This window comes from Streptomyces sp. NPDC048436, from assembly GCF_043200355.1.
GTDB lineage: Bacteria > Actinomycetota > Actinomycetes > Streptomycetales > Streptomycetaceae > Streptomyces.
In genome coordinates this window covers 114,414-169,840 of sequence record NZ_JBICXP010000013.1, presented here as the reverse complement: position 1 = coordinate 169,840, position 55,427 = coordinate 114,414, and the positions used below count along the sequence as shown (strand labels likewise).

Annotated in this window: 54 protein-coding genes and 1 riboswitch (2 of these 55 cut by a window edge); of the genes, 32 read left to right on the top strand and 22 right to left on the bottom strand. The window is 68.4% G+C overall.

Annotation, left to right across the window (positions count from 1 at the left end; all coding sequences use genetic code 11):
• Nucleotides 1-433, top strand: partial view of a PAS domain S-box protein gene (locus tag ACGFX9_RS33220; RefSeq protein ID WP_393481748.1) — the final stretch only. Its footprint begins 863 nt before the window's first position; only the last 433 of its 1,296 coding nucleotides appear in the window; the start codon falls outside the window, past its left edge; the stop codon is at nt 431-433.
• 219 nt (nt 434-652) lie between these two features.
• Here ACGFX9_RS33220 and ACGFX9_RS33215 read toward each other — a convergent pair whose 3' ends face one another.
• Nucleotides 653-1,117, bottom strand: a complete 465-nt coding sequence (locus ACGFX9_RS33215) for an SRPBCC family protein (protein ID WP_393481745.1) — start codon at nt 1,115-1,117, stop codon at nt 653-655.
• Nucleotides 1,118-1,306: 189 nt separating this feature from the next.
• Nucleotides 1,307-2,059 (bottom strand): L,D-transpeptidase family protein, encoded by a 753-nt coding sequence (locus ACGFX9_RS33210; RefSeq protein ID WP_393481742.1) that lies wholly within the window; start codon nt 2,057-2,059, stop codon nt 1,307-1,309.
• A 171-nt stretch (nt 2,060-2,230) separates the two neighbouring features.
• Here ACGFX9_RS33210 and ACGFX9_RS33205 point away from each other — a divergent pair, with 171 nt between their 5' ends.
• Nucleotides 2,231-2,851 (top strand): class I SAM-dependent methyltransferase, encoded by a 621-nt coding sequence (locus ACGFX9_RS33205; RefSeq protein ID WP_393481941.1) that lies wholly within the window; start codon nt 2,231-2,233, stop codon nt 2,849-2,851.
• Nucleotides 2,852-3,367: 516 nt separating this feature from the next.
• A complete protein-coding gene (locus tag ACGFX9_RS33200) occupies nt 3,368-4,315 on the top strand; it encodes a Ku protein (RefSeq protein ID WP_393481739.1) in 948 nt (315 codons plus the stop codon).
• A gap of 268 nt (nt 4,316-4,583) precedes the next feature.
• Here ACGFX9_RS33200 and ACGFX9_RS33195 read toward each other — a convergent pair whose 3' ends face one another.
• Both ACGFX9_RS33195 and ACGFX9_RS33190 read right to left on the bottom strand, forming a co-directional pair.
• The gene (locus tag ACGFX9_RS33195) at nt 4,584-5,084 is read right to left on the bottom strand and encodes a hypothetical protein (RefSeq protein ID WP_393481734.1); all 501 of its coding nucleotides are present in this window, start codon (nt 5,082-5,084) and stop codon (nt 4,584-4,586) included.
• A gap of 215 nt (nt 5,085-5,299) precedes the next feature.
• Nucleotides 5,300-5,662 (bottom strand): hypothetical protein, encoded by a 363-nt coding sequence (locus ACGFX9_RS33190; RefSeq protein ID WP_393481732.1) that lies wholly within the window; start codon nt 5,660-5,662, stop codon nt 5,300-5,302.
• 108 nt (nt 5,663-5,770) lie between these two features.
• Here ACGFX9_RS33190 and sigJ point away from each other — a divergent pair, with 108 nt between their 5' ends.
• Nucleotides 5,771-6,664 (top strand): RNA polymerase sigma factor SigJ, encoded by an 894-nt coding sequence (gene sigJ, locus ACGFX9_RS33185; protein WP_393481728.1) that lies wholly within the window; start codon nt 5,771-5,773, stop codon nt 6,662-6,664.
• Between the two features lie 203 nt (nt 6,665-6,867).
• On the opposite strand, the gene ACGFX9_RS33180 is transcribed toward sigJ, so the two are convergent.
• The 5 genes from ACGFX9_RS33180 to ACGFX9_RS33160 all read right to left on the bottom strand — a co-directional run bounded on the left by ACGFX9_RS33180 (nt 6,868) and on the right by ACGFX9_RS33160 (nt 10,922).
• A complete protein-coding gene (locus ACGFX9_RS33180) occupies nt 6,868-7,599 on the bottom strand; it encodes a dienelactone hydrolase family protein (protein WP_393481725.1) in 732 nt (243 codons plus the stop codon).
• Nucleotides 7,600-7,758: 159 nt separating this feature from the next.
• The gene (locus ACGFX9_RS33175; protein ID WP_393481722.1) at nt 7,759-8,358 is read right to left on the bottom strand and encodes a DUF3995 domain-containing protein; all 600 of its coding nucleotides are present in this window, start codon (nt 8,356-8,358) and stop codon (nt 7,759-7,761) included.
• The gene (locus tag ACGFX9_RS33170) at nt 8,355-8,711 is read right to left on the bottom strand and encodes a DUF6191 domain-containing protein (protein WP_393481719.1); all 357 of its coding nucleotides are present in this window, start codon (nt 8,709-8,711) and stop codon (nt 8,355-8,357) included. Before ACGFX9_RS33170 ends, ACGFX9_RS33175 begins: the two co-directional genes overlap by 4 nt.
• A gap of 526 nt (nt 8,712-9,237) precedes the next feature.
• The gene (locus ACGFX9_RS33165) at nt 9,238-9,597 is read right to left on the bottom strand and encodes a hypothetical protein (RefSeq protein ID WP_393481716.1); all 360 of its coding nucleotides are present in this window, start codon (nt 9,595-9,597) and stop codon (nt 9,238-9,240) included.
• 110 nt (nt 9,598-9,707) lie between these two features.
• Nucleotides 9,708-10,922: a PP2C family protein-serine/threonine phosphatase gene (locus ACGFX9_RS33160; RefSeq protein WP_393481712.1), complete on the bottom strand. Its 1,215-nt coding sequence runs from the start codon at nt 10,920-10,922 to the stop codon at nt 9,708-9,710.
• A 149-nt stretch (nt 10,923-11,071) separates the two neighbouring features.
• On the opposite strand from ACGFX9_RS33160, the gene ACGFX9_RS33155 reads away from it, so the two are divergent.
• Both ACGFX9_RS33155 and ACGFX9_RS33150 read left to right on the top strand, forming a co-directional pair.
• A complete protein-coding gene (locus ACGFX9_RS33155; protein ID WP_393481710.1) occupies nt 11,072-12,712 on the top strand; it encodes a hypothetical protein in 1,641 nt (546 codons plus the stop codon).
• A gap of 173 nt (nt 12,713-12,885) precedes the next feature.
• Entirely contained in the window at nt 12,886-14,511 is a 1,626-nt protein-coding gene (locus ACGFX9_RS33150; RefSeq protein WP_393481707.1) for a class I adenylate-forming enzyme family protein, read from the top strand.
• A 42-nt stretch (nt 14,512-14,553) separates the two neighbouring features.
• Here the strand turns inward: ACGFX9_RS33150 and ACGFX9_RS33145 are convergent, their stop codons facing one another.
• Together ACGFX9_RS33145 and ACGFX9_RS33140 are read right to left on the bottom strand one after the other, a co-directional pair.
• Nucleotides 14,554-15,648, bottom strand: coding sequence for a sensor histidine kinase (locus ACGFX9_RS33145; protein WP_393481704.1), 1,095 nt, complete (start codon nt 15,646-15,648; stop codon nt 14,554-14,556).
• 19 nt (nt 15,649-15,667) lie between these two features.
• Nucleotides 15,668-16,363, bottom strand: a complete 696-nt coding sequence (locus ACGFX9_RS33140; RefSeq protein ID WP_393481701.1) for a response regulator transcription factor — start codon at nt 16,361-16,363, stop codon at nt 15,668-15,670.
• Nucleotides 16,364-16,449: 86 nt separating this feature from the next.
• Here ACGFX9_RS33140 and ACGFX9_RS33135 point away from each other — a divergent pair, with 86 nt between their 5' ends.
• Both ACGFX9_RS33135 and ACGFX9_RS33130 read left to right on the top strand, forming a co-directional pair.
• Entirely contained in the window at nt 16,450-17,088 is a 639-nt protein-coding gene (locus ACGFX9_RS33135; protein WP_393481698.1) for a M15 family metallopeptidase, read from the top strand.
• A gap of 155 nt (nt 17,089-17,243) precedes the next feature.
• Nucleotides 17,244-18,173 carry an endonuclease/exonuclease/phosphatase family protein gene (locus tag ACGFX9_RS33130; RefSeq protein WP_393481938.1) on the top strand — a complete coding sequence of 310 codons (930 nt, stop codon included), beginning with the start codon at nt 17,244-17,246 and terminating at the stop codon, nt 18,171-18,173.
• A gap of 57 nt (nt 18,174-18,230) precedes the next feature.
• On the opposite strand, the gene ACGFX9_RS33125 is transcribed toward ACGFX9_RS33130, so the two are convergent.
• Nucleotides 18,231-18,848 carry a hypothetical protein gene (locus ACGFX9_RS33125; protein WP_393481695.1) on the bottom strand — a complete coding sequence of 206 codons (618 nt, stop codon included), beginning with the start codon at nt 18,846-18,848 and terminating at the stop codon, nt 18,231-18,233.
• Nucleotides 18,849-19,172: 324 nt separating this feature from the next.
• On the opposite strand from ACGFX9_RS33125, the gene ACGFX9_RS33120 reads away from it, so the two are divergent.
• The 4 genes from ACGFX9_RS33120 (at nt 19,173) to ACGFX9_RS33105 (ending at nt 23,625) form a co-directional block, all read left to right on the top strand.
• Entirely contained in the window at nt 19,173-20,852 is a 1,680-nt protein-coding gene (locus tag ACGFX9_RS33120) for an amidase family protein (RefSeq protein WP_393481692.1), read from the top strand.
• Nucleotides 20,853-21,230: 378 nt separating this feature from the next.
• Entirely contained in the window at nt 21,231-22,100 is an 870-nt protein-coding gene (locus ACGFX9_RS33115; RefSeq protein WP_393481689.1) for a hypothetical protein, read from the top strand.
• A 47-nt stretch (nt 22,101-22,147) separates the two neighbouring features.
• Nucleotides 22,148-22,411, top strand: a complete 264-nt coding sequence (locus ACGFX9_RS33110; protein WP_393481686.1) for a phosphopantetheine-binding protein — start codon at nt 22,148-22,150, stop codon at nt 22,409-22,411.
• Entirely contained in the window at nt 22,408-23,625 is a 1,218-nt protein-coding gene (locus ACGFX9_RS33105) for a beta-ketoacyl-[acyl-carrier-protein] synthase family protein (protein ID WP_393481683.1), read from the top strand. The genes ACGFX9_RS33110 and ACGFX9_RS33105 overlap by 4 nt, the downstream gene beginning before the upstream one ends.
• Here ACGFX9_RS33105 and ACGFX9_RS33100 read toward each other — a convergent pair.
• Nucleotides 23,575-24,444 carry a transglutaminase family protein gene (locus ACGFX9_RS33100; RefSeq protein ID WP_393481680.1) on the bottom strand — a complete coding sequence of 290 codons (870 nt, stop codon included), beginning with the start codon at nt 24,442-24,444 and terminating at the stop codon, nt 23,575-23,577. The genes ACGFX9_RS33105 and ACGFX9_RS33100 overlap by 51 nt on opposite strands.
• Nucleotides 24,445-24,677: 233 nt before the next feature.
• Between ACGFX9_RS33100 and ACGFX9_RS33095 the strand changes: the two genes are divergently transcribed.
• Nucleotides 24,678-26,825, top strand: a complete 2,148-nt coding sequence (locus ACGFX9_RS33095; protein ID WP_393481676.1) for an MMPL family transporter — start codon at nt 24,678-24,680, stop codon at nt 26,823-26,825.
• A 162-nt stretch (nt 26,826-26,987) separates the two neighbouring features.
• Here ACGFX9_RS33095 and ACGFX9_RS33090 read toward each other — a convergent pair whose 3' ends face one another.
• Both ACGFX9_RS33090 and ACGFX9_RS33085 read right to left on the bottom strand, forming a co-directional pair.
• A complete protein-coding gene (locus ACGFX9_RS33090; RefSeq protein WP_393481673.1) occupies nt 26,988-27,632 on the bottom strand; it encodes a response regulator in 645 nt (214 codons plus the stop codon).
• Entirely contained in the window at nt 27,623-29,365 is a 1,743-nt protein-coding gene (locus ACGFX9_RS33085) for a sensor histidine kinase (RefSeq protein ID WP_393481670.1), read from the bottom strand. The genes ACGFX9_RS33090 and ACGFX9_RS33085 overlap by 10 nt, the downstream gene beginning before the upstream one ends.
• A gap of 344 nt (nt 29,366-29,709) precedes the next feature.
• Here ACGFX9_RS33085 and ACGFX9_RS33080 point away from each other — a divergent pair, with 344 nt between their 5' ends.
• The gene (locus ACGFX9_RS33080; protein ID WP_393481667.1) at nt 29,710-31,914 is read left to right on the top strand and encodes an MMPL family transporter; all 2,205 of its coding nucleotides are present in this window, start codon (nt 29,710-29,712) and stop codon (nt 31,912-31,914) included.
• Between the two features lie 67 nt (nt 31,915-31,981).
• Here the strand turns inward: ACGFX9_RS33080 and ACGFX9_RS33075 are convergent, their stop codons facing one another.
• Nucleotides 31,982-32,869: an alpha/beta fold hydrolase gene (locus tag ACGFX9_RS33075; protein ID WP_393481664.1), complete on the bottom strand. Its 888-nt coding sequence runs from the start codon at nt 32,867-32,869 to the stop codon at nt 31,982-31,984.
• 213 nt (nt 32,870-33,082) lie between these two features.
• Between ACGFX9_RS33075 and ACGFX9_RS33070 the strand changes: the two genes are divergently transcribed.
• A complete protein-coding gene (locus tag ACGFX9_RS33070) occupies nt 33,083-33,301 on the top strand; it encodes a DUF397 domain-containing protein (RefSeq protein WP_393481662.1) in 219 nt (72 codons plus the stop codon).
• A 203-nt stretch (nt 33,302-33,504) separates the two neighbouring features.
• On the opposite strand, the gene ACGFX9_RS33065 is transcribed toward ACGFX9_RS33070, so the two are convergent.
• The gene (locus tag ACGFX9_RS33065; RefSeq protein WP_393481660.1) at nt 33,505-33,801 is read right to left on the bottom strand and encodes a hypothetical protein; all 297 of its coding nucleotides are present in this window, start codon (nt 33,799-33,801) and stop codon (nt 33,505-33,507) included.
• Between the two features lie 44 nt (nt 33,802-33,845).
• On the opposite strand from ACGFX9_RS33065, the gene ACGFX9_RS33060 reads away from it, so the two are divergent.
• Both ACGFX9_RS33060 and ACGFX9_RS33055 read left to right on the top strand, forming a co-directional pair.
• Nucleotides 33,846-35,048: a cupin domain-containing protein gene (locus ACGFX9_RS33060; protein WP_393481656.1), complete on the top strand. Its 1,203-nt coding sequence runs from the start codon at nt 33,846-33,848 to the stop codon at nt 35,046-35,048.
• Between the two features lie 13 nt (nt 35,049-35,061).
• Nucleotides 35,062-35,958 (top strand): sucrase ferredoxin, encoded by an 897-nt coding sequence (locus ACGFX9_RS33055; protein WP_393481653.1) that lies wholly within the window; start codon nt 35,062-35,064, stop codon nt 35,956-35,958.
• Nucleotides 35,959-36,011: 53 nt separating this feature from the next.
• Here ACGFX9_RS33055 and ACGFX9_RS33050 read toward each other — a convergent pair whose 3' ends face one another.
• Nucleotides 36,012-36,386, bottom strand: a complete 375-nt coding sequence (locus tag ACGFX9_RS33050; protein WP_393481650.1) for a VOC family protein — start codon at nt 36,384-36,386, stop codon at nt 36,012-36,014.
• Between the two features lie 274 nt (nt 36,387-36,660).
• Here ACGFX9_RS33050 and ACGFX9_RS33045 point away from each other — a divergent pair, with 274 nt between their 5' ends.
• The 6 genes from ACGFX9_RS33045 to ACGFX9_RS33020 all read left to right on the top strand — a co-directional run bounded on the left by ACGFX9_RS33045 (nt 36,661) and on the right by ACGFX9_RS33020 (nt 43,239).
• Entirely contained in the window at nt 36,661-38,346 is a 1,686-nt protein-coding gene (locus ACGFX9_RS33045; protein WP_393481647.1) for a ribonuclease J, read from the top strand.
• Between the two features lie 46 nt (nt 38,347-38,392).
• Nucleotides 38,393-39,103, top strand: coding sequence for a spermidine synthase (locus tag ACGFX9_RS33040; protein WP_393481645.1), 711 nt, complete (start codon nt 38,393-38,395; stop codon nt 39,101-39,103).
• An 878-nt stretch (nt 39,104-39,981) separates the two neighbouring features.
• Entirely contained in the window at nt 39,982-40,317 is a 336-nt protein-coding gene (locus tag ACGFX9_RS33035) for a MerR family transcriptional regulator (RefSeq protein WP_393481642.1), read from the top strand.
• A gap of 246 nt (nt 40,318-40,563) precedes the next feature.
• Complete coding sequence (locus ACGFX9_RS33030) at nt 40,564-40,767, top strand: cold-shock protein (RefSeq protein ID WP_215067737.1); 204 nt, start codon at nt 40,564-40,566, stop codon at nt 40,765-40,767.
• A 572-nt stretch (nt 40,768-41,339) separates the two neighbouring features.
• Nucleotides 41,340-41,543, top strand: a complete 204-nt coding sequence (locus tag ACGFX9_RS33025) for a cold-shock protein (RefSeq protein WP_393481639.1) — start codon at nt 41,340-41,342, stop codon at nt 41,541-41,543.
• 244 nt (nt 41,544-41,787) lie between these two features.
• A complete protein-coding gene (locus ACGFX9_RS33020; protein WP_393481636.1) occupies nt 41,788-43,239 on the top strand; it encodes a DEAD/DEAH box helicase in 1,452 nt (483 codons plus the stop codon).
• A gap of 239 nt (nt 43,240-43,478) precedes the next feature.
• On the opposite strand, the gene ACGFX9_RS33015 is transcribed toward ACGFX9_RS33020, so the two are convergent.
• Nucleotides 43,479-44,096, bottom strand: a complete 618-nt coding sequence (locus tag ACGFX9_RS33015) for an SUKH-4 family immunity protein (RefSeq protein WP_393481935.1) — start codon at nt 44,094-44,096, stop codon at nt 43,479-43,481.
• A gap of 930 nt (nt 44,097-45,026) precedes the next feature.
• Here ACGFX9_RS33015 and ACGFX9_RS33010 point away from each other — a divergent pair.
• The 3 genes from ACGFX9_RS33010 to ACGFX9_RS33000 all read left to right on the top strand — a co-directional run bounded on the left by ACGFX9_RS33010 (nt 45,027) and on the right by ACGFX9_RS33000 (nt 47,044).
• Entirely contained in the window at nt 45,027-45,989 is a 963-nt protein-coding gene (locus tag ACGFX9_RS33010) for a phosphotransferase family protein (RefSeq protein WP_393481633.1), read from the top strand.
• 348 nt (nt 45,990-46,337) lie between these two features.
• Nucleotides 46,338-46,772: an ester cyclase gene (locus ACGFX9_RS33005; protein WP_393481630.1), complete on the top strand. Its 435-nt coding sequence runs from the start codon at nt 46,338-46,340 to the stop codon at nt 46,770-46,772.
• A gap of 134 nt (nt 46,773-46,906) precedes the next feature.
• A complete protein-coding gene (locus tag ACGFX9_RS33000; RefSeq protein WP_393481627.1) occupies nt 46,907-47,044 on the top strand; it encodes a hypothetical protein in 138 nt (45 codons plus the stop codon).
• On the opposite strand, the gene ACGFX9_RS32995 is transcribed toward ACGFX9_RS33000, so the two are convergent.
• Both ACGFX9_RS32995 and ACGFX9_RS32990 read right to left on the bottom strand, forming a co-directional pair.
• A complete protein-coding gene (locus ACGFX9_RS32995; RefSeq protein WP_393481625.1) occupies nt 47,038-47,250 on the bottom strand; it encodes a hypothetical protein in 213 nt (70 codons plus the stop codon). The two genes, ACGFX9_RS33000 and ACGFX9_RS32995, sit on opposite strands and share 7 nt — an antisense overlap.
• Nucleotides 47,251-47,289: 39 nt before the next feature.
• A complete protein-coding gene (locus ACGFX9_RS32990) occupies nt 47,290-48,699 on the bottom strand; it encodes a purine-cytosine permease family protein (protein WP_393481622.1) in 1,410 nt (469 codons plus the stop codon).
• A riboswitch (TPP riboswitch) is annotated at nt 48,691-48,787 on the bottom strand. It overlaps the preceding gene by 9 nt.
• Before the next feature lie 378 nt (nt 48,788-49,165).
• Between ACGFX9_RS32990 and ACGFX9_RS32985 the strand changes: the two genes are divergently transcribed.
• The 4 genes from ACGFX9_RS32985 to ACGFX9_RS32970 all read left to right on the top strand — a co-directional run bounded on the left by ACGFX9_RS32985 (nt 49,166) and on the right by ACGFX9_RS32970 (nt 52,480).
• Nucleotides 49,166-49,897: an IclR family transcriptional regulator gene (locus tag ACGFX9_RS32985; protein WP_393481619.1), complete on the top strand. Its 732-nt coding sequence runs from the start codon at nt 49,166-49,168 to the stop codon at nt 49,895-49,897.
• A gap of 295 nt (nt 49,898-50,192) precedes the next feature.
• On the top strand, nt 50,193-51,257 hold the full coding sequence (locus ACGFX9_RS32980) for a Rieske 2Fe-2S domain-containing protein (protein WP_393481617.1): 1,065 nt from the start codon (nt 50,193-50,195) through the stop codon (nt 51,255-51,257).
• Nucleotides 51,254-51,478 carry a hypothetical protein gene (locus ACGFX9_RS32975; RefSeq protein WP_393481613.1) on the top strand — a complete coding sequence of 75 codons (225 nt, stop codon included), beginning with the start codon at nt 51,254-51,256 and terminating at the stop codon, nt 51,476-51,478. The genes ACGFX9_RS32980 and ACGFX9_RS32975 overlap by 4 nt, the downstream gene beginning before the upstream one ends.
• A gap of 48 nt (nt 51,479-51,526) precedes the next feature.
• A complete protein-coding gene (locus ACGFX9_RS32970) occupies nt 51,527-52,480 on the top strand; it encodes a PDR/VanB family oxidoreductase (RefSeq protein WP_393481932.1) in 954 nt (317 codons plus the stop codon).
• Nucleotides 52,481-52,502: 22 nt separating this feature from the next.
• Here the strand turns inward: ACGFX9_RS32970 and ACGFX9_RS32965 are convergent, their stop codons facing one another.
• Nucleotides 52,503-53,825, bottom strand: coding sequence for a family 43 glycosylhydrolase (locus ACGFX9_RS32965; RefSeq protein WP_393481608.1), 1,323 nt, complete (start codon nt 53,823-53,825; stop codon nt 52,503-52,505).
• Between the two features lie 258 nt (nt 53,826-54,083).
• Between ACGFX9_RS32965 and ACGFX9_RS32960 the strand changes: the two genes are divergently transcribed.
• The gene (locus tag ACGFX9_RS32960; RefSeq protein WP_393481605.1) at nt 54,084-55,325 is read left to right on the top strand and encodes an ROK family protein; all 1,242 of its coding nucleotides are present in this window, start codon (nt 54,084-54,086) and stop codon (nt 55,323-55,325) included.
• Nucleotides 55,326-55,344: 19 nt separating this feature from the next.
• Nucleotides 55,345-55,427: the 5' portion of an ABC transporter permease gene (locus ACGFX9_RS32955; protein ID WP_393481603.1), read on the top strand. The gene runs 730 nt beyond the window's last position; the window shows 83 of its 813 coding nt (coding positions 1-83); its start codon is at nt 55,345-55,347; its stop codon lies beyond the right edge, outside the window.

Here is a 55,427-nt window from a genome sequence, read left to right as displayed (position 1 = left end):
CCGCAGATGGAAGGGGCTGATAGCCCGCCGCACCAGACGGGTGGAGACGTCCGCGGCCCTGGTCGACAGCCAGGGGCGACAACGCCGCGCACACCTCCACCTGACGACGGTCGGCCATTCCGCTGCCCGGGCCCGGCACGTGTGGGCCGTCGTCACCCACCAGAGCCTGGCCCACGAGGCCCATCCGTCGCTCACCGCCGCGCAGATCCGCATCCTCTCCCTCCTGGCGGAGGGCTGCAGCAACAGTGACATCGCCACATCGCTGAAGCTGTCCCGGCAGACGGTCGACTACCACCTCAGCCGCCTACGGCAACACCTGAACGCCGCAACCCGCCCCGCCCTCGTGGCCCGCGCCTACGTCCTCGGCATCCTGGCCCCACGCGCCTGGCCTCCGCGCTCTGTCACGGCGGCGCACCCGCTCAGCACTGTCTGAGGAACGGGGGGGGCGCGGCAGGAGGGAGGCATGGGGAGCGACGAACCACGGAGGTGTCGTCTTTGTCGTCTTCCCACGCTTCTCCCCACCACCCGAATGGCGCGCACACACCTCTACGGCAGACAGGCCCTGCTGCCTGGCCGGACCTACGCGCTGGGCTTCACCGGATGAACCCGAGCAAGATCACTTCACGTAAAGACCCTGACTGTCTGCCCGGTGTCACCGCTCCACGTTCCGCGCCAGAATTCCGAGGGTCGCGCGAAGGCCTGCCTCAGGGATGACCGGGAAGATGCCCGCGTCCCGGTACCGCTCCTCGATTTCGCTCCAGTCGTAGTACGAAGTCACCAGCGTGCCGCCCTCGGCGGCGCTGAGCCGGTAGCCGTAGAGGTGCCGGATGGGAGGCTGTATCTGGCCGGAGATGGTCCATTCGATCAGGGCGTCCTGCTCGAATTGCGTGATGATGACGGTGACGTCGTACTTGCCCAACGGGTAGTCGTTCAACGCCTCACGGTCCATGTGGACGACGAATTCGTCGCCGGCTCCGCGCACGGGTTTCCCCTCGGCGGACTGCAGCATTCCTGAACTGTCGATCGCCACGTGTCCGGCGGGGTCACACAACAACGCGAAGATTTTCTCCGGGGACGCGGCTATCTGGCGCTGTACTTCGAATCGCTCTGTCGTCATGGGCGCCACCCTTGCACGATCACGTAACCCGGGACCAGCAGAAGCTGATGATCCGGTTGCCGGGCAGGGGGCTACGGAGCGCCGATGCGCTCAGGGAGTCGAAGCTCCGCGGACGCCGCTGGCGCGGTCGACGCCGCGCTCGGCATCAGGTGCTGCGGTCCCTGGGCCGGCCGCTGCGCAGCGGCGGAGTCAACGTGAGACTGATTCGATGTCACCCATGGCGATCACCGGTTTCATCTTGGGGTCGAGCCATCTCAGGAGTTCAGACATCTTCTTACGCGGTAGCGCCACGCATGCCTGTGTCGGCCCACCATGTTCGATGTGGATGAAGATGCCTCCACCGCGTTCGGGCCCCAGCGGTCGTACGAGGTCTCTGGGCGGAGTGCCGGGCTGACGGTTGTAATTGATGGCCACCACGTGGTCAAAGGCCCCCTTGAGGGACTGCCCCAGGAAGCCGACGCCGTCCTCGTCGTAGACGGGGGACTGGTCGTAAGGCAGCTTGGAACCCGGGTCGGGCAGCAGACCGCCGGCGTCGCTGAGGCCGAATACCCCGACCGGAGTGCTCCGGTCGCCTGCGATGTGCCGGGCGGTCCAGCCGCGCTGGCCGTTGCGGGCCGGCCACGGTTCGAAGACTCTGCGCCATCCGCCCATGGCCTCGCGTTCGAACAAGTGGACTGTGGCGTAGCTGGAGTCGGGCGCGTCTCCTGACACCAGGACAACCTGCTTGGCGCCCATGCGGTCCACGGTGTTCTGCATCTGTTGCCCGAGTTGGGGGATTGTGGTGGGCCGCTCATCGAACGCTCTTTGGCCGTGGGTTTGGTGTGGCGGTGCATTATTGCCCGACTGGCTGTCGGCCGGAGCTCTTTCGTTGCTGCACCCACTGAGGGAAACCGTGCAGATGAGCAAGGGGACGATCAGTCGGGGCAGCGTGGTTTTGAGCACTCCCGCATTATCGGGCAATTCTACTATTTCGCTCGGAAGTCGAGAGCGTGTCGCCGCGAAGGTGGTGTCGGTGAGCTGGACGTTCCTGTCGCGTTCTTAGGGTTCCGCTGTGGGTAGCCTGCGGGCGTGGACATCGAACCGAGCACTGAGGGCTGGCTGGAAGACACGCGGATGTCCTACGACACCGTGGCTGCAAGCTACGCAGACATCACGCGTCACCTCCTGGATGAGACGCCGGAGGAGCGCGCTGTCCTGGCCTTGTTCGGGGACCTGGTGCGCGCTCAGGGTGGCGGTCCCGTCGCTGACGTGGGATGCGGGACGGGGAGGATCACGGCTCACCTGTGTCAGTTGGGTATGGAGGCGTTCGGGATCGATCTCTCGCCCGGGATGATCGAGGTGGCGAGGCGCGACCACCCTGGCCTTCGGTTCGAGCTCGGCTCCATGACGGACCTCGCTCTCGCGGACGGCTCGATGACTGGCTTGGTCGCTTGGTTCTCGTTGATCCATGTCCCCGACGAGGAGGTCACCTCGGTCTTTGCGCACTTTCAGCGCGTGCTTCGGCCGGGCGGGCGTCTTCTGCTCAGCTTCCACGTCGGTGATGAGTCGCAGTTGAAGACACAGGGGTACGGCGGGCACCCGATGAAAGTCCATGTCCATCGTCGCCAGCATCGTCAGATGACCGCCTGGCTCAGCGACGCAGGCTTTACCGTCGAGGTACACAGGACTGTGACCTCTGCGGAGAGCGCCCTCGGGGGAATTCTGCTCGCTTGCCGCCAACCTGATTCTCAGTGAAATCATTCAACTCCTGGCGGCGACACTGCTGCGCTCCGTCGTGATCACCTTGGACAGCCTGGGCGTCAACATCGCCCTGCACCCGAGGCGGGCTTCAGGGCCGCGGCGTACTCGAGGGTGGTGTCGGTGGCGTCGTGCCAGTGTTCCTCGCTGGCCGGGCATTAGACCGTCTGGTCGGCGGTGGCCAGCACCACATAGCCGTCGCGGGCGCCGGGGGTGAAGCGGACCGGGGCGGCGGCCAGACGGGACGGAGGGAGTCCCGATCGGGATCGGGTTGCGGTAGGCGTCGTCGGTGAAGCGCTCCGACAGGATCCCCAGGCTCGGCGAAGCACGCCTAACCAGGTCCACTTGTCCCCGCAACAGACCACGGCAGGTCGACGAGCGCCCCACCGAACTGCACGGAACGGCCGTTGATGGCGACAGGGCGTCCGCGACCATCGGAGTAGAGGCCAAGGATGCCGGATCCCGCAGCCCGCCATAGCCTGGACACCTCGGGGCTGACCATGGAGGTTCGTCATGCCCCGCCCCGTCTGGTCCGGCGCGATCTCGTTCGGTTTGGTAACCATTCCCATACGCGTTCTGCCTGCGACCGAGAACCACAGCATCCGTTTTCACCAGTACCACACGGAAGACATGGGCCGGGTTCGTACGAAGAAGATCTGCGAGATCGAGGACCGCGAGGTCTCGAATGGAGAGATCGGCAAGGGGTTCGAGGCGTCCAAGGACACGATCGTCGCGGTCGCCGATGAGGAACTGGACGAGATGCCTCTCCCCACGGCCAAGGCGATCGAGATCGCGGCGTTCGTGCCCTACGAGACGATCGATCCCATCCGCATCGGGGAGGGCTACTACCTTCAGGGCGACGGGCAGGTTTCCGCGAAGCCGTACACGCTGCTCCGCAAGGCGCTGGAGCGCAGCAGCAAGGCCGCCATCGCCAAATTCGCGTGGCACGGTCGGGAGAGGCTGGGCCTCCTCCGCGTGCAGGACGACGTCATCCTCCTGCACGCCATGAAATGGGATGACGAGGTGCGTAGCCCCGACAGCCTCACACCGAAGGGCGTCGACCTCGACGACAAGGAGATCGACGAGGCAGTGCATCTCATCGACTCCATGACGGTCGACGACGTCGTCGGCCATGACTGGGCCACCGACCGCTATACCGCCGCCCTGGAGCAGGTCATCCACGCGAAGGCCGAGGGGAAGAAGCCGCCCAAGCCCGACGTGGAGGAGGCGCCGACGGGGAAGGTCGTCGACCTGATGGCCGCCTTGCGGGAGTCGGTGTCGAAGGCGAAGGCCTCCCGAGGAGAGGATGGCGAGGACGGGCAGGGCGCCACCGTCCACGAGATGAGGCCCAAGAAGAAGACGGCGAAGAGGGTTCCCGCCAAGAAGGCCCCCGCCAAGAAGACCGCGGCGAAGAAGGCAGCCGACAAGAAGACGACGGCGAAGAAGTCGAAGTCGGCCTGAGCGGGAGGGCGGGGGCCGGCGAGTGCAGTTTCAGCACGCTGAGGGCCGGGCCGGGCGTGGCCCGGCCCCTGTCGGGGCGGCTTTGCGGGCACGCGGACGACGTTCTCGGCGCCCGTGCGGTGGCGGTGGGCCTCCTTTGCGTGTGATGGGGCCCGTACGGTTCCTCGTGCTCCAGCAGATCCCCGACGTGTACGGACATGGGCTTGTGCCATGTGGGGCGCTGTTCGATGACCTGGTCCGGAGAGGACTTACAGGTGAGCCGAGGCGTTCAGCCGCCGCCCTTGTCGCGGTCCGTGCGACCACGCTGCTGGTCTCCTTCAGCCCGCCGTGCGGAGGAGGCGGCCGCCTCGCGCTCGACGGTGCCCTGTTCCCGATCATCGCGAGCGTCAGCACGGTGCAGCATCGCTTCGTCGCGCTCTATGCGGTACTGGGTGGCCTTGGTCAGTTCGCGGGCCCGGGAGACTGCCTCGTACGCACGTCGTCGAAGAGCGGGCGCCATCAGCCCTGTGCTGCGGGCGCGCGCGTCCACTTCGCCCTCCCGCGTGTCGAGCCGGGCCTCCCGCTCGTCTGCGACGGCCTCGCGCGCATCGGCGTAACGCTCCCGCTCATCGGCCGCCTGCTCCCGCTCGTCGGCCACTTCTTCCCGCTCATCCGCAGCAGCGTCACGCCGGTCCGCGGGAGCGGCTTCCTGCTGCCGCTCCCGCTCGTCACCCTTCCCGCGTGCGGCGTCGGACGCCCCGGGGAAGGAACTGGGCCGGTCGGTCTCCATACCACCAGTCTGCTCCTCCTTGCCCACCTTCATGACCTGCCGGGTTCGAACCGGATGTTTCGAACCGCATGTGACGTCCGCGCCGCGCGCCTGCGCGCACGGCCCCGGCCACCGCACGTGCTCGCCGACCGGACGTACTCCTCCCGCGAGATTCGCGAGTGCCTGTTCCAGCGAGAGGGTGGCCTCGTCGTTCCGATGCGCCCCCGTAGGGGATTTCAGCGCCGAGCCAGCGCCAGCACGCTCAGTCCGAACATCAGGACCCCCAGGGGGAGATGGACCGACGGTACGTGCGCGATACCGAGCACGACCTGGACCGAGGCGAGGGCAAGGAAGCCGGACGCGTGCCAGACGGGCCGGAGTGAGCCGCCGCCCGGCTTCCACGCCAGCATCGCAGCGAGGACGTACAGCATCGTCGACCCGTACATCACCCGGGCTCCGACGCTGTGCAGCGTCTCACCATAGGACGAGGTCAACAGCAGTCCGGCGGTGACCGCTTGAAGGAAGATGGTCAGAGTCTGCGCGGTGATCGCGATCTGCAGAAACGAGAAGCTGCGCTGTCTTGTCGCCTGGATGGCCATGTCACGGTTCCCCTGTTCTGCCCGGAAGCAGTAGATCGATAAGCTCTCACCAGCCCGACGACGTGGGCCTGTGGAAGGTAAGGCGACGAGGCGGCCGGGGGCACGGGGATGGCTGGGGCGAGCACGGACGAGATAGCCGGTGAGCGGCGCCAACTGATCAATGTCGCCTACCGGTTGCTCGGTTCCCTGGCCGAAGCCGAGGATGCCGTACAGGAGGCGTACGCGCGTTGGTACGCGATGCCACGTAGTCGGCAGGAGGAGATCGTGTCCCCCGGCGCCTGGCTGACGACGGTGACCGGCCGCGTCTGCCTGGACGTGCTCGGTTCGGCGCGGGCACGGCGTGAACGCTATGTCGGCGCGTGGCTGCCCGAACCGTTGCCGGACCGCGCCGAGCGGGACCAGGGCCATGGCACCGATCCTGCCGATCAGATGGTCCTGGACGAATCGGTGACCATGGCCTTCCTCGTCGTCCTGGAGTCGATGACGCCCGCCGAGCGGGTGGCGTTCGTCCTGCACGACGTCTTCCGTTACCCCTTCGCCGAGATCGCCGGCATCCTCGGCCGGACTCCTGCCGCTTGCAAGCAATTGGCGGCCTCCGCCCGGCGGCGGGTGGGCGTCGCGCGCGCTCCGGTGACGGTGGCCGGGCAGGCCGACGTGGTGCGGCATGTCAAAGAGGCATGGGAGACGAAGGACATCGCGGCCCTCGTCGACCTCCTCGACCCGGCCGCCGTGATGACCGCCGACGGCGGCGGCCTGGTCGGAGCCGTCCTGCGCCCGATCGAAGGTGGCGCGCGCATCGCCCAGTACATGGTCGCCATCGCCGACAAGGCTCCGGGGCTCGAACTCGTGGAGCGGTCGGTGAACGGTGTGCCGGGCCTGGTGGCCCAACGTGCCGGCGCGGTCATGACCGTAGCCTCGTTCGAAGTCGCCGACGGCCGCGTCACCCGCATCTGGGCGGTCCGCAATCCGGAGAAGCTGCGGCCGTGGGCGCGGGACGGCTAGGGGGCGTCTTCACCTTCGACCGGATACTCAGGGTTGCCCAGCTTGATGGCGACACCGCGTCCGGCCGCGCGTACATGTCCGAGATCGGGCGTGCCCGCGATGGCCGCGGAGGGCTGAACTACGCCATCTACCATGACCGTTACCAACGCACCGGCGGCTCGCCGCCCTGGCAGGTCGGCGAACTGCTATCTGCCAGACACGCTTCAACGGGGCACGGGCAGGCACTCGGCGAGCAGGCCGACGACGTCGCGCCAGGCTCGCTGCGCGTGCCGTGGGTGGTACCCGACGCCGGGGAGCACGGTCTGGTCGAGGTCGACCGGCGGATGGTGGAAGGCGTGCATGGCGCCCCCGTAGACGACGAGACGCCAGTCGACGCCCGCGGCCTGCATCTCGGCGGTGAACGCTTCCCGTTGCGCGGGCGGCATGATCGGGTCTTCCGATCCGACCCCGGCCCACACCGGGCAGCGTATGCGTGCCGACTCTCCCGGTCGTCCCGTAGTCAGTGCGTTGACTGTCCCGATCGCGTGCAGGTCGACGCCGTCGCGGCCGAGTTCCAGTACGATCGCGCCCCCGGTGCCGTAGCCGACGGCGGCGACGCGCTCGGGGTCGGTCCGCGGTTCGGCGCGCAGCACGTCGAGCGCCGCGTGGCCGATGTCCCGCATCCGGTCGGGGTCGGCGAGCAGGGGGGTAATGCGCGCCAGCATCTCCTCGGGGTCGGTGAACCAGCGCCCGCCGTTGATGTCGAAGGCCAGCGCCACGTACCCCAGCTCGGCGAGGGCGTCGGCCCGGCGGCGCTGGAAGTCGTTGAGCCCCGGCCCCTCGGGCCCGATCAGGACCGCGGGCCGGCGGTCGACACCGGCCGGGAGCGCGAGGTGCCCGATCATCGTGAGGCCGTCGGCCGTGTACTCGACCGTGCGCGTCGTAAGCGTCGTCATGGGAGTGGACTGTAGGGATTGTCGAGCCCGGTCTGGCCGGGCTTAGCTGTCAGCAGAGCAGCGCAGCGCGGGTGTTGAAGCTGCCGGCGGCCGCGTTTCACTGTGCCGGGGGTGGGGATCTCGTCGGCCCGGTTCAGGACCGCCGCGTCCAGCTTCCCGTCAGCGGCGGCCGGCTGCGACTCCAGGCGGGAGGGGTGTCCGTGTCCGTGTCGAGCGAGGCCGGTCGAGCGCCAGTGGGTCGGCCGCCACCCAGCCTCTGGACGGGGAAGGTTCCGCGCCGATAGGCGTACGGGACTGACGAGCGGCGAGGCCGAAGGCCAGTCCTCCGGTGATGAACCAGGGGTTCCAGAGGGCCAGCGTCCAGGCCCGCTGCCCCGCGCTCACTGAGGTGTCCATGCGCGTCGTGTTGGTCAGCAGCAGCACCTCGATGCCGATGCCCCGGACCAGCAGGAGGGTACCGACGCCCCACCCCAGCCACCGTGCCAGCAGAGCGGGACGGCCCCGGAGCCTGGGACGGGCAAGCAGCCATGCCAACAAGGCGCCGATGAGACAGAGCGCACCCACACCCCACAAACCGGCTGCGACGAACCACAGCGGGCGCTCCGTGGCAAGCGGACCGGCGGAGATGCTCAGCCCCACATCGCCGCCGACGGCCCAGTAGAAGTGCAACCCGGCGAACGCGGCGGCCCATAAGCACGCGATACGACCCCACAGCGTGGACGGCGACTCTGCGCCTTTGTCCTCCGATTCGCGTCTCATTGCCGTCCCTCAAGGGCTTCGGGATCGCCGGCGCACGGGCCATTCGCCCCCTGTGGCAACACGATGACCGCCGTGCCCTTGATCAGGTCAATGCTGGAGCGGGGCGGCGCACCGTCGCTCTCGTCGTCCCGCCTCAGCAGTTCCACCCGCCGCTGCTCGAGTTCAACTGTCTTGTTTCCGTTCACGACCGCCGTGAATTCATCGAAGGCGATGTTCGACAGCGACTGCCCCGTGCGCCTGCGTAGCCAGGGGATCAAGCCAAGCCCCGTGAACCATCGCCATGCGCTCTCCACCAGGGCGAACAAGGCCAGCAAAGACGCGAAGGCCGGGAACGACATGAGCCAGATCGTCACGGACGGCCTCCCGTGGTCCCCAACTCAGGTGACTGGCACCGGAGTCGGCGTCGCCCCCATTGGACGTGCGCACTGCCCCCCGTCCGCTTCATCTGCGTCGTCCGCCTCGTTGGACTCGTCTCGCTGATCGCCATGGGCTCACTGTTCTGGATCCGCGGTGCGCAGGAATCAGACCGGCGTATGAGCCGCTTCCCCCGTGCGGCGGAGGCGTCCCTCGTGAATGCCGGTCATCACCGAGACCGCTTGTCACTGTGGTCTTCTCGACGCGGTACGTGAACTCATCGTTGGCCGACGTTGGCCAGTGATGCCGTAGCTCCGATTCCGGAGGTGCCGCGCAGCGGTGCTCCGTCAAGGCTCCCCGACACGGACACGTGAGGCTTGTGTGCTCACGCGCCGGCGCGGTTCCCGCGGCCGTCCGACCGACAGGCAGACACGCCGGCACCAACACAACAGTGAGGGTCCGACCGCGATACGCCGGTCGGACCCTCACCGCGTACATACCGAGGTTTCTCGGCGCGATAGTAGGTCAGTGGTCGGAGTAGCTGAAGTCGCCCATCGTCCAGGCACTGACTTCCTCGATCGCCACCCGGTACATCCCACCTGTCTCCGGGATCCCTACGGCGCCCTGCAGAATCCGCGCCACATGGAAATGCAGATGCGTGGGCGGCCCCTCCTCGGGAGTCGCCGCGGTGAACACGGCGGAGAAACCGCTCAGGCTGGCCGAGTCGGCCAGGACCTCCGACACCCGCTGCCTCCAGACGGCTTCGGGAGCCAGCCGACCGGTGATGACAGCACCACCGGCGACCACGGTCAGGGACATCTGATTGCTGTGCCCGGACTCCACCAGGGCGGCAACTTCGACAAGCAGTTCGTCAGGCTTCGACATAGCAGCCGATTTTAGCCACCGCCGCGATCCGCTTCCTGCCGCGCCCCGCTTCAGCGCATCGTCTTGGCGTCCTATGGGCCCGCCCATGGGTGGAAACGAGCCGGGGCGGTTCATCGGTATGCCCGGCTCTGCACAGATTCACGGTCGTCGCTCATCCGCGGAGCGGAGCCGTGCCAGTCCAGGATGAGGACGGTCGCGTCGTCCTTCAGGTTGCCCCGGCAGGCGTCCAGTACGGCTGTCGTCAGAGTACGAACGGCCTCCCTGGGGTGCGAGGTACGGGTGTCACGCACGAGAGCGCCCAGGTCGACAGCTGTGGCCTCGCGATCCTGCATGCCGTCGGTGAGCAGGACCAGGCGGTCGCCGGGGAGCAGCTGAAGCTCCTGTAGTTGGTATGAGGTGGGCGCCGTCACGCCGAACGGCAGGTTGACGGCGAGCTGGACCTCCTCGACCTCGGCAGCGCCGTCTCGTAGGCGCAGAGGCCAGGGGTGTCCCGCGTTGACCAGTTCGCAGGTGCCCGTCTCGAGACGGACGCAGAGCAGTTGTCCGGTGGCCAGGGCACGACTGTGGGTCAGCAGGGCTTCGTGGGCACGCTGGGCCTGACGGAGCGCGTCGCAGCCAGTACGGCGGGCACCGCGCAACGCGCTCGTGACCAATGTCGCCAGCAGGGCGGAGTCGGTGTCGTGGCCCATGGCATCAGTGATGGACAGGTGGAGCGTGTCCTGATCGAGCGTGTAGTCGTAGGTGTCGCCACCGATGTCGTCGGCCGGGACCAGCCCGGCGGCGAGGGTGAACTGGGGGGCCTCGCAGCAGGAGGCCGAAGGGAGCAACTGGTGCTGGATCTCGGCGGCCAGGCTGGTCCGGGTGGTGCGTCGGCCCGCGTGGTACAGGTCGGTGAAGCGGCGGTCCGTGACGATGATGTAAGCCAGCGCGTGGGCCGCTTCGCTGATCTGTCCGAGTACGGTGTCGTCGGCGTACTGCAGCGTCACCTCCAGCACACCGATGCAGTCACCGCGATTGGTCACCGGCGAGATGACACGCCGTCCACCCTGACCGTCCGGTTCCACGTGTTGGCGCTGGCTGCGCAGAACTGCGTCGTAGATGCTGCCCTGCAAATCGATCTGCTCCGCACCGTCGGCCCTCCCTCCCTCAGCGGGCACGCTCAGGCGCAGCAGCCGCTGCCCCATGAGATCGACGAACAGGAACGACACACGCTCCGCGCCGAAGCGCTTGCGCAGGTCGTGCGCGATGACGCCGACGGACTCCCCGGGCGGCGCGGACTCCGCGGCGGCTAGAAGCTCGCCCAGTTCCAGATCTCTTCCATCCATGGCAACCTCCCATCGTCTGTCGCCCCTTATTCCCCGGGATCCCGACCTCATCCGTCAGGCCGTCATGCCTGGTCACAGCGCTACCCCTTCCGACCGTGCCCCGGGCCTGGCACAAACGCCTCGGGATCATCGGACGGTAGGCTCCTGCGATGCGTCTGATACCCGACGACCCGTTCCCCGAGATCGGCCACCCCTACACGACCGACGTGAGCGCGGACGGCCGCTGGATCGCCGTCAGTTGTCACGCGAGCAGCCGCGGAGACCTTGGTCGGATCGTCGTCTACCGGACGCACGATCTCGCCCTGTGGGACCAGATCGTGCTCGAGCAGGGGGTCGAGGGCCTCGCCTTCCACCCGGCCTCGCCTGTGCTCGCCGTGGGTACGGAGGGCGGCGACGAGTTCGAACTGCGGGGCGGGCTGCACCTGTACGAGCCGGAGACCCGGCGTCGTACCGATGTGGCCGTCGCCGGAGCCGGTGTCAGCGCCCTGCGCTGGCGGGACGCGCGCCGCCTGGAGGTGACGTTCGCCCGGCCGGTCATCGACTACGCAGACCCGGGCGAGGTGACGTACACGCGATCCGTCGCTGAGCACGACGACTGGCAGAGCGCGACTGCCGACCTGCTCGCGGCGCTGGTCTCCTGGCCGCAGGTTCCCGCGGAGGTCGACTGGAGCGGCATCAAAGGCCCGGACATCGACCAACCTCAGCGGTACCTTGCCGGCATCGCCGCGGAGAAGGGCCGCGCCTGGACCCGGCGGGCCAAGGCGGCCGTTGTGGAGGCGCTGCGGGACGGCCGGGTGCTTGCCGCGGCGGAGAGTGGGACCCTGCTGGAGTGCTGGTCGCCGGAGGGCACCCTGCAGTGGTCCGTGCCTGTGCCTGACGGGCAGTGGCAACGCAGCGGCTGCCGGCTGCATGTCACCCCGGACGAGGAGAGCGTCTGGATCACCGTCCTGGTTGGCGACAGCAGTGACCGGCGTACCCTGCTGTGCCGGTTCGACCTCGCCGACGGCGTCCAACTCGCCGAGCTCCGCCTCGACTTCCCGGTGGCCATTGCTGCGCGCACGGACGGCGCCTGGGTGGCCCGGGACTCCCGGGAGCTGTTCCCCGGGCCGCGGTGGCCGCCGAACGAGGGCGTCGTACTCACGCCTTCCGGGCGACAGCTGGCCACTCTGGCGTTGGGGGAGAGCGACAATTCCTACGACTTCCCGGTACGACGCTCGCCCCATCTGCTTTTCCTCCACGGCGTCGGCGGTGGGGAGGACGTGAGGCCGGAAGCACTGGAGAAGTGGGTCGTGCGGGCCGGCCCCGACGGGATCGAGCGGCTGTTCGCGTTCGCCTGGGACGACTCCCTCGGCCCTTACCTGCGCGGCGGTCCCGCCGTGTATGCCGACGACGATGCTGGGCCAGGGCTCGTCCACACGTGCACGGCGCCCGACGGCACCCACCTCGTACGTCGGGCTTACCCGGACGGTGCTGTGGCCTGGGCGCACCGCTTCGACGCGCGGGTCACCGGGGTCGACGTCCACGGCGGTCTCGTCCACGCCGTGACCGGGGCCGGAGCGGGAAGGGCTTGCGAGCTGCTCACGCTGCGAGCAGTGGACGGCACGGTGGTGCGGCGGAGGAGGCTCGTCCTCGGCGGGCACGTCTACACCCCGACTTGCCTGAGCGTGGGGCCGGACGGAGACCTGGTGATCGGCACGGTGGAGGGGCGGTTGATCAGGACGAGAGCAGACGAGGGCGCTCTCTCCCCACCCGATGCCCCTGTCACGAGGGACGCCGGAAGCCGGCCGTGAGGTCTCGTAGGCAACCGCAAATGAGCGGTGAGAGGTGCAGGGGAGCGGCCCGTCCGCATGCCCGAGTAGCTGACCACATCGTCCCAGGTCGGGGCATGATACTCCGCCCGCTGATGGCCGAATTCGCCCCCCTGTGAGGTCACGGTTCCTGAGCGGCATGTTTGCATGTGTTCATGATCGTTAACGCACAGGAAACATCCGAGCCGCAGACCTACGTGGACCACATCCTGGAGCACTGGCACACGGACGAGGACGCCGAGGCGCTCGTCCAGGGCGCGCAGCGGCTGACCCGGGGAGAGGCTCGGCGGCGGCTGTTCGGTCTGGGGCACGCGCTACGTCGACAGGGGCTCGCGCCCGGCGACGGAGTGGGGTTGTTCCTGGCCAACCGCGTGGACTCCGTCCTGGTGCAGCTCGCGGTCCATCTCATCGGCTGCCGCGTCGTGTTCCTGCCGCCCGAGCCGGGGCCCGGCGAGCTCGCCGCCCTGGTCGAGCAGTCCAGGGCGCGCGCCGTGGTCACCGACCCGCTCTTCGCGGAGCGGGCCGCCGACGCGGCAGGCCGCAGCGTCCACGCACCTGTGCTGCTAAGCGTGGGGCCCTGCGAGCAGCGGTGCACGGACCTGCTGGCCCTGGCGGACGAGTGCCCCGAGGTGCGACCTGACGGCGTGCCCGCCCCGGGAGCGGACGACGTCGTCACCGTGCTCTACACCGGCGGCACCCTGGGCCGCCCCAAGCTCGCCGCACACAGCCACCGTCTCTACGACACGCTGGTGGACTTGGTCAAGGGCACCCCGCAGGACCCCCACCCCGCGGTCTTCCCGACCATGGACCCGGGCACGGACCGGGTGCTCGCCTCCACGCTGCTCACGCACGGCAGTGGCCACCTCACCTCGGTTCAAGCGCTGGTGACAGGTTCCGCCCTCGTCGTGCTGCCCGAGTTCGAAGCGGGCGCGGCGCTGGCGGTACTGCGCGAGGAGCGGATCACCGCCACCATGTTCGTACCGCCCATGCTGTACGCGCTTCTCGACCACCCGGAGTGTGAGCCGGGCGTACTCCCCGCGCTGCGCCGGATCGTCGTCGGCGGCGCGGCCTCGTCGCCCAGTCGGCTGCAGCAGGCAGTTGAGGTCTTCGGGCCCGTACTCAGCCAGGGCTACGGCCAGTCGGAAGCACTCGGCATCGCCGCGTTCGGTGCGGAGGACCTCGCCTCGCAGGGACCCCGGCGGCCCGAACTCTGGCGCAGCTGCGGTCGCGCGATACGCGACACCGAGATCGAGATCCGTGGTGAAGACAGCACGGTGGCGCTGCCCGTCAGGCAGGTCGGCGAGGTGTGTGTCCGGGGTGAGACGGTGATGCTCGGCTACTACGAGGACCCCGAGCGCACGGCGGAGGCGCTGCACGACGGCTGGCTGCGCACCGGGGACATGGGCTATCTCGACGCCGATGGGTACCTCTATCTCGTCGACCGGGCCAAGGACATCATCGTCACCGGCAGCACCAGCGACAACGTCTACTCGCGGGTCCTGGAGGACTTCCTGCTCACGCTGCCCGGTGTGCGCAACGCGGCGGCGCTGGGCGTGCCGGACGAGGAGTACGGGGAGGCCGTTCAGATCTTCCTTGCCACGGCCGAGGGCGCTGACCTCGACCCGGACATGGTCGGCGCGGCCGTGACAGCTGAGTTGGGAGACCTGTACACGCCTCGGAAGACGGTCCTGTTGGACCAGCTGCCGACGACCAAGGTCGGCAAGGTGGACAAGAAGGCGCTGCGCGCCGAGTGGACGAGCGCTGCCTTGGCGACCCTGTAGGTACGGGCCGCCTGCTGGGACATCCTCGGGCCCCCTGATTCTTCACCTGCCGGTGTGCTGGGCTGTCGCGGGTAGTTCCACCGTGATGCGGAGTCCACCGGCAGGGCGTGGGGTGAGGGTGAGGGTGCCGTCGTGTGCTCGGGTGATGGTCTTGACGATGGCCAGGCCGAGGCCGACGCCGGCGTGATCGGTGTGTACGCGTTCGGTGCCGCGCCGGAACGGTTCGGTGAGTGTCGAGGCCAGCTCCGGGGTGACCTGCTCGCCGGTGTTCTCAACAGTGAGCAACGCAGCCCCGGGGCGGACGCTGGTCGCGACCCACACGGTGCCCTGGTCCGGCAGATTGTGGACGATCGCGTTGTGTACGAGGTTCATGGTCAGCTGCAGCAAAAGCGCCGGCGATCCGGTCGTGGGGGTGATGTCGCCGCGGGTCTCGATGGTGACGCCGTGCTCTTCCGCGAGAGGGAGGAGTGTCTCGGTGGCTTCCTCCGCCATGAGGGACAGGTCGACGTGCTCTCGGGTGAAGGACCCCCGGTCGGCGCGGCTGAGTACGAGGAGCGCCTCGGTGAGGTCGATCGCCCGGGTGTTGACGTCGTGAAGGCGGTCGATGACTTCGCCGGTGTCGCACGTCGGGTCGGTGCGGGCCACGTCGAGAAGCGTCTTCGAGATCGCGAGCGGGGTACGCAACTCATGAGAGGCGTTGGCTGCGAACCTCTGCTGTTCGGCGACGTGTGCTTCGAGCCGGGCGAGCATCGTGTCGAAGGCGTCGGCGAGTTCGCTGAACTCATCCCTGCGGCCCGGCAGTCGGATCCGGTGGGAGAGCGATCCGCTCGTGGCCCTGCGTGTGGCATCCGCGATGCGGGGCAAGGGGGCAAGCATACGGCCGGCGAGAAGCCACCCTCCCAGGAGCCCGAATACCAGCAGGAACGCCAGTACGGCGGCTGCCCTCGGAGCGAAGACATCCAGGAGGGCGGACCGGACGGGGAAGACACCATGTGTGGGTCTGACATCAGGCTCGTAGAGCATCGCGCGGTCGGGGACGTACCGCAGGAGGAACACCCACACCGCCGCAAGCAGCAGGACGCCGGCGAGCATGAGGAACCCGGCGTAGCTGAGGGTGAGTTTGAGGCGAACGCTCACCCCAGGTGCCCTATCCGCTCTATCCACGGACTGCCCCCTCGCGTCCGGCCTCCGGTGGCGTGTCGACGCGGTAGCCGACGCCAGGCACGGTGGCGATGATCCACGGTTCGCCGAGCCGTTTGCGCAGCGCCGAGACGGTGATGCGTACGGCGTTGGTGAACGGGTCGGCGTTCTCGTCCCACGCGCGTTCCAGGAGTTCTTCGGCGCTGACGACACCGCCTTCGGCGGCGACGAGGACTTCGAGCACGGCGAACTGTTTCCTGGTCAGCGCGGTGTAACGGCCGTCCCGGTAGACCTCTCTGCGGAACGGATCCACCCGCAGCCCCGCGATCTCCCGTACGGGGGGTCTGTTGCGGGCGCGTCTGCGGTCGAGTGCTCTGAGCCGCATCACGAGCTCTTGGAGTTCGAAGGGTTTCGTGAGGTAGTCGTCGGCGCCGAGCTCGAACCCGGACGCCTTGTCGTCGAGACGGTCGGCCGCGGTGAGCATGAGGATCGGCATGCCGCTGCCGGAGGCGACGATGTGTTCGGCGATCTCGTCACCGGAGGGTCCGGGGACGTCGCGGTCGAGTACGGCGATGTCGTAGGTGTTGATGCTCAGCAGCTCCAGAGCGGTGCCACCGTCACCCGCGATATCCCCGGCGATCGCTTCCAGGCGCAGGCCATCGCGGATGGCTTCCGCCATAAAGGGCTCGTCCTCGACGATCAAAACACGCATGCTCCGAGGCTACGAGCCGGCACGTATCGTCGGCGTATCGAAAACCACATACATGACGGCAACACCGCGCTGCCTTGACTGGCAGCATGACTCGAACCCCACCATCAGCACGCATAGCGGCCCGCCGGATTCGCCGACTCCTTGCCATCGGCCTGACAGTCGTCATAGCGGCGATCACCGCAGCCATCGGCTACCAGTTACTGAAGTCCTCCGCGTCCTCCTCAGTCACATCACCCTTGCAATCTCTGCGCACTGATAAACGCGGTGCGCTCGGCGAGGCCGACGGTGCCGTCCGCGACGGCGTGACGGTCTTCGATGACGAGATTCCGGCTGTTGCCAACCTCGATCCCGATCTCGTCAAGGCCCTGCGCCAGGCAGCAACGTACGCCGCGGACGACAACGTCGAGTTCTACGTCAACAGCGGCTGGCGTTCCCCGGAGTACCAGAATCAGCTGCTTCGCAAGGCGGTCGCCAAGTACGGCTCCGAGGAGGAGGCCGCCCGATGGGTGGCCACCGCGGCGACGTCTCCTCACGTGTCGGGGGACGCGGTCGACATCGGGCGCTCACAAGCGATCGCGTGGCTGTCCCGACACGGCGCCGCATACGGGCTGTGCCAGATCTACAAGAACGAACCCTGGCATTACGAACTGCGCCCCGAAGCGACCGATCGTCGCTGTCCGCGTATGTATGCCGATGCCACCCAGGACCCGAGGATGCAGCAGTGACCGGCAGCGAACGAGGACAGACGATGGTGCAGGCGGAGACCGGACAAGGCGGTGCTGGTGTCGGTGCCGAGGCCCGGCGAAGCGCGGGCTTCCGACGGGTGATCCGTAGAGCCTCCCGGCCGGAGCCGTGGAAGCGCGGCCTGGTGCTCGCGGCGATGGCGCTGTTGCTTGGCCTGCTCATGCTGCTGCGCACGCAGATCACGGACCGCGGGGGCCTCGGCAGTCTGGTGGAGACTTTCCTGCCGTGGTTCGGCCTTCTCATCCCGGTGCTGCTGGCCGGGGCACTGTGGCGCCGCTCCGCCTCGGCGGTGGTCGCGCTACTGCTGCCGGTCACGGTGTGGCTGAACCTTTTCGGCGGGCTGCTCGGCGACAAGTCACACCCGGACAGCGACCTCACCGTGGTCAGCCACAACGTCGACGCCGGCAACCCCGACCCGGCAGGCACCGCCCGCGACCTGGCCGCCTCCAAGGCGGACGTACTGGCGCTGGAGGAGATCACCCCGCAGGCGAAGTCGCTGTACGAGAAGGGCCTGGCGAAGTCCTACCCGTACCACACGGTGCGGGGCACGGTCGGGCTGTGGAGCAAGTTGCCGCTGTCGGACACCGAGCCGGTCGACATCAAGCAGGACGTCGGACCGCTGGCGGACACCAAGCCGGCCGACGTCAAGATGGCCTACAGCCGGGCGCTGCGTGTCACGGTGGCCACGGACCAGGGCCCGCTGGCGGTGTATGTGGCCCACCTGGGGTCCGTACGCGTGTTTCCCAGAACTGGCTTTTGGACGGGCAGCCGGGACCGAGGCGCGAAGGCGCTCGCCGAGGCCGTCGCCGCTGAGTCGAACGAGCGGGTGGTGCTGCTCGGCGACCTCAACGGCACCCTGGACGACCGCGCGTTCGCCGGCATCACCTCGCGTATGGACTCGGTCCAGGAGAAGTCCGGGGACGGCTTCGGGTTCAGCTGGCCGGCGAAGTTCCCGGTGGCACGGATCGACCAGATCCTGGTCCGCGGCGTGGAGCCGGAGAGCTCGTGGGTGCTGCCGGCCACCGGCAGCGACCACTTGCCGGTGGCGGCCGGGATCAGCTGGTGAACAATCGTTCCGACAAGCGGACCTATGTCTACCTGGGTACGGTCGCCTGGCCAGTTGTCAGCCGATCGGACTTGCTTGTCCGTTCGAGTGCTCCTGGGGCGAGGCGGGCTGCTCCGACGGGTTCGTCGAGAGGTAGAAGACCGAGGAGCCTTGCTTGGTGCGTTCGGCACGCCCCTTGGCGACCAGACCTTCCACCGTGGTGCGTACGACCGTGGTCTTGATGTTCCGCTCCGGGTAGGCCTGGCTGAGCGCGGAGGTGATCTCGGCGGCGGAACGCGGTTCGTTGTGCTGGTCGAGGTGGCCGTGGACGAGCTCGACCAGTGTCGGATCCGCCGACCGTGCGGCCGGCACCTTCGGGGCGGGCGTGGGTGCGGTGGCGGACTTCTTCGCGCGGGCACCCCCTGACTTCTTGGTGCTCTGCTGCGACTTGGGCGCGGCCTTCTGGCGGGAGGTTTCCTTCTTGGTTCCGGCCGCCGTCGCGCGGGTGGGTGTCAGCGCCTGCTGTACGCGGACCAGGAGCGAATGGTCGTTCTCCAGCACCTGCAGTTGCTCCTGCAGTGAGGCAACCTCGGCCCCGATGCGTTCTTGTTCCTTGCGATTGGCTTCGAGGTCCGCGGCCACCTTGGCTGCGTACTGTTCCTGTACTTCGGTGGCTTCCAGTCGGCCTTCAGACATGGCGGCGACCTTTCGTCGATGCGTGCGGTGCAGATGTGGCAGATGCGGATCGTACGCCCAGATTGCGCACCTCTGCTTTCGTACCGCTGCCCGGTTTGACAGAGGCAACTGCTCTACCCGCGTTGGTGACAGTGTCTTTGACGCTCTCGTACTCCGTGGCCTCGATGGCGATGAGCGCTTCGTGCAGCGTAACTTCCTGGGCGTGCCTGTCGGCGCGCCGGCGCCAAAAGGTCTCCTCCGTCCAGGACATGGGCGCTGAGTTCGCGACCTGCGGAAGCCTCGCACCCTTGCGCCGGACGACGCCCGTGTAGTCCGCTGAGCCGCATGGGGAAAAGGAGCATTGCCGCAATGACCGCCGCCCTTGTCGCGGGGTCCCTCTTGATGGGCGTACCGAATGCTGGTGCGCAAGTTGCCGAGCATGGCACCGACAGTTCGTCGCCGCTGCCCGGGTCACCTCACACTTCCGGGGTCGACCTGGACACCGTGACGATTCCGGAATTACAGGCACGCATGGCGGCCGGTTCGCTGACCTCGTCGACGCTGACCCGGGCCTACCTGCGGCGGATCGAGAGAGTCGATCCCAGGATTCACTCGGTGCTGCGTACCAGCCCGACGGCCCTGCGCCAGGCGGCCGCCAGCGACGCCAGGCACCGACGCGGCGAGACCCTTGGGCCGCTGGACGGCATTCCCGTTCTGCTCAAGGACAACGTGAATACGCGTGACATGCCGACGACGGCCGGGTCTCTCGCGCTCGCCGGGAGCCCGCCCGCCACCGATGCCGCGCTGGTGACCCGGTTACGGAAGGCGGGGGCGGTGATCCTCGGCAAGACCAACCTGTCCGAATGGGCCAACTTCCGCGGTGCGAAGCCGACATCGGGGTGGTCGGCGGTGGGTGGCCAGACCAAGAACCCGTACGTCCTCGACCGGAATCCGTGCGGATCGTCGGCCGGTTCCGCCGCCGCGCTGGCCGCGTCGCTGTCGCAAGTGGCGGTCGGCACCGAGACGGACGGCTCCATCGTGTGCCCGGCAGGGATGAACGGCATAGTCGGCCACAAGCCCAGCCTCGGCCTGGTCAGCCAGTCAGGCGTGGTGCCGATCTCCGCCGAGCAGGACACGGCAGGACCCATGGCACGCAACGTGATCGACACCGCGCTCACGCTTTCGGTGTTGAGCGGTCACGAGGGCTCGCGTGGTGACGGTGCCCGCCCTGATGCCCTTGAAGGTCTCCCAGGTCTCCCAGATCTCCAGAGCCGCCTTGGCCCGTCCGGCCTCCCGGCCAAGGACGCGACGGCAGACCAAATGGGCACCAGCCTCCGCGGCAAGCGGATCGGCCTGTGGCGCCTGCCCTCGCTCGGAGCCGACGTGGACGCGGTGATGACTCGTACGGCGAAGAAGCTGCGCAAGTCCGGAGCCGTGGTCGTCGAGGTGACGCCCCCGTACCAGACACGGCTCGCCGAACTGGAATTCCCGGCGCTGCTCAGCGAGTTCCACCGGGACATCGACGCCTACCTCGGTACGCGCGAAGGCCCCCGGAACCTCGCCGAACTCATCGAGTTCAACCGCGCCCATCCCCAGGAACAGACCTGCTTCGCCGGCCAGGAGCTGTTCGAACAGGCCCTTGCCGCGCCGCCCACCACCGACCCCAAGTACCAGGCGATGCGCGCTGAATTGAAGGACCTCTCCCGGCGCTCCATCGACGAGACCATGGCCACCCACCGCCTGGACGCCATCGCCGCGCCCACGAATCCGCCCGCCTGGACAACCGACTGTGCACGCGGCGACAACGACGTCATCCCGTCCTCCACACCAGCGGCCGTCGCCGGATATCCGTCCCTCTCGGTGCCCGCCGCGGCCGTGAACGAACTGCCGGTCGGCCTGCTCCTGATGGCCGGTGACCACCAGGACGCCGAACTCCTGTCACTGGGGGCCGCAGTGGAGCACCGGCTGAAGGCCTGGCGAGCGCCGCATTACCTGCCGACGGTCGGCTCCGGCGTGCCACGGTGAATACGGGGGGTGCGTCGGCCGGCCTGAGCAGCCCCAAGGCGGCCTGTCGATTATTTCACTTACTGGGCGATTCGTGGGATGCGGGGCGCGTGAGCATGAAGGGCAGGGGTGTTTGGCGTAAGTGTGGCAGCTGATTCGGCGCGGCACGGGTCGGCCGGTGTGATGAGGAGAGACGCTCATGCGTGCACAGGCCGCACGGTGCCGGCGCCGGACTTGGGGGCGTTGCGGATGAGAGTGGCGGACGCCGTCCATATCTCGGGAGGCGCACGGTTGTTGCCGGGCCTTCGTCATGTTGCTCCCGCTGCGCGTGGCGCTGAGACGGGGCTGGCGGAGGGGGCGCGCACTGCGGTGGCCGAGAGGGTGCTGACAGGGCCGCAGATGGCGCAGAAGGTCACTGGTGCCGCTTTGGATGATGCGGGGCTGGCGGCCGAGGAAGTGCAGTTGCTGGTTCTCGCGTTGGGTTTCGACAACGGTGAGGAATGGCGTCTGGCGCCGTTTCATCTGGCCCGGGCGTGCGGAGCGGTGCGCGCGACCGTACTCGGGGTGCAACAGATGTCGTCCGGCGGAGCTGCGGGCATCGACCATGTGGTGGCCAGGATGCAGGCGGATCCAGCTCTGGATCACGCCGTGGTGGTGGCAGCCGACTCCTTCGCCAATTTGCCCGATGACCACTGGAGCAGCCCCGGCGGCCAGGGCGTCGCGCTGGAAGACGGTGCTGCCGCGGTGGTGCTGAGCAGGTCACCGGCGGGGCGGCTTCGGATTCGTTCGGTGGCTTCCTGCGGTGCCCCCGTCGTTCCGCTGTCCGCGACTCTGACATCCGCCCGGGCTGGGGGCAGTGTGGTGGGGGAGACGGTGCGGCGACATCTGGACCACCGACGGGAGCTTCGGCGGACGGTCATGGTGGCAATTGAGCACGCTCTGCACGATGCCGGTCTTGCTGCCGACGACCCCTCGATCGGGGCGCTCTGGCTGCCGAGGCTGGGAGAGTCCGTCTTGAGGGGGGCTGTGCTGCCCAGCTTGCCGGTTTCCCTGCGTCCGAAGGCCTGCGCTCTCGGGCAGGACACCGGCACCGGTCATCTGGGTCCCGGTGACCTTCTGGCCGATCTTGCCGCTCTGCACAAGGCTGACTTCCCGCACAGGCCTCGGGCAGGGGCCCCGTACTCCCTGTTGCTGTCACTGGGCACCGGCATGACCGCCACCTGCATGGTGGTCCAGGACACGAGCCCCCTGGATGCTGCCGCCTCCTGAAGGTCCGCTCACTAACGAAAGGCCGGCCCATGTCTCCTATGTTGACCTTGCTGATCACCACACTCGTCGAGGACCTCGGGCAAGATCCCGAGGCGGTCAGGCCCGACACCCGGCTGGGCGAGTTGGAAGTTGATTCCCTCGCCTTGCTCGAGTTGCTGACAATCCTGGAGGACGAGCATCACCTGCAGATGCCTGACGACGTGGGGGCGTTCAGCAACGACCCGACCCTCGCCGAGGTTGCTGACTACCTTCAGTCGGTGCAGGGTTCCGCGGCGCCATTGGCCGACGCGGTCAAAGACGGTGCCGTATGAGCGACTGCGTCGCGGTGACGGGCCTCGGCATGGTCACAGCGGCCGGAAACGACGCCGCCTCCACCTGGGAGCGTGTCAACACCGGTGTGGGGACAGCCAGGCTCGACCCTCAGCTGGAGGGCCTGCCGGTCGCCTTCTCCTGTCGGGCGGAGGCGTTCGAGCCCGCGCATATCCTCGGCCGCACCCTGACCTGGCGGATGGACCGCTTCATTCAGTTGGCCTTGGTTGCCGCCAGGCAGGCATCTGCAGATGCCCGCCTGGAACACGATTCTGTCGACCCCCTCCGCGTCGGCGTAGTGATCGGAGCCAGCGGCAGCAGCGGGGCCAGTGGAGCCGCATGGAAGAAGCTCATCGCCGGCCGCCCCCAGGGAATCTCCCCGACGACGATCCCCGGTAGCTCGGCCAACATGGCTGCCGGGGAGGTCAGCCTCGACATCGGCGCTCAAGGGCCCGGCCTTTCGGTGAACACCGCTTGTGCCTCGGGCTCCACCGCGGTGAGCATCGCCCGCGACCTGCTGCGCTCCGGTACATGCGATGTGGTGCTGGCCGGTGGCAGCGACACGGCTTGCTCCACGTTCATGGCGGCCAGCTTCGACAAACTGCGCGCACTTTCCCGCCGTAACCATTCCCCGGAAGCCGCAAGCCGCCCCTTCGACGCCGAACGCGACGGTTTCGTGCTCGGAGAAGGAGCGGCGGTCCTGGTCCTGGAAAGGAGCGAGCACGCCCACGCCCGCCGCGCGCCTGTCCACGCCTACCTGGCCGGAGCAGCCCTCGGTTGCGATGCCTACCACTCCACCGCTCCCACGCCCGACGGCAGCGGTGCCGCACGCAGTATCCGCGCCGCCCTCGCGTCAGCCGGCATGGAGCCGAGCGACATCGACCATGTCAACGCCCATGGCAGTTCCACCACTCTCAACGACCTCAGCGAAGCCCGAGCCCTGCGCACTGTCTTTCCCACCCCGCCACCGGTGACGGCGAACAAAGGCGTGCTGGGTCATTCCCTTGCCGCAGCCGGTGCCATCGAAGCGGCTCTGACCGTCATGACGCTGACGCACCAGCAGATCCCGCCGACGGCGAACCTGGGCCGCCTCGGGGACGGCATCGAACTCGACGTCGTCACCAAGGCCCCCCGTGCGCTGCACATGCGGAGCGCACTCAGCACATCATTCGGATTCGGCGGGCAAAACGCAGTATTGATCTTCACGAGCCCCTGATCCGGACGCTGCATTCGTCGTCTGCCCGTCCGCTGTATCCGGGGCCAACGGTGCCTTGTGGCCCCGGTGTCGCACAGGCCAGTAAGGCGCGGCCATATATAGCACGTAGCTCATTGGGTAGTTGGTGCGCAGCCAATTCGTGAACCCCGATTTGAGTGAGTGCAGAGTGTCGTGGCCCGACCCATGGTGGCGCAGATAATGAATGTAGTGGTTCGACATCTGCAGACCGAGGCGTACGAGTGGCCGGTTGCGTTTCGTCATCAGTGGGTCGATGTCCGCGATCGGACCGGTATCGGCGAGCACGTGCCGGCGGTCGATATTGAGTGGGGCGTCACCGGTCGCATTCCATCGGACGAGACCGGACGGAGGGTTGAGGTGCTGGATGCCGAGCGAGAGTGCGTAGTCATTTGAGGGGTCACACTGCAGCCAGCGGCCGTGAAGGTGCACCGCAACGTAAATATGTGTGCTTGTCGGTGCGATGTGTCTGGCAAGACGCTTGGGCGTGACAGGCCCGAGGTACGCGTCACCTCGCACTCGCATGATCCGGTATCCGGCGGGAACATCGCACGCGCGGAGCAGGGACACCATGAGGTTGGCATTGTTGGTGCACGTTCCGGCGCGTCGTGCCAGCGTTTCAGAGGCGAGCCAGTTCCACTTTCCGACCTGGTATTCGATGTTCTCACTGACGAAGTCGTAGATACCAGCGGCCAGTTCGCAGTGACCGTCGCCGCCATACGTACGCCGCAGGCTCTGCGCCGTGTGGCGGATGGCCGGGTGCCCATAGTCGCAGTACCGGGTCGTCCTGAGGAAATCTTCCATTGGTGCGTGCCTGTGGGCAGGGGAGCGAAGCGGTCCCTGGCGGGGTTCTGGTGTCATTCAGCGAGGATAGGAAGACGAGCCGCCGGTCAGTCTTTCACCGGACCGGACGGCTTCGAATTCACCCACTGAGCGCTATTTCTGCCGGCGGACAGCCGACGCGCAGGGCGATCAGTCGCTCGACTGCGTTTCCTGGTTGTCCTGGTCGCCTGCTGGATACCGAGAGAGGAGAGGGCATGTTCACCCAATCCCGCCGCCGGGCTTTGACGGTGCTGCTGTGTGCTGTGGTTCTGTTCCTCCTGGCCGGATGGCAAGTCGCGCCTGCCCTTGGCTCATTGGGTGCCGGCGGCACACTCGCCACCGGAACCGAAGCGGAGGAGGCTGAAAGGCGCGCCGCCGAACTGGGTCTGCCCACTCCGGATCTGATCATCGCGCTCACGGCTCCCGCAGGTACCGCCGCATCCCGGCTGCGAGATGGTGAACGTAATGTCGCCGCTGTACTCGCGGACGACGCCGCAGTGAGCGTTGTCGCTTCACCCAGTACGAGCGGTGAGAGATGGCTGCGCTCCCGTGACTCGCGCACGCTCCTTGTCACGGCTGACCTGAGGGGCGATGAAAAGCAACGCGTCGAAACAGCGCAGCGGCTCGTACCCGCTGCCCGAAGCGCGGCATCCCCACTGGGCTTCCGGGCCGGCGGGGCGGCGTGGGTCACCGCGCAGATCGCCCAGCAGTGTGAGAAGGACCTGCTACGAGCTGAACTGCTGGCGGCGCCCGCCGTACTCCTGGTGCTGCTCATCGCCTACGGATCACTCGTGTGCGCGCTGCTGCCGCTGCTCGTCGCCGGGTTCACCGTTACCTGCACCATTCCGGTCCTGGGAGTCCTGGCGCGAGCGACCAACGTCTCTGTGTTCGCCGTCAACGCCGCGGCGGCGATCGGGTTCGGCCTGGCTGTGGACTACACCCTGTTTCTGATCTCGCGCTACCAGGAGGAAGAAGCCAGGGGCGTCACCAAGTGCCAGGCCCTGCACACCACGTGGCGTACCTGCGGACGCTCTGTCGCCTTCTCCGCGGGCGCGGTCGTCTCTTGCCTGGCCATCACCCTTCTCGTTCCCTCTTCCCTGCTGCGCTCACTGGCGCTGGCAGGCATCACCGTCACCGTCCTGTCGGCGGCGGCCTCTCTGCTGCTGTTGCCCAGCCTGCTGACGCTGCTGGGCACACACCTGAATCGCGCCGACCCGCTGCGCCGCCTGCGCCGGACCACATTGGGCGAGCCGAGCCGGTTCTGGCAGAAGACAACCCGACGTGTCATCCGCAGGCCGGTCCTCACCGCCGTGGCCGCCACCGCACTGCTGGGGATGCTCGCCCTGCCCTTCACCCGGGTACAGCTCGGTGTCGAGGACCACCGTGCTCTGCCGCTCACCGCGTCGACCACCACCGCCCAACTGGACGGTGACTTCGCCCACCCGCCGAGTCATCTCCTGCCCGTCATCACGGACCTGTCCGCCACACGAGGAAACCGGCACGTGGCACTGGACCGCTACATCAAGGAAATCGCCTCGCTTCCCGAGGTCGCCGCCGTACGGGTTCTGCCCGGGCCCCCTGCAGGGCAGAACCCGTCCTCCCGCCTGCTCATCGTCGCTGGTGAGCACGCCCCCACTACACCCGAGGCAGCTCAGCTCGTGCGGGCCTTGCGCCAGGTGCCCGGCACCCTGCTGGTCGGAGGCCGAGCTGCTCAGATCACCGACACAACAGCCGCCGTCACCCACGCACTGCCACGCGTTGCCTGGCTCCTGGCCGCCGCCTTCGTCCTACTGCTGGCTCTGCTCACCCGGAGCCTGGTCGCTCCGATCAAAGCGATCCTGGTCGCCGCCGTCAGCCTCGGGGCCAGCCTCGGCATCCTCGTCCTGGTGTTCCAGGACGGCCATGGGCGCGCACTGCTGGGCAACTTCAGCGCAACCGGCGACCTGGACGTCTCCTTGCTGTTGTTCACCATGGCCATCGCCCTGTCCCTCTCGGTCGACTACGAGGTTTTCCTACTGGGCCGCATCAAGGAGGAGTTCGACCACACCGGCGACAACTCCGAGGCGCTCGTTCTCGGCATCGCGCGCACAGGTCGTCTGGTGACCTCAGCCTCCGGTGCGGTCGCCATGTCGACCGCAGCGCTGGCCACCTCACAGGTCAGCTCCCTCAAGCTGATCGGTGTCGGAATCGCCGTGGCGGCGCTCACCGACGCGGTGGTCGTCCGCGGTGTACTGGTACCGGCCGTCATGGCGGCCCTGGGGCCGGCCAACTGGTGGCGCCCCGGTCGCTCGATCCGTTTCCGCGACGCACCTCACCGAGGTGAGAGCCCAATCGTTGAGACGGCCTCCCAGGACCCGCCATAATCGTGCCGTTGGCCCACGCCAACCACCGCCCTGGTGACAGAGCGGGAGTGCGTTGCTCTCGTACGAGCGGAATCGGCCCAGCGAGGCCACGGTCGGTCCGGGCGCCGCGCCGACATTGTTCTTGTCGGAGCCTTACAAGATCACAACAGTTCCGCCTCGTCTTCAGGCACGCAGGAACAGCAACACGGCCAGCACACGCCGGGATTCACTGCCGGTGGCCGGCAGGCCGAGCTTGCCGAAGACGCTCGACACGTACTTCTCCACGGCCCGCAGCGTGATCACCATGTGGTCCGCGATGCCCTGGTTGGAGTTGCCCGCGGCCATGAACTCGAGCACTTCGCGTTCCCGCGGCGTCAGTTGGCCGAGTGGGTCGTCGCTGCGTCGGCGGGACAGGAGCGTGGAAACGATGGTCGGGTCGACGGCGGAGCCACCGGTGGCCACCCTGCGTACGGCGTCGAGGAAGTCGGGTACGTCGCTGATGCGGTCCTTGAGCAGGTAGCCGACCCCTTCCGCGGAGTCGGCCAGCAGTTTCATGGCGAGGCCGATCTCGATGTACTGCGACAGGACGAGGACACCGACGCCGGGATGCCCGGCCCGGATCTCCAGGGCGGCCCGCAGGCCTTCGTCGCTGTGCGTGGGCGGCAGCCGGATGTCGACGATGACCACGTCGGGCAGCCGGCTGCGCAGCAAATCGCGTAACTCGTCGGCGTCGCCGCAGCGGCCAAGTACCTCGAAGCCGGCGTCCGTGAGCAGCCGGGCCAGGCCTTCCCGGAGCAGGACGCTGTCTTCCGCGATGGCTACACGCATGGGAGTTCCGCCCTCACTCGGGTGCCGCCGCCGCGCGGGGTCCACACCAGGAGGCGGCCGTCGAGGGCCTCGACACGGTCCGCGAGACCGCGCAGCCCGCTGCCGCCTTCGGTGTCCGCGCCGCCGAGGCCGTTGTCGACCACCTCGATGACCATCCGTCCGTCGTCGCGGGTGATGCTCACCGTCGCCGCGGTCGCCTGAGCGTGCTTGCCGATGTTGGCCAGGCTCTCGCAGACGACGTAGTACGCGGCGACTTCGACGGCCTCGGTCACCCTGGCGTCCAGGCCGACGGTCAGGTGTACGGGCACCGGAGCCCGCGCCGCGAGGGATTCGAGGGCGACGGCGAGGCCGTGCGCGCTGAGTACGGCGGGATGCAGGCCGCGTGCGACGTCGCGCAGCTCTCCGAGCGAGGCCGCGATCTCCTTCTTGGCCTGGGCCAGCAGGGTGCGCGCCGCCGCGTCCCCGTCGAGCCGCGCCTGCAGCATGCCGAGGTCGAGGGAGAGCGCGATGAGCCGCTGCTGGGCTCCGTCATGGAGGTCACGCTCCAGCCGCTGACGTTCCTTCTGCCCGGCCTCGATGACCCGTGCGCGCGAGCCGCGCAACTCGTCGACGTTGGCCCGCAGTTCCGCCTGGAGCCGCCCGTTCTTCAGCGCGATGGCCGCCGCGGCGCTTACCGCGTCGAGCAGTTCGCGCTCATCGTTCAGGGCAGGGTCGTGCACGAGGGCCGCCACGGGCTCCCCGGCTTCGTCCGCGCCTCCGGCATCTCCGGGTTCTCCGGCGCTCTCGATCAGCGTGACCACCCGACCGCCGTCGGTGGGCAGTTCGACGGGCTTGCCCTCCTGGTCGGCCCAACTCCCGAACTGCGGCAGCCAGTACACCAAGGAGAGCGACGGATCACGTAACGCCCGGGCCAGCGGGGCGCGCAGATCCGTCGGCTCGGCCCGTAGTTCGACCACGAGATCACCGACGGCGCTCCTGGCAAGCCGGGCACTGAGCAGGCCGGCGAGGAAGGCGGCAGGGGCGAGGCTGATCACGGCGATGCTCACCTGCTGCACCGCTGGAAACGCGGGCCCGCCGAACACCCCGACCAGCAGCAGGGCTCCGATCATCGCAAGGCCCAGCGCGAACAAGTCGACCAGCAGCGAGAGGGAGCGGCGCAGCGGCCGCCCTCCGGTCCTTCGCTGTACGGTGAGCAGCGCCACGCCGGTGAGGGACACCCCGGCGATGACGACCAGCTCGAGGGTGTGGAGCACCGAGGCCGCGCCCGCCTCGTGCACGATCCTCAGCCCCGGGCCCAGGCCACCGAGCATCATCACCGCCAACTGGGCGCCGAAGGCGACGGCGTAGCCGGTGGCGACGAGCAGACGCTCAGGGCGTCCCCTCAACCGACCGGTCGGGTACGCAAGGAACACGTGCAGGACCAGCACCGGCGGCACCAGGTCGAAGGTCACGCCCACGGTGCGCAGAGCGGCGTCGTCCGCCCACGCGAGGGCCGACACGAACGTACTGAAGCCCGTGATGGTCATCAGGGGGCCGATGCGGTTCGCCGGTCTGCGCCGCCACGCGACGAGGCCGGCGAGGGTGTACGACAGCGCAAGCCAGAGGAGCAGCGCGGCGTGCACCAGGTCCGAGCCGTTCTCCGCGGCCAGGGCGATCAGGCCGACGAAGGCCGCGACGGCGGCAGTGGCGGCGGTGGCCGTCACGGCGGCGACAGCCACTCGCGCGGGTGCCACGGTTGCCCCCTCTTCCCCCTCGGGAGGCGTCTGCCTTCCCGGGTCGGGAGGCGTCAGCTTTTCCCGTCGGGAGGCGTCTGCTGCACGCTACTCCGACGATCTTGCCGCGACCAGAAGCCGCCGTCGCCGGTAACAGGAGCCGCCCTCACCGGTACCAGAAACCCGCCCCCCGAAGCCGCCTGTGGCCCGCCTTACCACGCCCTCCGGGGGCTGCCAGCTTGATGGGCAGCGGGCAATCCACGTACCGACGAGGAGCCGAAATGAAGACCCGAGTGATCCAGGACGACCCCAAGGAACCCCTCCGGCCTCACTCAGAACCCTCAGGACGCTCAGAAAGGTTCACCATGTCCCGACTGCTCTACCGGATCGGGCACTTCTCCGGCCGCCACCCGTGGCGCGTACTCCTCACCTGGATCGCGATCGTGGCCGCCGCCTTCCTGCTCAATCAGTCCATCGGCGGCACGAACGACGAGTCCTTCCGGCTGCCGGGCGTGGAGTCGCAGAAGGCCGTCGACGCACTCAAGGACAGGTTCCCGCAGAAGACCGTACTGACCTCGAACATCGTCTACCACTCCGACGACGGCCTGACCGGCCCCGCCGCCAAGGCGGCCGTGGCCAGGGCCCGGACCGGTCTCTCCGCGATACCGCACGTGATCGCGGTGTCCGACCCCTACGACGCACGAGGCCCGACGGTGAGTTCGGATGGCAGGACCGCGTTCACGACCGTCGCCTTCGACACCGCGGAGAAGGTCGACGCGGCCCAGTTCGACGCCGCGCGGAAAGCCAATGAGCCCGCTCGTGCCGCTGGACTGCAGGTCGAGTACGCCGGTGGGCTCGGCGCCGCGAAGGACGACGGAGGCGGCGGCAGCGAGATGCTCGGAATCGCTCTCGCCGTACTGATCCTCGCGATCGCCTTCGGTTCCCTGGTCGCGATGAGCCTGCCCGTGGTGGTGGCGCTGGTGGCCATCGTCATCGGTATGAGCGGCATAGGCATCCTGTCCGGCATCGTCGACGTCCCGAAGATCGCCACGGTCGTCGCCATGATGCTGGGGCTCGGAGTCGGCGTCGACTACGCGCTGTTCGTCCTCACCCGGCACCGCCAGAACCTGTCCGGCGGCATGCCCGTACCCGAGGCGGCGGGCCGCGCCAACGCCACGGCGGGCCTGTCGGTGCTGTTCGCCGGGGTCACCGTCATCGTGGCGATCGCCGGGCTGCAGGTGGCGGGCATCCCCATGCTGACCGTGATGGGCTGGACCGCGGCGATGATGGTCGCGGTGACGATGCTCGCCGCGCTCACCCTGCTGCCCGCGATGCTCGGACTCGTCGGCACCCGGGTCAACAGCCTGCGCATTCCCTTCGTGAAGCAGCGGCCCGCCTACAATCCGCGGTCCAAGTCGAGCCGTTGGACCGCCTTAGTGGTGCGCAAGCCCCTTCGTTACGGCATCGCGGCCGCCGTCCTGCTCGGTGCGCTGGCCATCCCGGCGTTCTCCATGAGGCTCGGCATCCCCGACGCGGGCAACGCCCCCGCGGACACCACGACGCGAACGTCGTACGACCTGCTCGCCAAGGGCTTCGGCCCCGGCTTCAACGGCCAGCTCCAAGTGGTGGTCGAACTCAACGGCGCCGACCGGTCAGCGCTCGACGGTGTGAGCACGGCGGTGAGCGCCGATCCCGGAGTCGCCTCCGTGGGCGCCGTCGCGTTCAACCCGAAAGGCGACCTGGCGACGTTCGGCGTTACCCCGACCACCTCCCCGCAGAACGTCAAAACGGACCGGCTGGTCGACCGCCTCCGCGACGACGTACTGCCCGCCGCGCTGAGCGGCACCGCGGCGGAGCCGATACTCACCGGCGACACCGCGCTCGTGAAGGATCTCTCCGCGCAACTCCAGGGGCGCATGCTGTGGTTCCTGGGTGCCGTCATCGGCCTGTCGTTCATCGTCCTGATGATCGTGTTCCGGTCGGTCCTGGTGCCGTTGAAGGCCGCGGCCCTCAACCTGCTGAGTATCGGAGCCTCGTACGGAGTGGTCGTCGCCGTCTTCCAGTGGGGCTGGGGGGCGAGCCTGATCGGTGTCCACGAAACAATGCCGATCTTCGCGCTGGCGCCGATGCTCATGTTCGCGGTTCTCTTCGGACTGTCCATGGACTACGAGGTGTTCCTGCTCAGCCGCGTACGCGAGCAGTACGCGCGCCACGGTGACCCGCGGGCCGCGATCATCGAGGGTGTCGGCTCCACCGCCCGGGTCATCACGAGCGCGGCATTGATCATGATCGGTGTGTTCGGCGCGTTCGTGCTGGCTCCGGAGGCCGACACCAAGGTGTTCGGCATCGGGCTTTCCGTGGCCGTCCTCCTCGATGTCACGTTGGTGCGCATGGTGCTCGTCCCGTCCGCGATGAGTCTGCTCGGGCGGCACGCCTGGTGGCTGCCCCGCCGACTGGACCGGATCCTTCCGGACATCCATCCGGACGTCGACGACGCGGACGCGCTCGTGCCCGTTCCCGCGCCGAGCGAGGGGAAGCCTCCGGGCGAACGCCCGGCGGAACTGGTCTGATCGATAGCGCGTCATGGCCGCAAGGCCCGCCGACAGCCAGCCCCTGCCCTGTGTAACTCTCCACAGGTCAGGGGCTGTTCGTCCCCTCGCTGTTCTGCCAGAACTCACGCAGGGCGATGGCGAGCGCTTCGGGTGCCTCTTCGACGATGTGGTGTCCGGAGTCGATGGGGCCACCGTCCAGTCGGTCGCCCGCCCAGTCATGCCAGATGCTCAGTACGTCGCCGTAGAGATCGGTCATGTCGTCGCGGGTGGCCCACAGCACCTGCAGAGGGCAGTCGATGCGCCGGCCGGCTCGACGGTCGGTGTCGTCGTGTTCCCGGTCGATGCCGAGGCCGGCCCGGTAGTCCTCGCACATGGCGTGCACGGTGGCCGGGTCGTGGATCGCGCGCCGGTAGTCCTCGTAGGCTTTGGCGCCCATCTGCTCGGGGGTGGCCTTGTACCAGGCGTCGGGGGCGGCGTTGATGATGCGTTCGGCGGGTTTGTCGGTCTGTCCGAGGAAGAACCAGTGCCACCAGCTCGCGGCGAATGTCGCGTCGCAGCGTCGCAAGGCCTCCCCGATGGGGACGGCGTCCAGCACGCTGAGGGCGGACACGGCCTCTGGGTGGTCCAGGGCGAGGCGGGTGGCCACATACGCGCCCCGGTCATGCCCGACGACGGCGAACCGTTCGTGCCCGAGGCGACGCATGAGCGCCAGGCAGTCGCCGGCCATGGCGCGCTTGGAGTACGGACGGTGCCGCTCGTCGGTCGGGGGCTTGTCGGACTCTCCGTAGCCCCGCAGGTCGGGGCAGACCACGGTGTGACCGGACGCGGCCAGCAGCGGGGCTACGCGGTGCCAGGTCGCGTGCGTGCGCGGATGGCCGTGCAAGAGCAGCACTGCCGGACCGTTGCCACCGCGACGCACCCGCAGATGAGCGCCGTCTCCCTCGCACCGCATCAACTCGAAGCCGTCAAACACGTAGCCTCCTACGCCTTGGACATCGCGGCTCATGTGCCCCGGAGTGCTTCGTCCACACGTCAGCACCCAGCAGTGTGGCCCGAGGGACAGCGATGGGGCGGGCTACCTGCGGAGTCTTCGGGTCACCAGGCGCGGACATCGGGCTTGCCGCGGGGCCGAGGTGCACAGGCGACTGTTGTGGCGCACGGTGGAAGATGGCGAAAGGAGACCATCATGCGCAAGCAGGATCTGTACGAGCGGGATCTCTCATCTGCCTCGTGGCGCAAGAGCTCTAGGAGCATGGCAGATGGCGGCTGCGTGGAGGTGGCCGATCTCGGAGGCGGCGCGGTCGCTGTGCGGGACTCCAAGAACCCCGGTCTGGGCGACCTGCGCTTCACCGAGCAAGAGTGGGCGGCCTTCCGCGGCGGAGTACGCGACGGCGAATTCGACTGACATTCCGGCAACAAGAAATCCGCTGTGCCAGGGGGTCGTGATGCGTGTGCATGCGCGTCCGCAGGCCTGACCAGCTTCGATCGCTCACGGGGTCCGCCAGCTTGCTGGCGGCCCCTTCAGGTTGCCGACCGGAATCTCGTGAGCGAGCTTGGTGAAAGCGGATAGGGCTCTGCATGGTGTGCCCGATCCCAGCCGTTCGATTCTCAGGAGGAATGATGGTTAACCCCGGTCAGGATGCGAATCAGCACGAGGGCCCCGCGGACGGCGGCGCGGCCGGCACTCCGGGCGTTCACGATGGCGGCGCGGATGGTGGTGCCGAGGGCCCTGCGGATGGTGGAGCGGCGGGTACTCCGGGCGTTCACGACGGTGGCGCCGATGGTGGTGCCGAAGGCCCTGCGGATGGTGGAGCGGCGGGTACTCCGGGCGTCCATGACGGTGGCGCCGATGGTGGTGCCGAAGGCCCCGCGGATGGTGGAGCGGCGGGTACTCCGGGCGTCCATGACGGTGGCGCGGACGGTGGAGCCGACAAGTCCGACGCCGGCGCTTGAGTACTCTGACCGAGCTTCAGGACGCCGGCGCCACGGGAGGCGTCGGCGTTTTGGAGACGCGGCTGACAGGCCTTAGCCAGGAGGAGTTCGCCCGCGACGTCTGGGCGCGCACCGCGCTGCTCACGCGTCGCGCGGATGATTTCTCCGACCTGTTCTCCGCCGACGCCGTGGACGAACTGATCTCGCGTCGCGGACTGCGTACGCCCTTTCTCCGCGTTGCCAAGAACGGCTCCACGCTTCCCGAGTCGTCATTCACCTCGTCCGGCGGTGTCGGCGCCACCATCTCCGACCAGCTCGACGACACCGCTCTATGGCGGGCCTTCTCCGGCGGCGCCACACTCGTCCTGCAAGCTCTGCAGCGCACCTGGGGGCCGGTCGCGGACTTCGGTGCCCGACTGAGCACAGAGCTGGGGCATCCGGTGCAGGCCAACGCCTACATCACTCCGCCGCAAAACCGCGGGTTCGAGGACCACTATGACGTACACGATGTCTTCGTCCTCCAGATCGACGGCACCAAGCGCTGGCTCGTCCACGAGCCCGTCCATCCCGACCCGCTGCGCGATCAGCCCTGGACCGATCGCCGCTCCGCGGTGGCCGAGGCCGCCAAGGGCAAGGCCTACATCGACACCGTGCTCGAGCCCGGTGATGTCCTCTACCTGCCGCGGGGCTGGCTGCACGCCGCCCAGGCGCAGGGCGAGGTCTCGATCCACCTGACGCTCGGAATCCACAGCTGGACGCGGTACGAACTGGCCGAACAGCTCGCCCGGTCCGCACTCGCGATGCTGCGCGACGATCCCCAGATGCGCAGTAGCCTGCCGCTGGGCGTGGACGGGCCGGACGGCGAGATGGACATCGTCCGTGAACACCTCGTAGCCGCCATCACAAAGGCCGATTCGGCTCCGCTGTTCCACCGCACCCGGCGAGGCCAGGAGCGCCCCGCGCCACTGGGGCCGCTGGCGCAGCTCAAGGCCGTCGACGGCCTCGGGCCCGACTCGCGGGTGCGGCTCCGTCAGGCGCTGGGAGCACGGCTGGAGGGCTCGCGCCTGGATACGCGCGTGGGCTGGCTCGACTTCCCGGCGGCTGATCTGCCGGCGGTGACCCGCATGCTCGACGGCGAGGTCCGCACCGCCGGTGACCTCGGCGTCGGACTCGTCGAGAGACTGCTGCGCGCGGGCGTACTGGTGCCCGCGGAACAGTGACGTGGCGGTCACGGTGACTGCGGCAGAACGCTTCTTCTGCGCTGACGCGGCGCGGACACGCGGCGACTCACTCGCGGGCACAGCACCGTATGGCTCTGTCTGGGTCCTCATCGAGTACCGAGGTGGCTGGCCGCCCAACGGCTTCGACGGCCTCAATCTTGAGCCTCACACCAAAGGACTTGTGTTCTCCGCCGCCCAAGCGGTGCGTGCACGCGTACTTCTGATCAGGCGGCACGGACGCCGCGGCCTCGAAGGGCTCAGGCGCTGGGCCGTGCTGCGCTATGAGAACTCAGGCGCCTACCGCCAGCAATGGGGCACATGGAGCCGTGATCAGGACTTGGTGGAGATCGTCGATGCCCTCGACGCCCCCGGAGAACTGGGCTGCCCGCCCGTCGTCCTCGTCTGCGCCCACGGTCAGCACGACACCTGCTGCGCCGTACGTGGCCGGCCTGTGGGACGTGCCCTCACTGAGCGGTGGCCGGACCTTGTGTGGGAATGCACCCACGTCGGCGGTGACAGGTTCGCGGCCAATGTCTTTGTCGCGCCCGACGGCGTCTACTACGGAGGTCTCGATGCCACGTCGTCGGTGACAGCGGTCGAACAGCACCTGGCCGACCGGATGCGCGCAGAGCATCTGCGCGGATACACGGATCTCTTCCCGCCGCAGCAGGCCGCTGTCGCGGCCGTCCTCAGACACTTCGGCCCGGCCGGCCGGCATGACTACGCGGTCCTCGAGACTTCCCGCGAAGGCAACCGCTGGCGAATCCGCGTCACCGGCCGCCCGCCTCGTCCGACGGTTCTCGACGTCGAGGTGCACTCCCACCGCACACCGCCGTGTCAGCTGACCTGCCGCGGACTGTCAATGAGTTCCGCCGCCGTCTATGAGGTCACCTCCATCCGCGTCGGCTGAGCCTGTTCCCTCACATAGGCGCCGCCCGACAGCGGCAGGCCACTGGTGGTCGGTCAGGCGCCTGGGAGGAAGAGGCAGAACGGGTGGCCGTGCGGGTCGCGAAGGACCCGTACGTCCTTTTGAGGCTGGTGCTCCTCCAGCGTCGCGCCCAGGGCGCAAGCTCGCTCGGTCTCCGCCTCCAGGTCGTCGACCCGCAAGTCCAAGTGCGCTTGCATCTGCTGAGTGCCCGGGCGTTGCGGCCACGTCGGAGGCGTGTGGTCGGTTTCCAGCTGGAAGCTGAGGCCGGGGCGCTCCTGTTCTGGGGCCCGCAAGCGAACCCACTCCGGCCGGCGATCGACCTCCTGCCAGCCCAGCAGGGCCCGGTAGAAGTCGGCCAGCGCGGGTGGATCGGGAGTACCGAGAACAAAGGCACCGAGTGTCGTCGTCATGCCCCCACCCTGCCCCCGACATTCGCCCCTTGCACCTGTCGTCCCCTGGGTCCGTGGCGCAGAGCCGAGTGCCACTCAGCGCACGGGGGAATCCTTGTCCATGGCGGTGTTGTGCGACACCGAGTGGTCGCACAGCCGGTGCCCGGCCGCGACCACCTGGGCGCGCTCCTGCACGCCCCCGGGCCGAGGCGACATCCAGGCCTCTTCGGGCGGATCATCAGGCGGATGGGCGTCGTTCGGACCAGCCGTTTCAAGTCTCCGGTAGCGTCACGGTATGAGCCATCCGCATCCAGAGTTGAAGCCTGCCCCACCGCTGCCCGAAGGGGGGTTGCGAGTTGTGGCCCTCGGCGGCCTGGGCGAGATCGGCCGCAACATGACCGTTTTCGAGCACCGCGGGAAGCTGCTCATCGTTGACTGCGGTGTGCTGTTCCCCGAGGAGAACCAGCCCGGCGTCGACGTGATCCTTCCCGACTTCACCTCGATCCGGGACCGCCTTGACGATGTCGTGGCCGTAGTGCTCACACACGGCCATGAGGATCACATCGGCGGCGTGCCCTACCTGCTGCGTGAGCGGTCCGACATCCCTGTTGTCGGGTCGAAGCTGACGCTTGCCTTTCTCGAGGCCAAGCTCAAGGAGCACGGCATCCGGCCGCGCACGGTACGGGTGCGCGAGGGCGACCGGCGTGGATGGGGGCCCTTCGACTGCGAATTCGTGGCGGTCAACCACTCCATCCCCGACGGCCTTGCCGTCGCCATCCGAACGAGTGCCGGGATGGTGCTCCACACCGGGGACTTCAAGATGGACCAGTTCCCGCTGGACGACCGGATCACCGACCTGCGTGCCTTCGCCCGACTCGGTGAGGAGGGCGTCGACCTGTTCCTCACCGACTCCACCAACGCTGAGGTGCCGGGCTTCACCACCTCCGAGCGTGAACTCAATCCCGCGATCGAGCAGGTCCTGCGCACTGCGCCGCGGCGGGTGATCGTCTCCAGCTTCGCCAGCCATGTGCACCGTATCCAGCAGGTGCTCGACGCAGCCCACCAGTACGGCCGAAAGGTCGCCTTCGTGGGCCGCTCGATGGTCCGCAACATGGGCATCGCCCGCGACCTGGGCTATCTGAAGGTTCCCAAGGGCCTGGTCGTCAGCATGCAAGAACTGGAGAAGCTGCCCGACAACCGGATCACCCTGGTGTGTACCGGATCCCAGGGCGAACCGATGGCCGCGTTGTCGCGGATGGCCAACCGCGACCACGTGATCCGCATCGGTAAGGGAGACACCGTTCTGCTCGCAAGCTCCCTGATCCCCGGCAATGAGACGGCGATCTACCGAGTGATCAACGGACTGACCAGATGGGGCGCGAACGTCGTCCACAAGGGCAACGCCAAGGTCCACGTCTCTGGCCATGCCAGTGCCGGTGAGCTCATCTACTGCTACAACATCGTCAAGCCCCGCAACGTCATGCCCGTGCACGGCGAGTGGAAGCACCTGAAGGCCAATGCCGATCTGGCCGTCCGTACCGGCGTCGCCCCTGACCGGGTGATCATCGCGGAGGACGGCGTGGTCGTCGACCTCGTCGATGGACGTGCCTCCATCACGGGGAAGGTGCCCGCGGGCTACGTCTATGTGGACGGCATGACCGTCGGCGGCGTCACCGAAGCCTCGCTGAAGGACCGGCTCACGCTGGCCGAGGAGGGTGTGGTCACCGTCGTCGCCATCGTCGACGCCGACACGGGAGCGCTCGCCGAGGCCCCCGACTTCCTGGCCCGCGGCTTCGTCCACGACGAAACCACCTTCGAGTCCGTCATCCCGGTGATCGAGAAGACTCTGGCGACCGCGGCCGAGGAAGGAGTGGGCGACGCCCATCAGTTGGAACAGCTGATCGCCCGTGCCGTTGCGAACTGGGCGTACCGCGCACACCGACGCAGGCCCTTGATCATCCCGGTCATCATCGACGCCTGACCTCGTGCCGTTCCCGCTGCCGAGAGCTGCCCAGAAAGGTGAACGGATGAGCATGCGTTTCGAGGAGATCGACTGGCGGCCGACAGCAATGGGGGACCTCAGCCTGCGGCGACGACGGGACCCGGCGTCGGGCGACGATGTGTACGAGGTGAAACTCGGGGACGAGTTCTTGATGTCCAGCCTCTTCACCGCCGGTGAGATCGCGCTCACCCGGCTCGGTCTGGAACAACTTCCGGACAGCGAACTGGATGTCGCGGTGGGCGGCCTCGGTCTCGGGTACACCGCACGGGCGGTCCTTGAGGACCGGCGGGTGCGCTCGCTGACCGTGATCGAGGCACTCGGCGAAGTGATCGAGTGGCATGAGCGTGGATACGTACCGCTGGGTGCCTCCTTGACGTCGGACCCCCGATGCCGCCTGGTCCAAGGCGACTTCTTCGCGATGGCCGGCGACGGCAGTGGCCTCGACCCTCAGGAGCCGGATCGCCGCTTCCACGCCATCCTCCTGGACATCGACCACTCGCCCCGCCATGTGCTGCACCCCAGCCACTCGGCGCTGTATGAACCAAAAGGGTTGCGCGCACTCGCCCGGCTGCTGCACCCCGGAGGCATCTTCGCGCTGTGGTCGAACGACCCGCCGGAGGCGGCATTCAACGCGGTGCTCGCCGAGGTCTTCACGAGATCGGAGAGCCACGTCGTCGATTTCCCCAACCCGCTGCAAGGAAAGCCCGCCACCAACACCGTGTACGTGGCGGGCTGAACAGGCACCTTCAAGTGCGGCAGGACGAGTACGTGTTCAGGTCCTGTGGGCGCAAGGCCTTCAGGATGCGGCGGCAGTGCACCGGGGGCGCCGCGGGGTGCTGTAGCCGTTCGAATCATCGATCTATGGCTCGGCCGGTCAGCTCTTGGTGAGCCGACTACCTCACTGTCGAACACCCGAAAATCTATGGTGGCTGGAGTAGACATTGGGTGGTGGTGTGGTTATGGTTTCTCTCGTAGCCGAGATCGAGCAGGGCCCGGCAGAGATGAACTGCCGGGCAGCAGTACCCGCAAGTGCAGTTGCAGGACGGTGCGGTGGTGGAGTTTCGAAGCCAGAGCAGTGCAGGACGGCGACGGGACTGACGACCGGACCGGGTGGCCCGCAGTGATCAGGGGCCACCACGAGTAGGACCGCAGGACCAGCAGTGAAGTCAGTGAGCAGCACCTCGGTAAAGGCGTCGGCTGCGGGCGCGCGTGCCGGGAGGTTCGGCAGTGGGGTTCTAAGCCAGGGCAGATGCAGGAGAGGCGACGGGGCTGGCTGCCGAAGAGTGGCGCTGTGGCAGGTCACCAGTAGTACGCAACACCAGCAGTTCAGTAAGTGATTGGTTCAGAGGGAAAGAACGGAGGAGCCAGGCGCCATCAGGATCGCCCGGGCGGAAGTCTTGGGCCCGGGTACCGCAGGACATCGATAGTGAGGTGGTCTCCGGTCAAGCAACCGCGATCCCCGCAACCCCGGCAGCAGTTCGGTCGGGTCAGCGGAAACAGAAGGCCGACGCAGGAATAGGGTCGGCAGATGGTGTAGCAGTTCCTTCGGGGCCCGGGTGCGGATACAGCACCCGGGCCCCTCCACGCGTGCCAAGCGTTCCATAGAGAGGTGCAATGACAGCAGACGACTCGTTCGGCCGTCTCGATGACGACGACTACCCCGCCTACACCATGGGCCGAGCCGCCGAAATACTCGGCACCACCCAGGGCTTCCTCCGTGCCATCGGCGAAGCCCGCCTCATCACCCCACTGCGCTCAGCCGGCGGCCACCGCCGCTACTCCCGCTACCAACTGCGCATCGCCGCCCGCGCCCGCGAACTCGTCGACCAGGGCACCCCCATCGAAGCCGCCTGCCGCATCGTCATCCTCGAAGACCAACTCCAAGAAGCACAGCGCCTCAACGCCCAACACCGCCGCGCCGCCGATGCGTCCAGCTCGCCCGCGGCCTGAGGAAGTGCCGCCCGCCGGTACCGGCGGGCCCCGGCGCAGCTGACGGGATGTGACGCGTGGGCCGTTTCCTCTGGTGACAGAGTGTGTGGACGTGTAGCGTCTGCGTCAGCTGTCATGGTTCGGAAGTTCCCCTTCGCCCACGTCCTCGGCGTGGGCGTTTTGCTGTGCTGTGTCGCAGGAACCAGGGCGATCACCTCCGCCTTCCGCGCGTTGTGGGAGGCGTACATCGACTGGAAGGCATGAGACATGGCTACGGGAACTGTGAAGTGGTTCAACGCGGAGAAGGGCTTCGGCTTCATCGCCCAGGACGGCGGCGGCCCCGACGTGTTCGCCCACTACTCCGCGATCAACTCCTCGGGCTTCCGTGAGCTCCAGGAAGGCCAAGCCGTGACGTTCGACGTCACCCAGGGCCAGAAGGGCCCCCAGGCCGAGAACATCAACTCCGCCTGACCTCGCAGCTCTGCTTGAGGGAGCGCGTCCACCGCGTCCGGTAGCTGCTGTCGCCCGTGCGGGCCGTGCTGCCAGCCGGACAAAAGGGTCTCGCTCTCGTGCCGGGCGGCGGTAAGAGCCTGTCATGCACAGATTGGGGGCGCGCAGCCATGGCTGCGCGCCCCCAAGCGCCGTTTACCACCGTGGCACTGCTGGGGGCCGGCCCGGGCCGGCCCGCCTCACCGGAATGACTAATTCCTCCGTTCCGTAAACCGCGACCGCTCTTCCTGGAACGTTGCGCTCGGGGCAAGTCAATATCTATGACCGCGAGATGAGGGTTTAACTCACCATGCGGGCAGTGTTTTTGCCGTAACTGACAGAGCGGAATTATTTGGCGTACGCAGGCAGCTAGCTCATGCTACTGTCGATCTAAGTTGCAGTTATGGTTCCCAAAACTTCACGCGTCTTCGCCGGTTTTCAAGCCCGCTGGAAGCGTCTTCGTATTGCCGGTCATTTCCGGACGGGGCATCATCGCGGCGACCCGGCAACCGTGTATCGCGGATGCCGGCGTACTGCCCCAAAGGAGATATGACGTGGCATCAGGCACCGTGAAGTGGTTCAACGCGGCCAAGGGTTTCGGCTTCATCGAGCAGGACGGTGGGGGTGCTGACGTGTTCGCCCACTTCTCGAACTTCGCCGCCCAGGGGTTCCGTGAGCTGCTCGAGGGCCAGAAGGTCACCTTCGATATCGCGCCGACCCAAAAGGGACCGACGGCCGAGAACATCGTTTTCGCCTGACGCTGACGCGCACTTTGTAGCTGGGGCCCGCATCCCTCGGGGGTGCGGGCCCCAGCTGCGGGGATTTCGACGTCCGGACTTTCATTGCACATGACGTCGTCGATTTCATTTCTTGTGCGCCATGCCGGTCACTGTAAATCCAGATTCTTTTTTCGCATTCCATTCGGCCCGTTCTTGTGATTCCCCGCGCTGCTCTTTCGCTGCGAGAATTCCTTGGTGCGTGCCGTATCAAGGAAGGTTCTCGATGAACCCCGCACGTACGAACGGCCACTCCTCCCGCTTCGGTTCGTCCGCCCCGAGCCGTTCAGTGAATCCGCGCCGCTCGGGCGGCCACGGCCGGCGGCCCGCAGCGGTTCAGGGCGAGTTCGCCCTGCCGAAGACGATTACTCCCGCGCTGCCCGCGGTCGAGGCGTTCGCCGACCTCGACATGCCCAAGCAGTTGCTGGCCGCGCTGACCGTGCAAGGAGTGAGCGTTCCGTTCCCGATCCAGGGCGCGACCCTGCCGAACACCCTCGCGGGCCGCGACGCCCTAGGACGCGGGCGCACCGGCTCCGGCAAGACCCTCGCCTTCGGCCTGGCACTCCTGGCTCGCACCGCCGGACAGCGCGCCGAGCCCCGTCAGCCGCTGGCCCTGATCCTCGTTCCGACGCGTGAGCTGGCCCAGCAGGTGACCGACGCGCTCACCCCCTACGCCCGCTCGGTGAAGTTGCGCCTGGCCACCGTCGTCGGCGGAATGCCGATCGGCAGGCAGGCCAATGCGCTGCGCGGTGGCGTCGAGGTCGTCGTCGCGACGCCGGGCCGCCTCAAGGACCTCATCGACCGCGGCGACTGCCGGCTGAACCAGGTCGGCATCACCGTCCTGGACGAGGCCGACCAGATGGCCGACATGGGCTTCATGCCCCAGGTCACCGCACTCCTGGACCAGGTACGCCCCGAGGGCCAGCGGATGCTGTTCTCGGCCACCTTGGACCGCAACGTCGACCGCCTGGTCCGCCGCTACCTCACCGACCCGGTCGTCCACTCCGTCGACCCGTCCGCAGGCGCGGTCACCACGATGGAGCATCACGTGCTGCACGTCCACGGCGCCGACAAGCAGCGGACGACGACGCAGATCGCGGCGCGCGACGGCCGGGTCATCATGTTCCTGGACACCAAGCACGCCGTCGACCGGCTGACGCAGGACCTGCTGACCAGCGGTGTACGCGCCGCTGCCCTGCACGGCGGCAAGTCGCAGCCCCAGCGCACCCGGACCCTGGCCCAGTTCAAGACCGGGCACGTCACCGTGCTCGTGGCGACGAACGTCGCCGCCCGCGGCATCCATGTCGACAACCTCGACCTTGTCGTCAACGTAGACCCGCCGACCGACCACAAGGACTACTTGCACCGCGGCGGCCGCACCGCGCGCGCCGGGGAGTCCGGCAGCGTCGTCACCCTGGTCACCCCCAATCAGCGTCGCGACATGGCCCGCCTCATGACGGCTGCGGGCATCGTGCCCCAGACCACCCAGGTCCGTTCCGGCGAAGAGGCACTCAGCCAGATCACCGGCGCCCAAGCCCCCTCCGGCATCCCCGTGACGATCACCGCGCCGGTGACCGAGCGGCGTCAGCGCAGCGCGTCCTCACGCGGCCGACGCAGCCCCGCGTCGGCCGCCCGGCGCGCGACCGTACGGCAGTCCTCCTTCGACGCGGCGGCCTAGAGACTCGTGCTCAGGAGGCTTACCCACTCGTGCAGGCGGCACCTTTTGACGCTGGTTCAGATGCGGCCCGCCCGGCGAGTGCCGCCCCCGTGCACAGGACCTGGCCGACGCCATGGACATCGCCGGACCGCAGGTCTGTGACGACATGACCGTCGAGGTGACCCTGCCCCGTCAGCTGCGGCGATGACTCTACCGGCGCGGCAGAGGAGAAGACCGGTCCGCAGCAAGGCGGTCTGCGATCACCCGTAGAGCGAGCGGGCCCCCGGGCTGTTGCCTTTGAAGCGCTGGCCCGCGGCGATCTCCTCACCGACCACCGCCCAGACGGTCTCGTCGTCCTGGAAGGGGAGCGGGTCGACGATGTTCGTCTCCAGACGGATACGCTCGACTTCGCGCTCCAGGCGCTCGAAGTCGGCTTCCTCGTCGCCGTCGTCTCCGCTGAAGGTGAACTCCTCGAGCACGCGCTGGAACCGGAGGGTGACCTGGACGAGGGAGGAGACGTCTGCGTGGAGTTCCCGCACGGTCGCCTCGTCAGCGTCGAAGGCGTGCACCTTGCCGGAAGCGGGGTCGAGGGCGAGGTGGGCGTTGAGCAGCCAGCCGATGACGGGCCATTCACCCGCGTCCTGCGAGGCGTTCTCGAAGCTCTCGGCGTCGACGACGTCCTGGACGAGGGGCAGCCGAACGTCGTCCGCGTCGGGCTCACGCAGTCCGAGTGTCCCGGTGGGGACGCCGACGGTCTGCAGCAGCCGGGCGCCCTCGGTCTCCACGGCGGAGGGCGGGAAGGCGGTAGCGGGCAGGGTCGCAAGCCGGTCCTGGCCGAAGATGTCGGCGAGTTCGTTGCGGGTGACGTCGAAAAGCACTGGCGGAACTCCGAACTCGACGGCGGCATGGGCGCCGCGGGACTCTTGGTGGACGGAAACAGGCACGCAGCAGCGTTGCCGATCGAGGCGCTTCCGGCGGCTCCGATTCCGTGGAGGCGCCGCCTCAATCACAGGTTCCCACTTCCTCGTACCAGTCATCGAATGGATGGAGTTCCACGTCTCCGACCGGCGAGCGGCTGCCAGGCCATGAGCTTGCTATGCCGTGGTTCGCCGCCACCAGCGTCATCGCCCTGCTCGTCTTCTGGGGTGCGCACACGCCACTACCGGTGAGCCAGCACATCCTTGCCCCAGGCTTGCCGACGCGGCGCTGGGAAGTCGGGCGAAATTTCAGCTGACTCGTGCACCGCCGCCTCCCGGACCGGCCCTCCCGGACTGTGGCTCTTCCGGGCTGCGACGCTGATCGTGGCGGTGTCAGTCGTCAGCTGCGACTTGGAGCTGCGCGGTCATGCGGGCTCCGGGAGCCTGATGACGCCGCCGAGTTGCGGAGCTGTTCGCTCATGGCCCAGGCACTGGTCGGGCGGCAGGGATGATCTCCGGGGAGGAGCCGGGGCCTCTCCGTCCGGCCGAGGGCGGCATGGCGGCGGCGACCTAGACCTGCTGGAGACACGCAACAATCCACCGCCGCCCGGAACCCAGTCACAGGGAACTCCTCCCATCACCTGCAAACGGCTCACTCGTGCTCAAGTCGCCTCGCCACCGTACGACTTGGACCACCTGGGGCTGCTGGGGCAGTCGAGGCGACTGAACCGCACCGGCGCCCCGCCCCCCTCCCGGCACCCTTGGCAGTGGTGCCTGCGGGCTTTCCCGGCGGTGGACACGCAAGCCGTCGGACGCGAGGAACAGAACAGCGTTGATATCGCCTCCGACAAAGGTTTTGCGCGGGCCGCGTCCGGATGATGTGGTGCCACGGTGACAGAACACGATGAGGCGGCGGCTGTCCGACCGTTGACCCTGGCTTGGGTGAGCCGGCACCTGGAGGTCGGCGAACGGATCGTCAAAACCGAGGTGCTGCACGGCGGCATCACTGCCGAAATACGGCGGCTGACCGTCGGCGCGCGGGACGGCAGCACGCGTGACCTGGTGTTGCGGAGCTTCGTCGATCCGTTCTATGTGGAGCGCGCCGAGGACGGGCTGGACCGGGAAGCCGGCGCCCTGACCCTGCTCAAGGGGACCGGAGTGCCGGCTCCTGGACTGGTCGCGGTTGATCCGACCGCTGCGCATTGCGAGTACCCGTCGCTCCTCATGACACATCTGGCGGGCCGGACGGTCCTCGACGATGAGGGATTGGAGACGCGCGTCCCTGTGCTGGCCCGTCAACTCGTGGCGATCCACGCGTTGCGACCGGCTGAGCGGCACGGGGAGTATGTGGCGTTGACGACCGCCGACACCGTCGTGACGCCTAAGGGCGCCGACGCGGCCGCATGGGCAGCGGCGATCGACGTGATCCGCCAGCCCGCGCCGCCCTATGAGGGGCGGTTCCTACACCGGGACTTCCAACCCGGCAACGTGCTGTTCGACGTGCCGCCCTCAAGCCCGGCAGATCCCCGGATCACCGGCGTCGTCGACTGGGCAGCGGCCTCCTGGGGACCGGCGGACCTGGATGTCGCGCACTGCTCCACCAATCTCGCGCTGCTGCACGGACCGGAGTGGGGGCTGCGGTTCGCTGAGGCGTACGAGGAGGCCGGCGGGGTGCTGGCGGCGGCCACGAGCGAGCGGCTGTACTGGCAGGTGCGGGACGGGCTGGCGTCCTCGGAAGAGGTGCAGGTGGTGGCGCGGCTGTGGCGGGAGGCAGGGAGGACGGAGCTGACGACGCGAGCAGTGGAAGAGCGGCTGGATGCCTACATCACCGCCCTGATGGACGCGCTGGGCTGAGCCCGGGCGGTCCGGGGCGCGGACGCGGCGGCGCACCACCATTGCCTGTGCCCTACGTCGATTCGAACAGCGGCATCACTCGCCGTGGCCGCCTCCCGTGATCTGTGGCGGACCCCGATGGTGAAAGCCCCCTGCGGGCGACGCTTCCGCCAGCTCTTCGCAGGCTTGCTCCGGAAAGCGGCACTTGCCGGGGTTACGGCCACTACAGCTACCGCTACCGCATGGATGCTTCCGGGTGACACACACGGAAGCTCGGCGCGGCGTACGCGCGGCCCCGAGGCCGGGCGGGTCATGCTGCCGGTCGTGTGCGCCAGGTCCGGTGGTACGAAACGCGCGTAGGGGAGTCCCGTGTCGACCGAAGAGAACAAGAGGTTGGTTCGCCGTTTCTACGCGGAGATCGACAAGGGCAACGTGGAGGCCATGGACGAACTCGTGGCCGAGAACTACCAGGACCACTCCCCGCCACCGTTCCCAGGGCTCGGGCCCGGTCGCGAGGGGCTCAAGCAGGCGTTCCGAGTCTTCTGGGAGGCCACTCCCGGGACTCATGAGATCGAGGACCAGATCGCGGAAGGCGACAAAGTGGTGACCCGGATGACGGCCCGTGGAGTGCACGAAAGGGACCTGCCGGGCATCCCGGCCACCGGAAACCAGCTCACGATGACGGCGACGGTGATTCACCGCATCGAGAACGGCAGGCTCGCGGAGAAGTGGTCCGACAAGGACCTTCTCGGCTTCCTCCAGCAACTCGGCGTCATCCCGGCGCCCGGCGGTACGCCGACATAGTCCGGGCGACGCCACGGCCTTGCGGGCCCGGCAGGCAGATTGCCCGATAACACCCGCCTGTAGGGCGAACGTTGCCTGACGGTGTTCACAGTGGTGTGCCGTTGACCACCAGCGCTACGTCGATGTAGTCGCGCGTGGCATTGGAGTACGGGCAGACTTGGTGGGCAGGCCACCTCGACCAGCTCGACCGCCTGCGCCTCGGTGACCGACGGCAGCGTGACCCGCAGCTCGACACCGAGCTTGAAGCGGCCGCCGTCGACCGGGATCAGTGAAACCGCCGAGTCGACCTCCGCGTCTTCCGCCTTGAGTTCGCCGCGATGCCCACCAGGTCCAGCGTCGTGGCGAAACAGGTGGCGTACCCGATCGCGAAGAGTTCCTCGGGGTTTGCGCCCTCACCGTCCCCGCCCAGCTCCTTGGGCGGCGCCTGCACGACACCCTGCCGGAGATCCGCCCCGTCGAGGACCCCGGCCACGCGCACGAGGCGTACCTCACTGCCCTCGCCGCCACGTCGTCGTGGTCAGCGGCCGGCCGCTCGACGGCGTAGCCGCAGGGGCGTGTACACGACGAGCGCCGCGATGAACGCGACGTAGTAGGCGAGGTCCGCGGCGTGCAACGCCGCGGCCACCGGCCCCACGTACAGGCTCGTGTCCATGAACGGCACCGCGGCGCCGAAGGCGGCAACGAACGCCGCGAGGGCGGGCCACCACGGCTGTGGGCGGGCGCTCTCGGCAGCCAGCTCGAACGGAGCTCCGCCTCGAGCGCGGGCGCGTGCGAACCAGTCGACGGCCACCACCGCCACGAACCCCGGGATCCAGTAGCCGACGAACAGCAGCACATTCTGGAAACGCGCCGCGGTATCCGCTGCGTGCATCCACAGCACCAGCGGGAAGCCGAGCACGGCAGCGAGGCCCGCCGCCAGCGGCCGCGAGATGCGCACCCCGACCGTCTGGAGGGCCAGTGAGCCGCTGTAGTCGTTCATCGCATTGCTGCACAGCGCGGCCAACGCGACGGCCAGCAGCCCGAACGCGCCGAGTGCGCCACCACCCAGCAGTTCATCGACGCCCTTCGCGGTCTGGTCGGTGAAGATTGACGCACCCCACAGCCCGAGCGCCTGGACCGCCACGAAGGAGGCCGATACGCCGAGCAGCGTGCACCAGAACATGCGCGGCCGGGAGGCCGAACGCGGTAGGTAACGGCTGAAGTCGCTGGCGTAGGGGGCCCAGGACAGTGCGAGGCTGAGCGCGATGGTGCTGGTGAGAACGAACGCGCCCGCGCGGTCGGATCCGTGCACCGACGCGGCGGTGGCGGGGTGGACACCGTCGAGGAGCTTGAGGGCAAGCGCGGCGAAGGCCGCTGCCAGCACGAAGGTCATGACCTTCTGCAGTCGGTGTATCGCCTCGTAGCCGAACACGCCGAGTACGCCTTGCCCCAGCATCATCACCAGTACGCCCACCCAGAACGGCCAGCCGCACAAACGGGCCAGCGCGTCCCCGCCGAACAGGCCGATGAGCGCGTCCCACGCGACCGACGACAGCCACTGCAGCACACCCGGCACGGCAACGGCCCGGCCGAACGCGAGCCGCGCCAGCGGCAGTTGCCCTGCCCCCGTCAGACCGCCCCACGTCCCCAGGTAAGCGGTGGGCACGGCACCGACGACCGTCCCCAGCACGACGGCCACCAGCGCGGTGGTGAAATCAAGACCGAGGGCGATGCCGATCGTGCCGGTGAAGACGCCTGTCATCGTCAGGTTCGGGGCGAACCACACCGTGAACAGCCGTGCCGGCTCGCCGTAGCGGTGCGACTCGGGGACCGGGGCGATCCCGCGGGTCTCGACGCGCAGGTCACCGGGGGCCGCGGGCATCCGCCCATCGAAGACGGACCGCCGGCCGGTGTCCGCCGGGCCGTTCGGAGCATGCGGCAATGACATGAATGACATCCCTCCGCCAGTGCTAACTGGTTCAGGTTCGACGGGTGTGATCTCAGCCCCGCTGGTCGGGGCACCCCGTGTCGGATTGCGTCGGCAAGGCTAACCCACGCGGTCGGGGCGGTCTCGCCGAGGTGTGTCGTGCCGTGGCCGGGCGGGCTCGGAGTCCCTCAGCGAGGATGCCTGCCACTGGACGGTCAGGACCGGTCCGGGCCGACGGCCTGCCACCGTGCCGCCTGCGTGGGTCTCGACGCGGCTTCTGCCTTGCTGCACACTGACCGGCACGGTGGAGAAAGCAGCCGTCAAGTGATCCGCCCCGGCTGGGGCTCAGCGATGGGAAGCAGCGGGGGCGCCGGTGGAACACTCCCTCACACAGCAACCCGGCCAGGGCGAGCGCGGACCGTCGCCGGTGGCCCCGGCAGAGCGACCTGCGACGCCCCGCCGTGGTTCCCAGTCCGGTACGGGGCCCGTGCTGGGCCGCGCGCTGCAGATCCTCGGCGCGTTCAGCGCGGATTGCCGGGAGATGACGCTGAGCGAACTGTCCCGGCGGTCCGGGCTGCCCGTGTCGACCGTGCACCGGATGCTGGGCGAATTGATGTCCTGGGGCGCGTTGGAGCGCGGCGCCAACGGCTGCTACCGCGTGGGCCTGAGGCTGTGGGAAGTCGGCTCGCTCGCCCCGCGGGGCCAGGGGCTGCGAGAGTGTGCGCTGCCGTTCCTGGAGGATCTTTCCCAGATCACCCGCGAGAACGTGCAGCTCGCGGTGCGCGAGGGCACCGAGCTCGTCTTCGTGGAGCGCATTGCGGGGTCCGGCGCGGTCCCCGTACTGACACGCGTGGGAGGACGCTTCGCCCTCACAGCCACCGGCGTCGGGCTTGTGCTGCTCGCGCACGCCCCCGTTGACGTGCAGGACCAGGTGCTTGCCGGCCCCTTCGAGCGCTTCACGCCTCGCACGGTCATCGATCCGCGTGCGTTGCGTCGCATGCTGGCCGAGACGCGGACCAACGGCTACGCGGCCAGCGACCGCCAGGTCACCATGGACGCCCTGTCGGTCGCCGCCCCGGTGCACGGCAGCGACGGTGCGGTGATCGCCGCCGTCTCACTCGTCGTGCGCCATGGCAGCAGCTCCCCGAACTCACTGGCCCGGCTTGTCTGTACCAGCGCCCGTGCGATCTCCCGCGTCATGGCCGCACCCAGGGCCTGAAGCCTGCCGCACTCCGCAACTCCGCCTGAGCGCCGGCTCCCCGCCCACACCGTGCCGCGAGCCGACCACACCACACCACGGTGCTCACGCCGTATTGCCTGCCGCCGCCGCGGCGGCGTTGCGCGTGTTTCGCAGATGTTTCCCGGCATCCGGAAAGGCCCCTGGTGGCCCGGTCCGGCCGGTCGCACGATGGTCAGCACCGGTCGATGCCCGGGCACCACTCGGCTTGTCGGCGAAGGCCTGACATACGTCTATGTGGCAGCCCGGCCCGCCCCACACTCACAAGGGAATGCTCATGACTGCTTTCGTTCGCGATCAGTGGTACGTCGCCGCCTACGGCCGCGAGGTCGGGCGCGAGCTGCTCGGACGCACCGTGCTCGGGGAGCCGATCCTGCTGTACCGCACCGAGGGCGGCCGGGCGGTTGCGATGGCCGAGCGCTGCGTGCACCGGCGCTTCCCGCTGTCGCAGGCACCGAGCCGGCTGGACGGCGACCGGGTGGTGTGCGGCTACCACGGCTTCACCTACGACACCGACGGCGGCTGCGTCTTCGTACCCGGCCAGCAGCGCATCCCGCGCACCGCCCGGCTGAAGACCTACCCGGTCGTCGAGCAGGACTCCTTCGTGTGGGTGTGGATCGGTGACCGCGAGCCGGGGGACACCCTGCCGCCCCGCGCCCCATGGATGGATTCGCCCGAGTACACCGTCGTGTCGGGCATGGAGCCGATCGCCGGCGACTACGGTCTGCTCGTCGACAACCTCATGGACCTGTCCCACGAGACGTACCTGCACGGTGGTTACATCGGCACACCGGAGGTGGCCGAGACGCCCATCACCACTGAGGTCGACGACAAGGCCGGCATCGTCTACGTCAGCCGCCACATGGACGACGCCGAATGCCCGCCGTTCTACGCGAAGTCCACGGGCATCGAGGGCCGGATCACCCGCTGGCAGGACGTCGAATACCACGCGCCCTGCCTCTACTTGCTCCACTCGCGCATCGCCCCCGCCGGCGCCCCTGGTCCGCGTCCGGACGGCAGCGACCCGCACGCCTTCCATGTGGAGGTCGTCTACGGCATCACTCCCTCGACGGAGAAGACGACGTACGACTTCTGGGCCGTCGCCCGGGACTTCGCCCTCGACGATCAGGACGTCACCGAATTCCTGCGCAACAACAACCACACGGTGGTCATGCAGGACGTGGTGGCCCTCAACGTGCTGCAGAAGTCCCTGGACACCGAGCAGGACGGCTACCAGGAGCTGAGCATCAACATCGACACCGGTGGCCTCGCCGCCCGTCGCATTCTCGCCCGGCTGGCGTCGCAGCCCGGCGCCGGGCAGTCGGCGGCGACGGCCCGATGAGCGCGCTTCACCCCGCTGCCCTTACGGGGGACGGCGTCTTCCGTATCCACTGGGTGCTGGGGACCGACCGGCAGCTGGCTGTCTGCCACTGCGGCGCGGAGCGGGAGTTCGAGGGCCCGGTGGAGCTGTGGGACTGGCTGCTGGGCCACCCCGAGGACCACCGCCCGCGCGCAGCAGGCCGTTCCGGCCTGAAGGGACGAACTGTGAGCGAAGAACCGTGAGGGGCGAACTGTGAGGGACGAACTGTGACCATCGTGATCCCCCCGCGCATCGCGGCCGAGGTCGAACTCGGCCTGACCCTGGAGCGCAAGGAGATCCTCGCAGAGGGCGTCGCGCTGCTGACGCTCACGGACCCCGAAGGTTCCGCTCTGCCCGAGTGGAGCCCCGGCGCCCACATCGACCTGGTGCTTGCCTCCGGCCTGGTGCGGCAGTACTCGTTGTGCTCGGACCCGGCCGACCGTTACCGGTGGCAAGTCGCGGTCTTGTACGAACCGGTAAGCCGGGGCGGCTCCAAGTGGGTCCACGAGCACCTGCGGGAAGGGGCCGAGGTACGGGTGCGCGGACCGCGCAATCACTTCGCCCTTGAACCGTCCCCTCGTTACCTGTTCATTGCCGGCGGCATCGGTATCACCCCGATCCTGCCCATGGTCGCCGAAGCCCAACGGCGGGGAGCTGAGTGGCAGTTGGCCTATGGCGGCCGCAGCCGCCGCTCCATGGCATTCCGCGAGCAGCTGGAGGCGGCGTACGGAGAGCGGGTGTCCGTACGACCGCAGGACGAATTCGGCGTACTGGACCTGGCCGGGCTGCTGGCCAACCCCGAGTCCGGCACACTCGTCTACTGCTGCGGTCCCGAAGGTTTGCTGAACGCCGTTGAGCAGAGCTGCTCCGGCTGGCCGCCGGGCGCCTTGCACATCGAGCGGTTCGCTCCCAAGGACCATGGTTCGTACGGCCCGGACGAGGCCTTCGAGGTCGAACTGGCCCAGAGCGGCATCACCGTGACCGTCCCGCCGGACAGGACCGTCCTCCAAGCGGTAGAGGAGGCGGGCGTGCAGGTGCTGTCGTCCTGCCAGGAAGGCACCTGTGGCACGTGCGAGACCGCTGTCCTCGGCGGGACGGTGGACCACCGCGACTCCCTGCTCACCGCAGCCGAGCAGGCCGCGCACGACACCATGTTCATCTGCGTCTCGCGCGCCGCCTGCCCCCGCATCGTCCTGGACCTGTGACGGCGAGGACGGCCGGCCCAGATCAGTTCCGGCGCCGGGCGTACAGGCGGTTGCCTGCCGGGCCCGTCCACTCCAGCCGCACGAGGCCGGGCACCGCGGCGTCGGCGATGCGCGCGGGGTCGGCCCAGTAGCCGAAGGCCGGATTGCGGAAGAACGTCGCCCACAGTCCGCCGTGGTGGTCCTCGAAGAAGTTGTTGTGTCCGGCGCCCACCCCCGCGGTCCAGCGCCGCGAGTACGGGCCTTCGAAGCGGTCCGCGACAGCGACCACCGCGTCGTACTGGTCTTGCGTCCGGTCGGGGCCAGGCGGGTCGTAGGCGTTACGCGTGCTGCCGTCGGGGTTGGTGGACCTGCGGTCCCAGGCGGCGTGCAGCAGGTAATACTTGCCGCCGTACTTGAAGACGTACGCACCTTCAAGGTAGGGCTCGGGGTTGTAGGGCGTCTGCTGGAACGACGGGAGGTTCGTCGTCGGGACGATGTCCTCCATGTCGTCCCGGAACTTGGCGTACACGTGGTTGTGCAGCACCAGCCACGCCTCGTCGTCCTCGCTGTAGAGGCTGCCGTCGATGTGGTGGTAGGCGCCGGGCTCGATGAACGACGGCCCGCCGATGAACGAGTCGCCGAAGGGCTTGTCGAGATTGCCCCGGACGAGGCGATACGGGCCCTCGACCCCGCCCTCGCTCACCAGCATGAAGGAGCCGACCTTCCGTGAGTGGTCTCCCATGCACGCGACGAGGTACCACTTGTCGCGGAAGTAGTGCAGCTCCGGCGCCCAGACGTTGCCGCGCTTGCCGAACTGGTCGTCGTGCCAGTGGGTCTGCCATGGCGCGACGACCGTGCGTCCGGGGCGGTTCTCATCGACGAACTCGGGCGACCACACCTTGCCACGCTCGGCGCCGGGCCGGATGCCGGTGGTGTCGGCGAGCTTCCACGGGCCGCGCAGGTTCCGTGCCGTCCACACGAAGAGACCGTCGTTCCAGGGTGCGGCCGCGGTGAGGCCGGGCACCCGGGTGGTGCCGGTCGCGACGTAGAGCGGACGGCCGTTGACGACAAAGCAGTTGACGTAGGTGTCTCGCATCCAGACCCGGCCGAGCGCCTTGTCGCGGGGCCGGAGCTCGAGGGGGAGGATGAAGGAGTTGTCCCTGCGCGGCCACAGGTCCTTGCGGGTGTCCGCGAGGCCATAAGGGCTCGGATCGGGCCAGTTCGGCGGGTACGGCTGTGTCGATGCGGCTTCCGCCTGTGCCGTCTGGCCGGCAGCAGTGGACAGCGCCGCCGCTCCGACAGAGCCGGCGACCCCGGCCAGCAGAGTCCGTCGGCCGACGTGTATTCCGTGCTCGGATCTGTTCATCAGTCGCACTCACCTTCGTCGTCAAGGACACCAGGACGGGCGCCCCCCGCTGTGGCTGTCGCTCAGCATGCGAACACTCACTGATTTTCGTCAATAGGTCGGAAAAATAATCCGGAGGGTTCCGCGCCGCGACGTACTTCGCCGTCCGGGGCGATCTCGCACCCCAACTCTGGCCGGTTGAGGCGGAATGCGCCCACGGAGGCCGCCGGAGTGTGACGAGTTTGTTTCAACTCATTGACGAAAATACTCGGCGCTCACATGCTGTCCGGCATGCACGAACACGACGGTCCGCTCACGCGGCTGAGACGAAGCCATGAACACCGTGTGCTCGATCTGCTCCGCAAGCACGGTCCGCTCAGCCGCGCCGAGTTGGGCGCCCGCAGCGGGTTGTCCCGTACGACGCTCCATGACATCGTCGCCGGCCTGGCGGGCAGCGGCACGGTCGTCGCCGGTACACCGCATGCCGAGGTGCGCAAGCGCGGCCGGCCGGTGGAGAAGCTCAGCCTCAACCCTGCCGCCGGTGAGGCGGTCGGCATCGACTTCGCGCGCCGCGCCGTGCACGTCGCGGCGATCAACTTCGCCCATGAGGTCATTGGTTCGGCCGGCGAGGCGCATGCCGCGGATCTGTCCTGGCCCGAGCGGGTCGACATCGCCGGACGCCTCCTGACCACGTTGGCGACCGGCTCGGCCGGTGACGCGGCGAGCGGCCGCCGGGGGCGCCCGGCCGCCGTCCACCTCGACGCGCTCAGCGCGATCGGCGTCGGAGTGGTCGGGCCGATCACCGACCCCGGCAGCGAGAACGCCCGCGCGCAGGGCATCGACGGCCTGCCGGACCTGCTGCGCAAGCAGTTCGGGGTGCCGGTGCTCCTCGACAACAACACCCGGCTCGCGGCCCTCGCCGAAGCGGTGTGGGGCGCTGCGGCGGACAGCAGTGACGTGCTCTACCTGCGGCTGTCACACGGCGTCGGCGGCGGTCTGGTCGTGGGCGGCGCGCTGCACCGAGGCCGCTACGGCCTGTCGGGCGAGTTCGGGCACATCACCGTGGACCCGACCGGGCGGAGCTGCGAATGCGGCGGGACCGGCTGCCTTGAGACCCGTGCCTCGCTCGACGCGGTCCTGAACCGCTACCGCGAGGCCGGCGGCCGGGCCACCGATCTCGCCGGATTCCTGGACGCCGCCTCGGACGCCGAACGCCCCGCCCTGGAGGTGCTGGAGCGTGTCGGCAGCGAGATCGGCCAGGTACTCGCAGCGGTCTGCCATGCCGTAGGCCCGGGCGTCATCGTCGTCGGCGGTGAACTGGCAGAGGCAGGCCCCGTACTCCTCGAGCCGATCGAACGGGCCCTGCGGCAACACCTGATGCCGATGGCCCGCCGACACGTGGACGTGCGGCGCGCGACGCTCGGCGAGGCCGGCAGCGCGCTGGGCGGCATCGCCCTCGTTCTACATGAATCCCCCCTGCTCTCCCACTATCCGCAGCCCGTCCCCGAGGAGAACGCGTGAAGCCACCAGCGAGGAACCCATGGCTGTGATCACCCCCGCCGAGAAAGTCGCCGTCGACACGCGGCAACAGCAACCGCGCCCCTCCCAGCGCCGGTTCCTGGT

What these genes read in the sequence shown, in the direction of transcription:
- ACGFX9_RS33215 (WP_393481745.1), bottom strand. Translation starts at nt 1,117, where the DNA reads ATGACGACAGAGCGATTCGAAGTACAGCGCCAGATAGCCGCGTCCCCG.
- ACGFX9_RS33205 (WP_393481941.1), top strand. Translation starts at nt 2,231, where the DNA reads ATGTCCTACGACACCGTGGCTGCAAGCTACGCAGACATCACGCGTCAC.
- ACGFX9_RS33200 (WP_393481739.1), top strand. Translation starts at nt 3,368, where the DNA reads ATGCCCCGCCCCGTCTGGTCCGGCGCGATCTCGTTCGGTTTGGTAACC.
- ACGFX9_RS33195 (WP_393481734.1), bottom strand. Translation starts at nt 5,084, where the DNA reads ATGGAGACCGACCGGCCCAGTTCCTTCCCCGGGGCGTCCGACGCCGCA.
- ACGFX9_RS33190 (WP_393481732.1), bottom strand. Translation starts at nt 5,662, where the DNA reads ATGGCCATCCAGGCGACAAGACAGCGCAGCTTCTCGTTTCTGCAGATC.
- sigJ (WP_393481728.1), top strand. Translation starts at nt 5,771, where the DNA reads ATGGCTGGGGCGAGCACGGACGAGATAGCCGGTGAGCGGCGCCAACTG.
- ACGFX9_RS33180 (WP_393481725.1), bottom strand. Translation starts at nt 7,599, where the DNA reads ATGACGACGCTTACGACGCGCACGGTCGAGTACACGGCCGACGGCCTC.
- ACGFX9_RS33175 (WP_393481722.1), bottom strand. Translation starts at nt 8,358, where the DNA reads ATGAGACGCGAATCGGAGGACAAAGGCGCAGAGTCGCCGTCCACGCTG.
- ACGFX9_RS33165 (WP_393481716.1), bottom strand. Translation starts at nt 9,597, where the DNA reads ATGTCGAAGCCTGACGAACTGCTTGTCGAAGTTGCCGCCCTGGTGGAG.
- ACGFX9_RS33160 (WP_393481712.1), bottom strand. Translation starts at nt 10,922, where the DNA reads ATGGATGGAAGAGATCTGGAACTGGGCGAGCTTCTAGCCGCCGCGGAG.
- ACGFX9_RS33155 (WP_393481710.1), top strand. Translation starts at nt 11,072, where the DNA reads ATGCGTCTGATACCCGACGACCCGTTCCCCGAGATCGGCCACCCCTAC.
- ACGFX9_RS33150 (WP_393481707.1), top strand. Translation starts at nt 12,886, where the DNA reads ATGATCGTTAACGCACAGGAAACATCCGAGCCGCAGACCTACGTGGAC.
- ACGFX9_RS33140 (WP_393481701.1), bottom strand. Translation starts at nt 16,363, where the DNA reads ATGCGTGTTTTGATCGTCGAGGACGAGCCCTTTATGGCGGAAGCCATC.
- ACGFX9_RS33135 (WP_393481698.1), top strand. Translation starts at nt 16,450, where the DNA reads ATGACTCGAACCCCACCATCAGCACGCATAGCGGCCCGCCGGATTCGC.
- ACGFX9_RS33130 (WP_393481938.1), top strand. Translation starts at nt 17,244, where the DNA reads ATGGCGCTGTTGCTTGGCCTGCTCATGCTGCTGCGCACGCAGATCACG.
- ACGFX9_RS33125 (WP_393481695.1), bottom strand. Translation starts at nt 18,848, where the DNA reads ATGTCTGAAGGCCGACTGGAAGCCACCGAAGTACAGGAACAGTACGCA.
- ACGFX9_RS33120 (WP_393481692.1), top strand. Translation starts at nt 19,173, where the DNA reads ATGGGGAAAAGGAGCATTGCCGCAATGACCGCCGCCCTTGTCGCGGGG.
- ACGFX9_RS33115 (WP_393481689.1), top strand. Translation starts at nt 21,231, where the DNA reads ATGGCGCAGAAGGTCACTGGTGCCGCTTTGGATGATGCGGGGCTGGCG.
- ACGFX9_RS33105 (WP_393481683.1), top strand. Translation starts at nt 22,408, where the DNA reads ATGAGCGACTGCGTCGCGGTGACGGGCCTCGGCATGGTCACAGCGGCC.
- ACGFX9_RS33100 (WP_393481680.1), bottom strand. Translation starts at nt 24,444, where the DNA reads ATGGAAGATTTCCTCAGGACGACCCGGTACTGCGACTATGGGCACCCG.
- ACGFX9_RS33095 (WP_393481676.1), top strand. Translation starts at nt 24,678, where the DNA reads ATGTTCACCCAATCCCGCCGCCGGGCTTTGACGGTGCTGCTGTGTGCT.
- ACGFX9_RS33090 (WP_393481673.1), bottom strand. Translation starts at nt 27,632, where the DNA reads ATGCGTGTAGCCATCGCGGAAGACAGCGTCCTGCTCCGGGAAGGCCTG.
- ACGFX9_RS33080 (WP_393481667.1), top strand. Translation starts at nt 29,710, where the DNA reads ATGTCCCGACTGCTCTACCGGATCGGGCACTTCTCCGGCCGCCACCCG.
- ACGFX9_RS33070 (WP_393481662.1), top strand. Translation starts at nt 33,083, where the DNA reads ATGCGCAAGCAGGATCTGTACGAGCGGGATCTCTCATCTGCCTCGTGG.
- ACGFX9_RS33065 (WP_393481660.1), bottom strand. Translation starts at nt 33,801, where the DNA reads ATGGACGCCCGGAGTACCCGCCGCTCCACCATCCGCGGGGCCTTCGGC.
- ACGFX9_RS33050 (WP_393481650.1), bottom strand. Translation starts at nt 36,386, where the DNA reads ATGACGACGACACTCGGTGCCTTTGTTCTCGGTACTCCCGATCCACCC.
- ACGFX9_RS33045 (WP_393481647.1), top strand. Translation starts at nt 36,661, where the DNA reads ATGAGCCATCCGCATCCAGAGTTGAAGCCTGCCCCACCGCTGCCCGAA.
- ACGFX9_RS33040 (WP_393481645.1), top strand. Translation starts at nt 38,393, where the DNA reads ATGAGCATGCGTTTCGAGGAGATCGACTGGCGGCCGACAGCAATGGGG.
- ACGFX9_RS33035 (WP_393481642.1), top strand. Translation starts at nt 39,982, where the DNA reads ATGACAGCAGACGACTCGTTCGGCCGTCTCGATGACGACGACTACCCC.
- ACGFX9_RS33030 (WP_215067737.1), top strand. Translation starts at nt 40,564, where the DNA reads ATGGCTACGGGAACTGTGAAGTGGTTCAACGCGGAGAAGGGCTTCGGC.
- ACGFX9_RS33020 (WP_393481636.1), top strand. Translation starts at nt 41,788, where the DNA reads ATGAACCCCGCACGTACGAACGGCCACTCCTCCCGCTTCGGTTCGTCC.
- ACGFX9_RS32990 (WP_393481622.1), bottom strand. Translation starts at nt 48,699, where the DNA reads ATGTCATTGCCGCATGCTCCGAACGGCCCGGCGGACACCGGCCGGCGG.
- ACGFX9_RS32980 (WP_393481617.1), top strand. Translation starts at nt 50,193, where the DNA reads ATGACTGCTTTCGTTCGCGATCAGTGGTACGTCGCCGCCTACGGCCGC.
- ACGFX9_RS32975 (WP_393481613.1), top strand. Translation starts at nt 51,254, where the DNA reads ATGAGCGCGCTTCACCCCGCTGCCCTTACGGGGGACGGCGTCTTCCGT.
- ACGFX9_RS32965 (WP_393481608.1), bottom strand. Translation starts at nt 53,825, where the DNA reads ATGAACAGATCCGAGCACGGAATACACGTCGGCCGACGGACTCTGCTG.
- ACGFX9_RS32960 (WP_393481605.1), top strand. Translation starts at nt 54,084, where the DNA reads ATGCTGTCCGGCATGCACGAACACGACGGTCCGCTCACGCGGCTGAGA.